This is a genomic window from Vibrio vulnificus CMCP6, assembly GCF_000039765.1.
GTDB classification, from domain to species: Bacteria; Pseudomonadota; Gammaproteobacteria; order Enterobacterales; family Vibrionaceae; genus Vibrio; species Vibrio vulnificus_B.
Map to the genome: position 1 here is coordinate 1,959,874 of NC_004459.3, position 57,671 is coordinate 2,017,544.

A 57,671-nucleotide genomic window follows, 5' to 3' on the forward strand; every position below is an offset into this window, starting at 1 on the left:
CCTCTCAAACCCAATGAGCGATTAAAAAATCCGCAGATAGCGAAAATGAAAAAGGGCTTAGTCAACACTAAGCCCTTTTTGATCTGCGTATGAACGAGATTAGAAGCGGTAGTTCGCTTGAACACCAATTAGCCACACGTTACCCGTGGTTTCACCGACAAACTGACCGCCAATAGCTTGTGCTTTGTCATCCGATTCGTAACCACGTGATTCCTTAATTGGCGCATCTTTCGCAATGATGTAGGTAAAGCCTGCGTCTAGTGTGAAGTTCTGAGTCCAATCGTAAGTTGCACCAACACTCAGCCAAGTACGATCCGTTTCTGGGATGGTGATGGTACGGTTTTTGTCGCTCACGGCTGAGGTGTCATAAGCAATACCGGTTCTTAGTGCTAACTTAGGCTGTAATTGGTATGTCGCACCAACGGCAAAGCGGTAGTTGTCTTCCCAGTTTTCTACTTTCACCATCTGAGTCCCAGCTGTTTCCATATGGGCTTCCAATTTCTCGAAAGAGCTCCAGTCTGTCCAGTTGAAACTTGCATGCATAGCGATTTTTTCTGTCAACTGGTGGAAACTTGCTAGCTCTGCTGTTGCTGGCAAAGTAAGGTACATGTAACCATTATCGCGTGATTTAGGGATAGTCGTACCAAACCCAAACCCAACACCTTCTGCATGACCTTCTAATTTCAGTTCAACTTCAGATTTGTAGGTAAAGCCAACACGGTGATTCTCATTGATCTGCCACGCAGAACCTACTTGCCAACCCCATGTGGTATCGTCACCTTCCATGTATTTTAACGTGGTGCCTTGTGGTAGGTTGAGGATGTTCGTTTTTGGTGCTGTAGCGCCAAAGCTACCTTCAGCAATAATGTAGCGAATACCGCCACCAATACTGAACTGTTCATTCAGTTGGTAAGCTAGGTTTAAGTTCGCTTCTTTACTGATTACGCTGGCTTCATTGCCGAAATGAGAGGCAGCGAAATCTTTGCCTAGGTCAGTTTCCATACCGTAGTTGGTGCCTAGTGCAAAACCAATCGCAAGTTGGTCATTGTAACGATGTGAGATGTAAAGGTTTGGAATAACTGCGTCGTGCGCGAAGTCATCAGATGCAGAATCAGTGACTGCAACAGTTTGTCCGGTTGCTGGGTGTTGAAGCGTAGTGGTGCCTTTAACATCAATATTTGGGTTTACATAAATCGCGCCAACAGATACTTGTGTACCCTCTAGGTAGGTCAGCATCGCTGGGTTACGCCATTGTGCGCTTGCGTTGTCTGCCATCGCTGCTTCACCAGCGTATGCGCGGCCAAGGCCTGTTGCCGAGTATTCTGCTAGCTGGAAGCCTGCTGCATTTGCAAGATTTGCACTAGAAAGTAGGCCAAAAGCGACTGCTGTTGATAGAAGAGTCTTGTTGGTTTTCATTATGTTTGTTCGCTGAATAAGTGAATATGTGGGGACGAATTGTAGATCTAGAGCAAAAGCTTTAAAAACCAAATGCCAATAAAACAGTGTATTCAGACTAATTAACTATAAAAACGATACTGGATGATTGAATATGCTATTTGTTATCGGCTTGTTTTGAAATTTGAGCGTACACGCGTGTAATGAAATGGCCAATCCAGCAAACAGTTGTGCTCTGAAATAGTGAGATATAGAAGGGAAAATAAAGAAAAAGGGCTGGTAGACCAGCCCTTTAGCACAGAGGTTTTCTCTAATTTTCTATTAGAAAGTACGGCTATATTGTAAGCCGAACAAGATAGCGTCTGCGTGAGTTGTAGCCGTTAGTGATGACACGCCAGCAGTAGATTCATTAACCTTAACATCGTCACCCATCAGGTAGGTAAAACCAAAGTCAATGTTAGACTTAGTATCAATGTGGTAAGTAAAACCAGTAGATAGCCATTGACGATCTGAGTCAGGCACTGAAACTGATGTTAGTGAATCTTGTGCACTAGTGTCATACATATAACCCGCACGTAGCGTCCAGTCTTTGTTTAGGTAGTAAGTACCACCAATAGCGTAGTGCCAACCATCTTGCCATTCATAAGCTTTGTCGTAGCTTGCACCGATTGCTGGTGAATTGTCTTTTAAGTTACGGAACTCAATTTTATCAAACGTGCCCCAGCCAATGTATTGGATAGAGTAGTGAACCGCAAACTTGGTGTCGGTAATTTTGTGGTAACCCGAAAACTCCGCCATATCTGGTAGTGGTAGAGTGATCTTTTGGCCTTTGTCATCTTCCGCTTCCATTTCTGGGCTGTAGCGGTAAGAGAAACCAAAACGGTTGTTTTCATCTAGTTCAAATACAGTACCCACATTGAAACCAACAGCCCAGCCGTCTGCTTTGTCTACGTCGACTAAAGTGCCGATTAGAGCATGTTCACGTTTCATTGTGCCTTGGCCGTAGATGATGTCTAAACCAGCACCGAAGCTCCATTGCTCGTTAAGGCGATATGAACCTGCTAAGCCAAAGTTGGCGCTTTTCACATCCGTCAAGCCGCCGTATTCACGCGCAACGAAACTGTCATCAAACTCAGTTTTAGTACCAAAGTTTGAATAAGCATTAACACCCCAAGCAAACTTATCGTTTACTGGCATGATAAAGTGAATATTTGGCGCAATAGAAGTATCACCAGCGTCATCATAGTTCGATTCTTTACCCGCTGGAGCTGTTAAGCCTTGGTACCTTGCATCCTTCACTTCAATCATTGAAGTGATGCTTTCAAAACCAAGCGATAGGGCTTTTTCATCAAAAAGCGCCATAGCGGCTGGGTTACGTGCCATAACGGCGGCGTTATCTGCAATGACTGCATCACCGGCGAATGCGCGGCCGATACCTGTTGCAGATTGTGCATTAAGTTGGAAACCTGCTGCCATTGTTTGGCCTGAAGCCAATGCAACAGTCACTGCTAGGAGAGACTTTTTAAACAGACGCATGTTCTGAGTCATTTGATTATTCCTTTTTGTTGCCGCCTCTAAATGGGCGTTGTTTTTGAGCAATTGCTCAGTGGTGGCTGATCCTAGTCGTAAGAGTAGCAGATACAAATCCGACCATTGACCTAAAATGGGTGAAAATTGCAAAACTGGCGGTTATCTGGCAGGAAATGGCGGCTAAAGCGCATAAAATAGAGTTTTAACTCTACCGATATGAGTTTGGTGAATGGTTCTGTGAGGATTAATAATGTAAAAAGCCGCAAGTTAGCAGTAACTTGCGGCTTTTGTCGGCGAAATGCTGACTAAACGAGAGGTTTAATCATAGGTGCGAGTTTTTCAGCAAATTTCTTGGTGTCTTCGCCATTTTCTCCCACCAAGATCAAGCTGGTATCACCAATAGGAACGATAATGCCATTCATCCCGTCTTTGGCGAAATCAGCTTCTGCTGGGCTCTTAATTGGGGCGATAAACAGCGTGATCTTGCCTTTATCTCCCTGGAAAATCATATGCAATGCATTGGCATGGCCAAAACCACAGTGATTCAGGTAATAAACGTGGTATGGGAAGTTTGCATCAAAGTAGTAATCCAGTGGCGATAATTTGGCGTTGATCTGTACGGAGGTCACTTGCTCATCGATGTGTCGCACAAAGCCACTTTCTGCGACCACGTGTTTCATTGCCGTATCTGCCAAGCTTGCTTGTGCAGGTGGCACAATGAGGTTACCCCAGTTAATTTGACCGACCAATAGGCCTGCAGTGAAGGCAAATGAAGCGGCTAGCGCCATTGCTTTACGGACGAAATTTGGTCTGACAATTTTATCATCACTCGCGTAAGACGTTTGTTTAAACAAGATTTTGTCAACAAGCTCTTCAGGCACATCCACTTTCATTGCTTGTTTGATTTGCGCATCCAAATCCAGCACATCTTCAGCAAATTTTGCATTGGAATCGCTGCTGTTGAGCGCTTGCAAAACTTCTTCGTCACGGCTTTTCGGGTCCGACAAAATACGGCGACGAAATTCTAAATCATCCATTTTTTTGCCCCCTTTGAGTTTGGTCTGAGTCTAACAGCTCTTTCAACTGATTTCTTGCGCGAAACAGACGTGTCATTACCGTATTTTTATTGAGATCAAGGATGTCTCCGATCTCTTCACCGCTAAATCCCCCCACAACTTGGAGAAACAGTGGCTCACGATATTCCACATCTAACTTCATAATTTGCGCTTGCAACCATTCTTGCTGGTGGTGTTCATCATCAGTGACTTTGGCATCATTGCCATAGTCATCAATATCCACGAGGTCGAACTGTTTTCTTTCAAAACGACGTGCATTCTCTCGTCTCAAAATCGTAATGAGCCAAGATTTTGCGGCTTTTTCATCTTGTAGGCTATCTAGAGATTTCCACGCTCTAAGGCAGGTCTCTTGCACAAGATCTTCGGCAATGGATTGATCTTTGCAAAGCCAGTAAGCGTAACGGTACAAATCTCGATGATAGGCTCGTACAAGTGCTTCGTATTTTCTTTGTCTGTCCATTTCCGTATTGACCGGAGTGTCAGACGTTTTCTTTCGGAATAATTCAAATATTGCCACAGAAGCCTCCATACCTGCTCTGTGTGGGAATAGGAATGCATTTTTAATCGTATGATTCCTATCTGTTTTATCAATCAAGCGAGCCCGACACTTAGTCTAACGTAAATATTGATAAAAGAAATATTACAATTATCTGTTGTATAACAAACAAGATTTTGATTCCGCTTTAACGTCGGAACCCCTTTGGACCTTATTGTTGAAGAAGAGTTCTATTTAGCATATCGATAATTTTACACCTAAATGGGACGAAAACTGGGCGTAAAGTGGTGTTAGCGCTCTTTCGTAAGCGAAGAAGGATAGAAATAAAGTGCAATTTAGATGATAAAGATCAGGGAAAGTCAGGAATAACGCTTTGTATACGCACCAGTTAGCGCTAAATCACCATAAAATTGATCTAATTCAAAATCTGTAGCGACAAACTGGCTATAGTAAACCCTGTCATCTAGTTAACCCTTTGGGTTAGCGTGTTGAGCAAGATGACACTTCCTTTTGAAGGCTGACTTTACTTTCTCCTAATCAGGAAACTGATTATTTTCAATTGGCGTAAGTTAATTGTTTTATACCAATTCCAACCACACAGTATTGTGTGGTTTTTTTTTGCCTCTCAACTACCTGCCGTTGACATTCTGATTAATAATTGTCTGTAAGTTATTGAAATAAAAATAAGCTTGCAGAGGGATTAGAATAATAGATCTACTAACCTCACGTTTATTTAAACGCATGTTTGATAAATTTAACAAACTGATTACAATGCATCAGGTCAGACCTCTTGTTATTAAGGAGAAACAATGGGCAAGCAGGAAGTGAAAACACGTCAGGGCGAGCGTGTTGCTATCGTCGCGGGGTTAAGAACTCCCTTCGCTCGTCAAAGTACAGAATTTAGTCAGGTGCCAGCTGTCGACCTAGGAAAAATGGTTGTTAGCGATTTGTTAGCGCGTACTGATATTGATCCGAAGCTGATTGAGCAAGTGGTGTTTGGCCAAGTAGTTCAAATGCCGGAAGCGCCAAACATTGCCCGTGAAATCGTGCTGGGGACGGGGATGAACATTCATACGGATGCCTACAGTGTCACCAGAGCGTGTGCCACCAGTTTCCAATCTGCGGTGAACGTGGCAGAAAGTATTATGGCCGGAGCGATTGATATTGGTATTGCCGGTGGTGCGGATTCTTCTTCTGTCTTGCCTATCGGTGTCTCGAAAAAGCTTGCCGCGAGTTTGTTGGCGTTAAGCAAAACCAAGACGTTGGGTCAAAAACTGAAAGTGCTTTCTGGTTTAGGACTGAAAGATCTCATGCCGGTACCCCCTGCTGTGGCGGAGTATTCTACAGGGCTTTCCATGGGCCAAACCGCAGAGCAAATGGCAAAAACGCATGGCATCACGCGTGCGGAGCAAGATGCGCTGGCGCATCGTTCTCACACGTTAGCGTCGCAAGCGTGGCGTGACGGCAAGATTGCCGGAGAGGTGATGACGGCATTCCCAGAACCCTATAAGAAGTGGATTGCGGAAGACAACAATATTCGTCATGACTCTACCTTAGAAGGCTATGCCAAACTTCGTCCAGCGTTTGACCGTCAATATGGCAGTGTGACCGCAGCAAACAGTACACCGTTAACCGATGGTGCTGCTGCGGTGTTGTTGATGCGTGAAGGCCGTGCCAAAGAATTAGGTATGGAGATCCTTGGTTACATCCGTGGCTACGCTTTCTCAGCGATCGGCGTTGAGAGCGATATGCTAATGGGCCCCTCTTACGCCACGTCGAAAGTTCTACAAAGTACAGGTTTAGCGCTTTCTGATCTCACTCTTATTGATATGCATGAGGCGTTTGCAGCGCAGGCACTGGCGAACGTGAAAATGTTTGCTTCAGATAAATTTGCTCAAGAGAATCTTGGCCGTTCAAAAGCGATGGGTGAGATTGATATGGACAAGTTTAATGTGCTCGGCGGTTCCATTGCTTATGGTCACCCTTTTGCTGCAACGGGCGCACGCATGATGACGCAAACGTTGCGTGAGTTGAAACGTCGTGGCGGTGGCTTAGCGCTGAACACGGCTTGTGCGGCTGGTGGTCTGGGTGCTGCGATGATTCTGGAGGTTGAATAATGAGTGAGCAAAAAGCGTTTAATCTAAAGATTGATGAGCAGAACATTGCGTGGCTTGGCATTGATGTTCCAAACGAAAAAATGAATACCCTTCAAGCGGCTTTTGCCGATGAAATGAAGGCGATTTTTGCTCAACTGAAAGACAGCAGCGGCCTGAAAGGGCTGATCGTGCATTCGTTGAAACCTGACAACTTTGTTGCAGGCGCGGATGTGCGAATGCTAGAAGCGTGCAAAACAGCGCCAGAAGCAGAAGCCCTTGCACGCCAAGGACAAGAGTTATTTCAACAACTTTCTGATTTGCCTTATCCAGTGGTGGCTGCAATCCACGGCCCGTGTCTGGGTGGCGGCTTGGAATTGGCGTTAGCGTGTGACTTCCGTGTGTGTAGTGACGATGACGCCACTCGTCTTGGTTTACCAGAAGTCCAGCTTGGTCTATTACCGGGCTCTGGTGGTACTCAGCGTCTCCCTCGTTTGATTGGTCTTCTTCCTTCATTGGATCTTATCCTGACGGGTAAACAGCTTCGAGCCAACAAAGCCAAAAAATTGGGCGTTGTTGATGCCTGCGTGCCACAAACTATTTTGTTGGATGTGGCAAAGCAGTTTGTTGAAAAAGGCAAGAAGCGCGCAAAACAAAAAGTGACGACAAAAGAGAAATTGCTCTCTGGGAGTGGGCTAGGGCGTAAGTTTGTGTTTGAACAAGCGGCGAAAAAAACGCACGAAAAAACACGTGGTAACTACCCTGCGACTGTCGCCATTTTGCAAGTCATCCAGCATGGCCTTGAAAAAGGAATGAAACAGGGCTTGGAGCTGGAAGCGAAGCGCTTTGGTGAGTTGGTCATGAGCAACGAGTCGAAGGCTTTGCGTTCGATTTTCTTTGCCACCACGGAAATGAAAAAAGAAACGGGCAGTGAAGCAAAACCAAGTAAAGTCGGAATGGTCGGCGTACTTGGCGGCGGCTTGATGGGTGCGGGTATCAGTCATGTCAGTGTGGCAAAAGCCAAAGTGCCAGTACGCATTAAAGACGTCAGCAATGACGGCGTGCTGAACGCCTTGAAATACAACTACAAGTTGTTTGATAAGCAGCGCAAACGTCGCATTCTCTCCAAGGCGCAACTGCAGAGCAAAATGCTGCAATTGAGCGGAGGAACCGATTTCACCAGCTTTAACCGTACCGACGTGGTAATTGAAGCGGTCTTTGAAGATCTGTCGCTCAAGCAACAAATGGTGGCGGATATTGAAGCAAATGCGAAGCCGGAGACTATCTTCGCGACCAATACCTCTTCTTTGCCAATTCATAAAATTGCCGAGAAGGCGCAGAGGCCTGAGAACATTGTGGGTTTGCACTACTTTAGCCCAGTAGAGAAAATGCCCTTGGTGGAAGTCATTCCGCATGAATCAACGTCGGAAGAAACCATTGCCACGGTGGTCGCTTTGGCGAAGAAACAAGGCAAAACGCCGATTGTGGTGAAAGATCAAGCGGGTTTCTATGTGAACCGAATTCTTGCGCCGTACATGAATGAATCTGCACACATTTTGCTAGCAAATGAGCCGATCGATAAGATCGATACCGCATTATTGGATTTTGGCTTCCCTGTCGGTCCAATTACGTTGCTGGATGAAGTGGGTGTAGATATTGGTGCGAAGATCATGCCTATCCTTGTCGCTGAGTTGGGTGCTCGCTTTAAAGGGCCGGATGTGTTTGATGTGCTTCTCAATGATGGCCGCAAAGGTCGCAAGAGCGGAAAAGGCTTCTACACCTATAAAGGCAAGAAGAAAGAAGTGGATAAGTCCGTTTACAAACTGCTGAAACTCACCCCAGAGTCGAAGCTGAGCGACAATGACATTGCGCTGCGTTGTGTGTTGCCAATGCTCAACGAAGCGGTACGCTGTTTGGATGATGGCATTATTCGTTCTCCTCGTGATGGCGACATTGGGGCTATTTTTGGTATCGGTTTCCCTCCTTTCTTAGGTGGCCCGTTCCGTTATATGGACCAATTTGGTTTGAAGGAACTGGTAGAGAAAATGAACCAATTCGCTGAGAAATATGGCGATCGCTTTGCGCCGTGTGATGGTTTACTCACGCGTGCGGGAGAAGGACGTCGTTTCTATGACAACTAGTTTCTAAACCAGCCAATGGTTTAGTGCAAAAAGTAACACAGGCTACTCTCGGGTAGCCTGTTTTTGTTTGCTTCTTTGTTGCCTGCTTGTTTCTTTGCTCAATATCTAACCCAGATTGAGTGCTAACCGAGGCCGACATCTTTTGGCCTTAGCTGAAACTCTTCAATCGAGCCAATTTCCTGACCAAGGTGAATTTTTGGTGCATCGGCGTGGGCGATACCTTGTGTATGCATCACTAAACGATTCGCTGTTCTTGGTTTGAGTTCATTTACCACAAAGCGGATCATGTCGGCACGAGTTAAGTTTTTCAGCTCCTCGAGCACTTTCTCGCGCTGATTGAACTCTGTGTCTTTATTGCCGATGGCAACCCACAAACGCTGCGCTCTGCTGCGTAAGGTGGTGTCTGGTGCGGAGATTTGATTCCAGAGTCCGCGCTTACTGCTGTGCCATTGATATTCATTGAGCTCTAGCAACACCATGTAAAACGCATTCAAAAATTCATCAATCGAGCGCACTAATTCCGCTGGTGCTGAGTTTGGCGATTGCACATACAGCACGATTCCGGGGTGTTTGTTTAATGGCATGTTGCCGGTTCCCACCATGTAACCAAGTTGCTGTTTAGTGCGAATTTCATGGAAAAAGGTTGCAGACATCAAGTGATTTGCCAAAGAGTAAAGTGCAATGCTGTGAGGTGAGGTGTCTTCACATTGATGATAAATCACCACCGCAGAGTCCTGTTGGCCACATTCCACTTCTCGTTGGAAGCTGCCATTTGCACCAAGCATAATCAGTGGACGTAAGGCTTCTTCGTAGCGCTGCTCTTTCACTCTCAAGGCGTTTTTCAGTGTCGTGGCCATATCATGCGCTTGTTGGCGCTGCCAATCGCCGTAGACAAACATCTCCACATGCAGCTCAGCGAGAATGGCATCGACGAACTCGGCCAACTCTTCCACTTCAATCTCTTGTAAGGCTTCAATGAGTTTGGAAAAGGGAGGGTTGTTTGGCTGTAAAATGCCTGTCATTGCATTAAATAGTTGAGAAATAGGACGATCTTGCGCCGAATTTCGCCAACTGCGAAGCAATTGTTTTTTGATGTTATCAAATCGAATCGGGCTGAAATCTCGCGTTGCAAAGCGCTTGAGGATCATCTCAAGCAGTTGTGGCAGTTTTTGTGAGAAACCCGAGAGCGTTAGGGTGACGCCACCTTGATGAGCGTACATGTTGTAACCCATTCCAGCGATTTCGGCCTGATAAGTTTCTTTGGCCAACGAGTCGAGGAACATCTCAACGCACAGGCGGGTTTTGACAATATTCTTCGCAGAAGAAACCGCGTGTGGACTGTCTATCGCCACGTAAAGCACCCCTTTAGGTACTTTAAATTCGGTGTCCTGTAGGTGCCAGAGACGGAACCCTTCAAGATCTTCAATCAACTGTGGCAGGGTTTCATCCGCTTCGAGCGGGTTGGGATCCAGTTCGTAACAGATAAATGGGTTGCGCGCTGGAAGCTCAAACCCCCAACCTGGGTTAATTTGCGCATAGTTTTGTTTTTGCTCGTCGCTAAATGGCGTGACACGGTATGGGGTGAAGTACCATGCCGCTTCTTTGTCTGCCTCAAAGCCTTTCGCAATCAACGTCACACGCAGATTCTCAACGGTAAAATAGTCAAACAAAGAGCGCAGTAGCGTCTCATCGTACTTCGCCATTTTATAATCGCCATAGATGGTGTCTTCCGCAGCGTAATGCTGCATGTTAATCACCAAATGACTGACCATGTCGAGTGGTCGAGAGGGCTCTTGGAAGCGAAACGCAGATTCAAGTACCGCTTGTTTCTCTTTGTATCGCCACTCTTCAAGCCCTTCTGCTTTGATCAAGCGAATGTACTGGAAGACAGCTTGAATAATCTCATCGGTATGGGCGAGTCCGTCTTTCGTCAAAGTACAACTTACCGTGAAATCACGGTAATTACTGCCAGCAGCGCCACCGCCCGCAGAGAGGGAGGTCACCCAGTTTTTGTTTTTCAGTTTGAGCATCAAACTGCCTTCACCCTCATATCCAAGCAGATGGGCAAAGTAGGAAAGCGGTTTGGTTGAGTAGTGATGATCCATGCCTGGCAGCGGGAATGTCATAATGAGCTTACGTATCTCTTTGAGCGGCTCAATGTTCACCAAAATGCCAGTGCTGTTTTCATCACTGATGGGGGCCTCTATCGATTTACCCGCTAAATGGTTGTTGGCGATAGGGCCGAACTTTTCTTCTGTCCACGTTTGCAGCTGATCAAGACTTTGCGGTCCATAGATGGTCAAGGTCATTAAATCGGATGAATAATGAGTGCGATAGAAGTCTACGATCTCTTGGCGAATGGAAACGCCACCTCTGTCGTTGAGTGTCTCCAAGTTACCGACGGAAAATTTTGCAAAAGGATGATTCGGATTAACCACTTCCTTATTGACTTGGTAGAAGCGTCTTGAGTCGTCGTTCAATTTCAGACGATATTCCGATTCGACCGCTTGGCGCTCTTTATCCAGAGCCTCTTCGTTAAACAAAGGCGCGACAAAAAACTGACTAAATCGGTCTAGCGCTTTTTCAAAAACATTGGCGCTGACGTCAAAAAAGAAACAAGTATGCTCAGTCCCTGTCCAAGCATTATTGCTGCCGCCATGCTGGTTAATATAGCTTTGAAAATCGCCTACTTTAGGGTATTTTTCCGTCCCCAAAAACAGCATGTGTTCAAGATAATGGGCAAGACCTTCTCGTTCGATAGGATCATCAAAATGCCCGACATTGACCGCAAGAGCCGCAGCTGATTTGGTGGCGTCTTCGGAGCTGATCAGCAAAACTCTCAACTGGTTATCGAGCGTCAAGTAACGATAGTGATGAGTGTCATTTGGACTTAAGTGCACGTTGCGTCTCCGAAAATGTCAATATTGTTATTATGAACCTGAAAAGAGCGGGTGCAAATTCTCCGTGGTATTTCCATGGCGAATATTGAGATTGATAACGCTTTGCGTACCTCTCTTTAACAGATTGTTAAGAAAGTCGAAGTCTTTAGCAAGTGAATTGATATAATTGTCGCGGCTGAGTCGAATAAGATCATCAAATAAATACTCGTCATTGTGCTGTGATGGCAGCGCAAAGCGGATCGAAAAATGCAAAGAAGAATGCAAGCGCCTAAACGCGTCAAATGATAATGATCCGAATTGAGTCCAAGGATATTACATGAAAGTACTAATTATGCGTCACGGTGAAGCGGAACATTTCGCCGACAGTGATGCACAACGAGCCTTAACCACTCGTGGTCGTCTAGAATCGGATACCGTAGCGAAAGCTTGTGCCGAACATGGCATCACACATTTTGATAAGGTTCTTGTTAGCCCTTACCTTCGAGCGCAACAAACTTGGCAAGAAATCAGTGGTTATTTTCAAGCCGACGCAGTGGAAACCTGTGAAGACATCACCCCTTATGGGCAGTCTGAGCAAGTTTATGATTACCTGTGCGCGCTGATTGAAGTCGAGCAGCCAGAGCAGATTCTGCTGGTTTCACATCTTCCTTTGGTGGGCTATTTGACGGCGGAATTTGTCAAAGACATGTCTGCGCCGATGTTCCCGACATCCGGCATGGTGTGTGTGGAGTTTGAACCGAGCCAGCATCGTGGCGAAATCCGTTTTAGTTTAAGACCGTAGTTAGAGCCCAATAGTGGTTAGAGCACGATAACGGAAAGAAGGACGCTGCAGGAGATAGTCACCTGCAGACGTGAGAGCGGTTTTATTTCTCAGGGATTGAGAGCAGAACAAGCAGAGCGCCATCTCCGCCAAATTCAAGTGGTGCTTGGTGGAAAGCCAGCACATCAGGATGCTGCGCGAGCCACCGTGGCGTTTTTTGCTTGAGAATGTGCTTCCCGATACCGTGCTGCACGCAGGCACAATGTACTTCATTTTTCACACAGTAAGCGATCATTGCGCCAAGTTCACGCTTCGCTTCTTGTTGTGTCATCCCGTGCATATCAAGAAACACATCGGGAACATACACCCCGCGTCGCAGGCGTTTGACTTCATAGGTGGATACGTCGTCACGTGCGTAACGGGTCGGCCCTTCTTCGTTTAAAAGAGGAACAAACTCGTCTGAGAAATAGAATTCAGAGTCACTGGCTTCACGGCTAATACGCTTGATTTCTTTTTGTTTAGTATTTCTGTTTGGTTGCTGGACTATGGTATCCTGAGGCAACTTTTTTATGCCCTGTACTGCTTCCCGGAATAATGAGAAATCGTCGTCAAGGTCGTTGTCTTTGTTACTCATGGGTTTAACACTAAATATTTACATCATTGGCAGTATTGTAGCGCTTTTCGGAGGCAATTTTGGATAAGATTTTTGTAGAAGAGGCCGTTTCTGAGCTTCATTCTCTTCAAGATATGATTCGTTGGACAGTGAGCCGCTTTAATGCCGCCAATTTGTTTTACGGTCACGGCACTGATAATGCTTGGGATGAAGCGGTTCAGCTAATCCTTCCTACGCTCTATTTACCGATTGATGTGCCTCCGCATGTATTGAACTCACGTTTGACCAGTAGCGAGCGTTTACGCATTGTTGAGCGTGTGGTTAAGCGTATCAACGAACGTACGCCAACCGCTTACCTGACCAACAAAGCTTGGTTCTGTGGTTTAGAGTTCTTCGTTGATGAGCGCGTACTTGTGCCACGTTCGCCAATTGGTGAACTTATCCAAGCGCAATTTGAACCATGGTTAATCGAAGAGCCAGTGCGCATTATGGATCTGTGTACGGGCAGTGGCTGTATTGCAATTGCCTGTGCTCATGCTTTCCCTGAAGCTGAAGTGGATGCCATTGATATCTCGGTGGATGCACTCGCGGTAGCCGAGCAAAACATTCAAGACCACGGCATGGAGCAGCAAGTTTTCCCTATTCGTTCCGATCTATTCCGTGATTTGCCAAAAGAGCAATACAACATCATCGTGACCAATCCACCATACGTGGATGAAGAAGACATGAATAGCCTACCAACTGAGTTCACTCATGAGCCTGCATTAGGTCTTGCCGCTGGAACGGATGGCCTTAAACTCGTGCGCCGTATTTTGGCGAATGCACCGGATTACCTAACAGAGAAAGGTATTTTGGTCTGTGAGGTGGGCAACTCAATGGTACACATGATGGAGCAATATCCGCATATTCCATTCACTTGGCTTGAGTTTGAAAACGGTGGCCACGGCGTCTTCTTGCTAACGCGCGAGCAGTTGTTGGCGTGTGCTGAGGATTTCCGTCTATACAAAGACTAAGCATTAACCCCTTTGCTGACACTTTTTGAGAAAACGCCCGCTTTAATGATTTAAGCGGGCGTTTTTTTTCGAGATGACCGAAAAAGACAAAATTGATCGTTTTAGGGGTTTACATCAAAACACAATAGCGCCACTATGAAATCACGAAGAATTGAAATGTATAGCCTGGTTTACAGCGCTAACAATATTTGAGGAAGTAATGGCAGGAAACAGTATCGGACAACATTTCCGAGTAACCACGTTCGGAGAAAGTCACGGTATCGCACTGGGATGTATTGTGGATGGATGTCCTCCAGGGCTTGAAATTAGTGAAGCAGATCTGCAGACCGATCTGGATCGCCGACGCCCAGGTACATCACGTTACACCACCCAACGCCGCGAGCCGGATGAAGTGAAAATTCTTTCAGGGGTGTTTGAAGGGAAAACAACAGGCACATCGATTGGTTTGTTGATTGAAAATACCGACCAACGCTCGAAAGATTACTCAGACATCAAAGATAAATTTCGTCCGGGTCATGCTGATTACACTTATCACCAAAAATATGGGATTCGTGATTACCGCGGTGGTGGTCGTTCTTCGGCACGCGAAACCGCCATGCGAGTGGCTGCTGGAGCGATTGCGAAGAAATACCTCAAGCAAGCATTTGGTGTTGAGATCCGCGCTTATCTTTCACAAATGGGCGACGTTGCGATTGATAAAGTGGATTGGAACGAAATTGAGAACAACCCATTTTTCTGCCCTGACGTCGACAAAGTTGAGGCTTTTGATCAACTGATCCGAGACTTGAAAAAAGAAGGCGATTCGATCGGTGCCAAGATTCAAGTGGTGGCGACGAATGTTCCTGTTGGTTTAGGTGAGCCCGTGTTTGACCGTCTTGATGCGGATATTGCTCATGCTTTGATGAGCATTAATGCGGTGAAAGGCGTGGAGATTGGTGATGGCTTTGATGTCGTGAGCCAAAAAGGCAGTCAGCACCGTGACACGCTTTCTCCTCAGGGTTTTGGCAGTAACCATGCTGGTGGTATCTTAGGTGGTATCTCAACCGGACAAGACATCGTTGCCAATATTGCGTTAAAACCAACCTCAAGCATTACCGTGCCAGGGGACACCATCAATGTGGATGGTGAATCTACACAGCTCATTACCAAAGGTCGTCACGATCCTTGTGTTGGCATTCGCGCTGTGCCCATCGCTGAAGCCATGTTGGCGATTGTGGTAATGGACCACTTACTGCGTCATCGTGGACAAAATCATGGCGTCAGCACGCAAACGCCAAAAATCTAGTTCTCTAGTTTAAAGTCATTGAAATATAAACAAAAAGGGTGACCATCAGGGCCACCCTTTTTATATGGGTTAATATGAGATTTCGTGTCTTAATGCACGGCTTCTTCAGAGTCCAAGTGGAATGACGGTAAGCGCCATTTAAATCGGACTGCCGCCATGCGCAGCACATAACCTACCACGAGTGTGACGATAGTGGCCGTGACGTCTGGGATTTCAAATGCCAACAATGTCAGGTAAAGACCCGATGCCAAAAGCGCAATGGACGCGTAAAGCTCTTCATGCAATACCAATGGTGTTTGACGACAGATGAGGTCGCGCAGTAAACCACCAAAAACACCAGTCACTAGAGCTGAAACCATACAAATGCCCGGATGTAAGCCCATCTGCAGCGCAATTTTAGTACCAATAATGCTAAATACGATGAGGCCGAGGGCATCAAGGCGGATAAACAAGCCTTTGAGTTTGATCACCCACTTGGCAAGCCCCGTTGTTAAGATGCCCGCCACACAAGTGATAGCAAGAAACTCTGGATTTTTTACCCAACCAAGTGGGTAGTGTCCTAGTAGGATGTCTCGTACCGTACCACCGCCAATGGCTGTTGCACTGGCCACCAACATTACACCAAACCAATCCATTTTTCTGCGTCCGGCGCTTAGCGCACCTGTCATGGCTTCTGCCGTGATGCCAATGACATACAAAACACTTAACAACATGTTGAAACGCTCTAGTAACACTTCCTTTGCGTCATATATACAAAGGGTGGAATAACAAATAAGGCGTGAGTTTAGTCACAAATGATTGGGTTGACGAATGAGAAATAGTAGGGGAAAGCACGCTTTCAAATAAGGTGAGCTAATTCAAATTGCGCAGTGTTTTGGAACAATCGTTTACCTCATTCTAAAAAAGAGCGACAATGCGCAGCGCAAGTCAAAAGAAGTACAGATCGAACCATGAGTCACCATTATCAAGACCTCATCACCATTTTTAATCAGACCTTTTCTGAGTCATTCAACACCAAGTTAGAGTTGGGTGGCGATGAGCCAATTTATTTACCCGCGGATACCTCAGTTCCCAATCATCGAATTATTTTTGCTCGTGGTTTTTATGCCTCTGCATTACACGAAATAGCCCATTGGTGCGTGGCTGGACCAGAGCGCCGACTCCTCGAAGACTTTGGTTATTGGTATGAACCCGATGGAAGAACGGCTGAGGTGCAAGCTGAGTTTGAAAAAGTTGAAATTCGCCCACAAGCGTACGAATGGATTTTGGCACTCAGTGCAGGCTTTCCTTTTAATGTAAGTTGTGACAACCTACACGGCGATTTCGAGCCTGACCGTTTGGGCTTTATGCAGAAAGTGCATCAGGAAGTCATGTCGATATTTGAGACGGGGTTCCCCCCTCGAGTGCAGATGCTTTCCGACGCATTGCGGAATTTTTATCAAGTAAAACCCTTAGAAGTAGGCGATTTCATCGTTAAGTAACCACGAGATTATCCATGATTATTGAATTTGAAGAAAAACTGTTGGAACTGATTGATGCACGTATTGAAACGGCATCAGAAGATGAACTGTTTGCAGGTGGTTATTTACGTGGCCATATTTCGCTCTCTGCTGCGTCTTGCGAAGAAGATGGCGTAAACGATGTGACGGAGCTGAAATCGCGCATTGAGCAGAGTTTAGAGAATGCTCGCTCAGAACTTGCGCCAGCAGATCGCATCATCGTCAGCGACTTGTGGCAAGAGCTCCAAGCGCAAGCTTAACCTCTGTTTCAATAAAAACGCCTCGTCAATACAACGAGGCGTTTTTGTTTGTGCGTATCTTCAACTTACAGCTCGGTAATGGCTTTGCCTTTGCGCAGTTTTCTTACCCACATGCGGCTTGGGTGTAACTCTTCAAGCACGTCAACAGGCAAAGGCAGCGGGTCGTTACAGATTTGCGAGGCGAGCAACTCAGCCATCAGTGGGGCAGAGCTCAAGCCACGAGAGCCAAGACCAAGGAGGCAGAATAAGTTCGGAAACTGAGAAATTACCTCAATCTCTTCTGCTTGAGTGTGCGGCAAATCGGCGTATTGACGCTTAATGGCTGAGAAGTCGCCGACATTGCCAACAAACGGCAGATGATCTCGGCTCACACAGCGGATCCCTTGGCGAGATAAATTGCCAGATGTATCCACTTCTTTTGCCCACGCTTGGTTTGGGACACATTGCGTCAGTCTCTCGGCATTCTCTTGTTGCGCATTGACATCAAACTCAGTATCCAAATGGCGGCGATCGTAACTTGCGCCAATGCAAAGATGCTGATTGTTTGGGTTGACGGGAGTCATGTAGCCGTCGTAACACAGCACACTTTTGAGCTTAGAAAGCGTCTCAGTAGCAGGGACATGGCTGACTTGACCTTTGACTTGGCCAAGCGGAATGTCAGCGGTTTGGCTGAAGGTTTGGAACTCATGACCATTGGCAATAACCACAGCGCTATAAGTATCGTGTTGGCCCTGAGTATGGACTTGCCATTGCTGTGACCTTTCGTCCCAGATGAGTTGTTCAACACTCTGCTCAAATTTGGCCGTGAAGTTGTCGAGGGTGCCCAATTGCGTAAAGAGGGCTTGGGTTAGCTCTGCCGGGCATAGCCAGCCGCCAAGTGGATAATGAACCGATGCCATGTCGATCGGCAAACCAATTTTTGCTGCGGTTTCTCCTACGGAGAGCTTTTGAATCAACTCGGGTGCAAAGTTCCCAGAGAGCATCTTGTCCAACTTGTTGGTTGATTTTTCATCCCACATCAACTGGGTCACGCCACACCAATCATGATCGAAGGTGAGCGCTTGTGCGGCTTGCTCTACAAACTGGCGAGCAAACAAAAACGCGGGGGCAAATACGCGTGAAACGCCATCATGATTGCCATTGAGTAAAGGGTAAACTGCGCCTTGTCGGTTACCCGATGCGCCTTCTGCAGCTTGGGCGTGTTTACAATAGAGGGTTACTTTTTGCCCACGTTGAACCAAGGCTTTTGCGAGGGCTGCGCTGGCAATTCCTCCGCCAATGATGGCAATAGAATCGAGATGAGATGCAGAGGTGCGATTGAAGTAAGGCGCGTGGCGACTTTGTTGTTGTCTTGTTTCCATGCAGCCTGCGATCATTTCTCGCTTGGTGCCAAAGCCTTTCACTTTTTTCATGGCAAAGCCCGCTTCAATCAAGCCTCGTCTTACAAAACCCGCAGAGGTAAACGTTGCCACTCGACACTCAGATCTCGCCAGTTTCGCCATGCCATTGAAAAGATCCTGATTCCACATCTCGGGATTTTTACTTGGAGCAAACCCATCGAGGAACCAAGTGTCGATAATGCCTTCTTCACCGTAAGGCACCGAGGGTAGGCAATCTTTAATATCGCCCAGCCACAGATCAAGTGTGACAGCGCCATTGTCCAGCACAATACGATGACATTCTGGAACAGCAGGTGGATAATGACGATGAAGTTTTTCCGCGAGTTCCGCCAACTCAGGCCAAGCTTGATGCGCTTTGATCAAATCTTGTTTGCTAAGGGGAAACTTTTCAAAGCTGACAAAATGTAACTCTTTGAGTGTTGCGTCGGGGTTTGCACGGCGAAAGTCATTGAACGCCTGCCAAACCGCGAGGAAATTCAATCCAGTGCCAAAACCCGTTTCGCCAATCACAAAGCGACGGCGGTCAAATTCTTGCCATCTTTCAGGAATAAGATTTTGTTTAAGAAACACATAGCGTGTTTCTTCTAGGCCGTTCACATTGGAGAAGTAAACGTCATCAAATTGGTCAGAAACCGGTGTGCCGACTTCATTCCAGCCGAGTTCTGCATGGGTAATGGATGTCATAGTAGGATGTAAATCTGTGATGTAGCGCGGTTAGAATAGGGCGATTGTACGAATTTCTGGGAAAGCTGACCACTTTTGTTATGCTTCTTAGTTATTATCTAGCGGATTTTGAATTATAGGAATGTCACATGAAACGAGTCGTAATCACCGGTATGGGTATTGTTTCAAGTATCGGTAACAACGTCGAAGAAGTGCTTGCTTCTCTAAAAGCAGGTAAATCAGGTATCACTTCGTCTGAGCAATTCAAAGAGAAAGGCCTGCGTTCTCAGGTGTGGGGCGATCTGAAAATTACTCCTGCCGATCATATCGATCGCAAACAAATGCGCTTTATGGGCGATGCGGCTGCGTATGCATACCTATCGATGGAACAGGCAATCGCGGATGCGGGCCTGACAGAAGATCAAGTTTCAAATGACCGTACAGGTATCGTTGCGGGTTCTGGTGGTGCTTCATCACTAAACCAAGCGGCGGCAGTAGACACGCTACGTGAAAAAGGTGTGAAACGTATCGGTCCTTACATGGTGCCTCGTACCATGTCATCAACCGTTTCTGCGTGTTTGGCAACACCATTTAAGATTCGCGGTGTGAACTACACCATGAGTTCAGCGTGTGCGACTTCAGCACACTGTATTGGTCACGCAGCGGAACTTATTCAACTTGGCAAACAAGATATCGTGTTTGCAGGTGGTGGTGAAGAGCTTGATTGGACATTGACTATGATGTTCGATGCGATGGGCGCACTGTCAACCAAATACAATGAGACGCCAGAAAAAGCGTCTCGTACTTACGATGCAGACCGTGATGGTTTCGTTATCTCTGGTGGCGGCGGCATGCTGGTGATCGAAGAGCTTGAGCACGCCTTAGCGCGTGGCGCGAAAATTTACGGTGAGATCGTCGGCTATGGTGCGACATCGGATGGTTACGACATGGTGGCACCATCCGGTGAAGGCGCTGTGCGTTGTATGAAGATGGCGATGCAAGATGTAGAGAAAATCGACTACATCAACACGCATGGTACTTCAACGCCAGTCGGCGATGTCAAAGAATTGGGTGCGATTCAAGAAGTCTTCGCGGGTAACAGCCCTGCTATTTCAGCAACCAAAGCGATGACAGGTCACGCATTGGGTGCCGCAGGTGTTCACGAAGCGATTTACTCAACGCTGATGCTACACCACAACTTTATTGCGCCAAGCATCAATATCGAAAACCTAGACGCTGCGGCTGAAGGTCTTGATATTGTGACTGAAATGCGTGAAGCAGAATTGAATACAGTGATGTCGAACAGCTTTGGTTTCGGTGGTACCAATGCGACTTTGGTGATTAAGAAATACCAAGGTTAATGGCAAAGCTCAGCCGTGTTGCATCGCAGCACGGTCACCAGTTTCCAGAGCTTGATCAGTACCACTGATCGAACAGACGCAGACTCTGTCCCATGGAGAGCGGGACAGGATCCTTTTGTTCTGGAATTTTACCCGGTCTTGTACCGGGTTTTTTCTTTTTGTTTGTCGGTGAATGTGTTGAGATTTTTATGAAAAAGGGCACAATCACTGCAACTTTCCAATATGGATCTGGGATTTGCCACAATGAAAATTCTTGTTGATGAAAACATGCCTTACGCCGAGACGCTGTTTAGCCAGCTTGGTGAAGTGATTTTGAAGCCGGGCCGCAGTTTGACGGCTGACGACTTGGTGGATATTGATGCACTGATGATTCGCTCAGTGACGAAAGTGAACGCTGCATTGATCAGCAAAGCCAACAAACTGAAGTTTGTCGGTACCGCAACAGCGGGCATGGATCACGTTGACCAAGCGCTATTGAAAGAAAAGGGCATTTACTTTACTGCGGCTCCAGGTTGCAACAAAGTGGGTGTCGCTGAGTATGTCTTTAGTGTCATGATGGTACTGGCACAGCAGCAAGGTTTTTCGGTTTTTGAACAAACCGTTGGCATAATTGGTGCTGGGCAAGTTGGCAGTTACTTACAGCAATGTTTGCAAGGCATCGGTATTAAAGTGCTGATCAATGACCCTTTTAAGCAAGAAGAAGGGGACGAACGTGAGTTCACCTCGCTGGATCGTTTGTTGCAAGAAGCGGATGTCATCACCTTACACACGCCAATCACACGCGACGGTAAATATCCGACACATCACCTGATCAACGAAGAAATTCTAAACTCATTGCGTGCGGATCAAATTTTGATTAACGCTGCACGTGGTCCTGTGGTCGATAATCAAGCGCTTAAGCGTCGTCTGCAACAAGCTGATGGCTTTATGGCGGCACTTGACGTGTTTGAATTTGAACCAGAGGTTGATATGGAGCTACTGCCTCTGTTAGCATTCGCCACCCCTCACGTGGCAGGTTATGGCCTTGAGGGGAAAGCTCGCGGAACCACAATGATCTTCAATAGTTATTGTGAGTTCATCGGTAATGAACTTCGTGCGCATGCCAGCGACCTCTTGCCAACTGCGCCTGTGCCAAAAGTGGTACTGGATCGCAAGTGGGATGAAGCAACGCTCCATACCCTGACGCAATTGGTCTACGATGTGCGTAGAGATGACGCACAATTCCGACGTGAAATCGGTGCGCCAGGTGCGTTTGACCTAATGCGCAAAGAGTATTGGGATCGTCGTGAATACAGTGCAGTCACGCTAGTGGGAAGCGCGCAATGTCGTTTAAAACCACTAGCAAAACTAGGTTTTCAAGTTGAGGTAAGTCAATGAGCCAACAATACAATGTTGCCATTCTAGGGGCGACCGGAGCGGTCGGTGAAACCATTCTTGAAGTGCTTCAAGAGCGCAAATTTCCTGTCGGTGAGTTGTACTTGCTAGCCAGTGAGCGCAGTGAAGGTAAGACTTACCGTTTCAACGGTAAAACAATTTACGTGCAAAATGTTGAAGAGTTTGACTGGTCGCAAGCGCACATTGGTCTGTTCTCTGCTGGCGGTGATCTTTCTGCGAAATGGGCGCCTATTGCAGCAGAGGCTGGTGTAGTCGTGATCGACAACACGTCACATTTCCGTTATGAGTACGATATTCCATTGGTGGTTCCAGAAGTTAACCCAGAAGCCATTGCTGAATTCCGTAACCGCAATATCATTGCCAATCCTAACTGTTCAACCATCCAGATGCTGGTGGCACTTAAGCCAATCTACGATGCAGTAGGTATTGAGCGCATTAACGTTTGTACATATCAGTCGGTTTCTGGTGCGGGCAAGGCAGGTATTGATGAGCTAGCGGGACAAACCGCGAAACTCTTAAACGGTATTCCGGCGGAAAACAAACAGTTTTCTCAGCAAATTGCGTTTAACTGTATTCCACAAATCGACAAATTCATGGATAACGGCTACACCAAAGAAGAGATGAAAATGGTGTGGGAAACGCAGAAAATCTTTAATGATGCGTCGATTACCGTTAACCCAACGTGCGTGCGCGTCCCGGTTTTCTATGGTCACGCTGAAGCGGTTCATATCGAAACGGGTTCACCGATTGATGCAGAAGAAGTGGTTCGTCTACTGGAAGAAACCGAGGGCGTTGAAGTATTCCATGGTGAAGACTTCCCAACCCAAGTTCGCGATGCCGGTGGTAAAAACCATGTGATGGTTGGTCGCATCCGTAACGACATCAGCCATCACAGTGGCGTGAACTTGTGGATCGTGGCTGATAACGTGCGTAAAGGTGCCGCAACCAATGCTGTTCAAATCGCAGAAGTGCTGATTCGCGACTACTACTGATCTCGAAACACTCGGCTTCAAGCCTTAAGAATACTCAAGCCTCGCCATGTGCGAGGCTTTTTTGTTCGATTAGAGAGCAATTGTGTGAGATTAGTACGAATATCATGTCAGACCCACATTTTTTGGCTTAATTCCTATAGTTTTGCCGTGGTTATCCGATATATTTAACAGATCATGATTTAAATTATAACTAAGCACAGAGCTGAGCCTTCTATGCGTCAAATTTTTAAGCGCCTGTTAGCCCCTTTATTGCTAATGACTGCGCTACCGACATCAGTTTCACAAGCGGACGGCATTCGATTAGTCGGTCCTACTGGTGAAGTGCAATCATCGCCAAGTTTTTCAGAACAAGTTGAGCGTGCCAACTCGCCACTGCCTGTTTCCGATGAACCTTCTCGTTTCTATGGCCCAACAAGTGCAAACGAAACCTTGTGGTCAATCGCCAGCAAATTACGCCCCGCAAATAACGTCTCGGTACAACAAACTCTCTTAGCCATTTACCGATTAAACCCGCAGGCGTTTGAAAACCAAAATATTCACAGTTTAGTACCTGGTAGTACCTTGCGTGTGCCGTCGCTCGCTCAAGTGCGCAGCGCTTCAACCGAGCAAGCGGTTACGGTGATGAAAGCACATCAGGATAAGCTCAACGCGACTTCTCGTCCTATTGCGCCAACGCCAGTTACTCGCCCAGTCAAAGTGACGCCAGCGACACCAGCCCAAGCAGTGAGCGAAACGGTGAAGGTGGAGTCCCCAGTCGACACTACACCAGTGAAGGCACCAGATGTTCCTCAAGTGAAAACACTTGAGAAACAGCTCGAGATGTCTGAAAGCGAATTAACCGCGCTGGAAGAAAAGAACCACAATTTGCGTTTGATGTTGGCGGAAGTTCAGTCCGAAGTGGATGGATTGAAAACGGAGCTGGGTGATGAAAACCGTATTCGTTCCGAAGTTGAGAAGTTACTCGCGGAAGAAAAGGCGAAGCTTGAAGAACAGCAACGCATGCAACCATCGGCGTTTGATCAATTCTTATCAAATGGCTGGATGGTGGCTGCCGCTGCCCTGATTCCTGGGGCATTGATCGGCCTTTTGATTGTGATGCTACTGGGGCGCCGTAAAGAAGCGGAGCCAAGCGCAAGCGAAACACAAACTGAAGCGCCATTAACACCACCGCCAATGTCAGATTCGGATCTGGACGATCTGACCGATGATCTCACCCTCGATGATGACCTCTTCAGCGACAGCGATGACAATAGCGAGTTGCTGTTTGATGACACTATGGGAGACGACGAAAACGACGTCTTTGGTGATCTTGACGACAGTGATCTCGATTTCAATCTTGAAGGCGAAGATGGTGAAGACCCATTTGCTAGCATCGGTGATGACGGCGATCTGGATACTGACTTCGACGACTTTGACTCATCAAACAACGGCATCAGTGTTAAAGGTTCTGACAAAGCGCTGGGTCTTGAAGAGATGGAGCGTGCGCTGGATGAAGTTAGCCCAGAGCTAGAAATCACTGACGACGAAGAGAGTGACTTTGATCTTTCTGGTGAAAACGTCGGCATGTCAGAAGATGACTTAGCGGAATTGCTGGCGTCCGATGAACCGACGGAAGACCTAGGTGATTCAGCCCTTGACCAGTCAATGCTTGATGATCTGTTCTCCAACTTGGGTGACGATGATGAAGTTGACGAATTTGATTTAGGTTTAGATGAAGATAGCGCGGCTGCACCAACTGAAAACAAACAGATGTCTGATGCAATGTCTGGAACGATGGCATCAGATGAAGATATTGATCAGCTACTGGCCCAGTTTGATGAGCCAGTCATCGATGAATCAGAACTGGAAACGCAAAGCAGCCTAGACGAATTAGAGTCACTATTGGAGTCTGGTGCTGACGACACGCAAGACGACTTATCCACCTCATTGTTAGATGAGATGTTGGAACAGGCTTCAGATGATGAAGTGAGCCTCGATCCTCTTGATGAGCTCGAAGCTCTGGCGGGTCTAACTGACGATGAGATTGAGGTATCGCCAACAGACACCGAGCTGCTTGATGAGCTACTCGAAGCGGACGAAGAAGAATCACTTGATGAATTTGATCCACTCAGTGAGTTAGAGGAGCTCGCGGCCTTTGGTCAAGATGAGGTTGTGCCTGAGCTGGATGAAAACAGCACCGATCTGCTCGATGAATTACTTGAAAGCGCACCAGAGAGTGATGAGTCGCTTGAGTGGCCAGAAGAAGAGTTGGCAACGGCAGAGGAAAGCGATCTCTTTGATGAACTGATTGGCTTAGATGAGAGCGACAAAGCTCAAGAGGACGATGCCGCTGAATCGTTCGATTTTGCCGCAGAGCTGGATGCTGCATTAGATTCATCAGAAGATTTTGTTGAACTGTCCGTTTCTGAACCTGCGATTGAAGAGGTGAGTGCGGAAGTTGACTCGGTAGACAACACAGCGATTGATGAGCTATTGGATGACGTTCTCCCTCTTGAGGAAGCGTCACCTGAGCAAGATGAACTGACGGCAGAGGTCGAAGAACTTGTTGAGTCCATCGATAGCCCAATGGCTGACGATGAATTTGAACCAACAGAATTCAATAGCAGCCATTTTGCTGAAGATTTGGCTAACGTTGCGCCGACGCTTGATCCACTGCTAGATGCATTCCCAGAGGATATTGAAGAAGTCAGCACCGCTGAAGCAGAACTGAATACCGATCCCCAGAACCTACAAGAGTCGCTGGACGATTCAACAGAATCACTGCTTGAAGAGGCGGCGCCGTCTGAGTCTGTCTTACCTACAGAGCTGCTTGCCGATCTGCCATTGGAAGAGGGGGAAAGTGGTGATGCCGATGACATCGATGCTCAAGATGACCAAGATGATGATTGGTTGCAAGCCGCCATTGATGAGGTAGAAAGCCCACGTCAGTCAATCGATGAGTATGAGCCTACAACGCAGACGGAAACCGCAGAGCAAGAACTGCTTTCTGACCATGAGATAGCGACAACGGCACCTGAGCTTGATGTTGAGGAATCACAAGAGCCACAGGAAGAAGACTGGCTACAAAGTGCGATTGATGAAGTTGAATCACCGCAGATTGATTCAGAGCTGCATGAGGTCGATTCAGATGAGCGCATTGCATCGACTTCTTTGGCGACAGAGGTTACTGAAGAAGCGTTAGATGGGCATCCTGATGACGCCATGCTTTCAGAGCTCGATGACACACAAGCTCAAGACGATGAGCTTGTGGATCTTATTGACGATATCGCAGAGCCTGTTTCGACTGACGCAGAAGCGTTGTTGGCGCAGGACATTGAGGATGCTCAAGAGCTTGAGGCAACTGCAACGGAGATGCCGTTAGAAGAGCCTGTTCATGAAACGCCGACACCAAACGCAGTGCCAAATGAATTTGGTACTCCCGTCGAAGAAGATTGGGCAGAAGCAGAGACTCTTTTTGATGGTCTAGTAACCGACAGTGAACTGCCACAAGCACAACAAGAAGAATCGCTAGCAGGATTAGCAGAGGCTGAATCGACGGCAGAACAGGACGACAGTCTCGACGACTTAGAACTGTTGGAATTCGATGAAGAAGATGCACTGGAAGCCTTAGCTGATGAGTCTGCACAAGAAGCCAATGCGGTGCTCGGTGAAGATGCTATCGGCTTGGATGAGTTAGCGCTTAACGAGTTTGGCGAAGATGACGAGTTGGCTGTGCTAGCCGATGAGCCTGGTTTTGCGGAACCTTCGCTTGAGAGTGAGCTTGAAGACATTGATCTTGACGAACTGGATTTCCCAGAGTTTGGTGAAGAAGAAGCGTTAGCCTCTCTTGAAGAGGAGCCGATGCTATCTGAGGTCGAATTGTCTGAGTCGGATTTGGCGACGCCACCAATCGACGAAACTGAGCTACTGGAGCAAGCTGAAAGCGCGGTGACCGATCTCGGCAGCATTGAGTTTGATGAGAGTGAACTACCGGAGTTCGGTGAGGAAGATGCACTGTCTGCAATGGCAGATGGCCCTTCACTCGCAGATTTTGAATTAGATGAGCCCGTTGAAGAAGGTGAAATCGACCTTGCTGATGAGGTTGAGTTTGACGAACTCGAACTGCCAGAGTTTGGCGAAGACGAAGCACTGGCTGCGATGGCAGACGAGCCTTCTTACGACGCTCCGGTTGTGGAAGAGGAAGTGTTTGCGGCTGAAGAGCCAGCCGTTGAATCCGACATCACAAGTGACGACTCCGCGTTAGATGAAGTGCTTGAGCCAAGCGAAGTCGCAACTGACAACGTAGAAAGTGCAGAAGAGCAAGCTCAAGCCGAAACAACGGACGATGTATTCGACTTTGACGAGCTAGAGCTGCCAGAGTTTGGCGAAGACGAAGCGCTGGCCGCAATGGCAGATGAGCCTTCTTACGACGCTCCGGTTGTGGAAGAGGAAGTGTTTGCGGCTGAAGAGCCAGCCGTTGAATCTGAAGTGACCAGCGAAGAATCTGCGTTAGATGACGTTCTTGAGCCAAGCGAAGTTGCAGATGACAACGTAGAAAGTGCAGAAGAGCAAGCTCAAGCCGAAACAACGGACGATGCGTTCGACTTTGACGAACTCGAATTGCCAGAGTTTGGTGAAGACGAAGCACTGGCCGCAATGGCAGACGAGCCTTCTTACGATGCCCCAGTTGTGGAAGAGGACGCGTTTGCAACGGAAGAGCCAGCCGTCGAATCCGAAATCACAAGTGACGAGTCCGCGTTAGATGAAGTGCTTGAGCCAAGCGAAGCGGCAACTGACAACGTAGAAAGTGCAGAAGAGCAAGCTCAAGCCGAAACAACGGACGATGCGTTCGACTTTGACGAACTCGAATTGCCAGTGTTTGGCGAAGACGAAGCGCTGGTCGCAATGGCAGACGAGCCTTCTTACGATGCTCCGCTTGTAGAAGAGGAAGCGTTTGCGGCCGAAGAGCCAGCCGTTGAATCTGAAGTGACAAGCGAAGAATCTGCGTTAGATGACGTTCTTGAGCCAAGCGAAGCGGCAACTGACAACGTAGAAAGTGCAGAAGAGCAAGTTCAAGCCGAAATAACGGACGATGCGTTCGACGTTGACGAACTAGAATTGCCGGAGTTTGGCGAAGATGAGGCGGCAGAAGCGGTTGCCAGTGAGCCAAATATCGAACCTGACGCCGAGCCTGAAGCAGAATCAGATGACTTTGAAATTGATGATATCGAACTGCCAGAATTTGGCGAAGAAGATGCCATTGTTTCGGTTGCAGAGGAGCTCGAGGAAGCGCCAATTACCTCCGAGCCAGAAGAGCAAGATTATCATTTTGACTCTTTAGAATTACCATCGATAGAAGAGAGTGGTGAGTTAAATACGGTTAACAAGCCGCATATCAATCCTTCTTCTTATGAAGAACAAGATGCTCTATTTGATGTTTTTGCTCAGGAAGCGGGCTTCAATATCGCAGAAGACGAGGTACTTCATTCTGAATTTGATGAAGCAGCGATGGCGGATCTGCTTTCTGAAGACGCTTTGGATGATAATTTCTTCCCAGAATCGCCCGATGATGAAATGGCTGCCAGTGCTGGTATGGACATTGAGGCGATGTTGGAAGTCGGCGGCGACGACTGGAATGGCTTTAAACTACCGGATAATCCATCAGCAGAAGTAACGAGTGATGTGCCTGCTGAAGAGCGCGAAATTTGGAGCTCAGAAGAGGCCCTCCGACAACCCAATATCGATGAGGAAAACTGGGCCGAACAAGACGACTTTGATCCGAAGAAAAACCAGTACATGACGATTGACGAGCTCATGGCTCAAGTTGATGGTGATGAAGTGGAGTTCGAAGAGGAAGATCTCAAACTGGATGTCGGCCTGGATGAATTTCCTGACGTGATTGGGGACATTAGCAACGTGGATGTGGATGAAAACGCAGAAGCGTCGGGTAAATTGGATCTGGCAAAAATTTATATCGAAATGAACGATGCAGAAGGGGCAATCAAACTGCTCGAAGAAGCGATTGTTTATGGTGATGATGATGTTCGCCGTGAAGCGAAGAATCTCATTGATATGATTAACGGCCGTTAGTTTCAGTTCTTAAGTAACAAGGGGCAGCTTTCGCTGCCCCTGTTTTATCGCTCGAGGCTTGAGGATTAGAAATTCCAGCCACAACCGTTTATACTTCCCGCCCCAAATTCAAATCGAAGGTTATCATGAGAATTGCATTAGGCATCGAATACAATGGCACTGACTATTTCGGTTGGCAGCGTCAACGCGAAGTCGCCAGTGTTCAAGAAAAGCTGGAGAAGGCGCTGTCGAAAGTGGCTAACCACCCAGTAGAAGTACAATGTGCAGGTCGCACCGATGCTGGGGTTCACGGTACTGGGCAAGTGGTTCACTTCGATACCAATGTTGAGCGTAAAATGGTTGCTTGGACCATGGGGGCCAATGCGAACTTACCCAAAGACATCGCAGTACGTTGGGCGAAAGCAGTACCAGATGAGTTCCATGCGCGTTTTTCAGCAACCGCACGCCGCTACCGCTATATCATTTTTAACCATGCATTGCGTCCCGGCATTTTGGGCTCCGGTGTAAGCCATTATCATGGCGAGCTTGATGAGAAGAAAATGCATGAGGCGGGACAATATTTGTTGGGCGAAAATGACTTCACCTCGTTTCGCGCGGTGCAATGTCAATCGCTCAGTCCATTTCGCAATATGATCCATTTGAATGTGACACGTCACGGACACTATGTGGTGATCGACATTAAAGCCAATGCCTTTGTACACCACATGGTGCGCAACATTACGGGCAGCTTAATTATGGTCGGCCGTGGTGAGCAAGATCCAGAGTGGATCAAATGGTTGCTAGAAGCGAAAGATCGTAAGCTCGCCGGCCCGACGGCCAAAGCCGAAGGTTTGTATCTCGTCGATGTGGACTACCCTGAAGAGTTCGATTTACCTCGCGAGTCGATCGGTCCGTTGTTTTTGCCCGATAATTTGAACTAATCGAGAGATTCAGATTCAAAAAAATGAGTAACTTAGCGTGCGACTTTGACTGAAAAAATAGGTACAACCAGTTTTTTATCTACAGTTGTCGTTATATGTGGTTTAATCCACACGCGTAAATTCGAATTTTTGTCTTTCGCTATGGAGCGGAAGCGTTGAGAGAAAAGGTCTTCCATGAGTTGGCTTGAAAAGATTTTAGAAAAAAGCAACATCGTAAGCTCACGTAAAGCGTCTATCCCTGAGGGTGTGTGGACGAAATGTACTTCATGTGAGCAAGTTCTGTATCACGCGGAGCTTGAGCGTAATCTTGAGGTGTGTCCTAAGTGTAATCACCACATGCGTATGAAAGCGCGTCGTCGTCTAGAAACGTTTTTGGACGAAGGCAATCGCGTGGAGCTAGGTGGTGAACTTGAGCCGCAAGATAAACTGAAGTTTAAAGACTCTAAGCGTTATAAAGAGCGTATCGCAGCGGCGCAGAAGAGCAGCGGTGAGAAAGACGCCCTTGTTGCGATGAAAGGTGAATTGCTAGGCATGCCTATTGTCGCTTGTGCGTTTGAATTCTCATTTATGGGTGGTTCAATGGGCTCTGTTGTCGGTGCGCGTTTCGTACGTGCGGTTGAAGCGGCAATGGAAAACAACTGCGCGCTGGTATGTTTCTCAGCAAGTGGTGGTGCACGCATGCAAGAGGCTCTGATGTCTCTCATGCAAATGGCAAAAACCAGTGCGGCGTTAGAGCGTCTATCTGCGAAAGGTCTGCCGTTTATCTCTGTGATGACCGACCCAACCATGGGTGGTGTTTCAGCGAGTTTAGCGATGCTTGGCGACATTAATATCGGTGAGCCGAAAGCGCTGATCGGTTTTGCTGGTCGCCGTGTTATCGAGCAAACCGTACGTGAAGATTTGCCTGAAGGCTTCCAGCGCAGTGAGTTCCTACTTGAGCACGGTGCCATCGATATGATCGTCGATCGCCGTGAAATGCGTCAGCGCGTTGGTGGTTTGATCGCCAAGCTGACCAATCACAAGTCGCCTCTCGTTGTTTCTGTGAACGATTCACCAAATGAAGCGGCATATTCTGTACCAGAAGCGAACGAAAAAGGGTAAAGTAGCCTCTAACAAACAACCAAGTCTTTGATGGTTATCGTTAGATGAAACAAAACTCTATTCCACAAGCCACATCCCCTATGGCGGTGTGGCTTGATTATTTAGCCAACATACACACTTCTGCCATTGATCTTGGCCTAGACCGAGTTCAAGCTGTTGCTCTCAAAGCAAACCTCACCAAACCTGCACCTACTGTGATCACTGTTGCTGGCACGAACGGCAAGGGTTCAACTTGTGCGTTAATGGAAGCGATCTTACTTGATGCTGGATATTCCGTTGGCGTGTACAGCTCGCCACACTTAATTCGTTATAACGAACGAGTCCGCATTAATGGTCAAGATCTTGCGGACGAAAAGCACTGTGAAGCGTTTGATTTCATTGAGCAACAACGTGGTGATATCAGCCTAAGCTTGTTTGAGTATGGAACGCTGGCTGCATTACGCTTGTTCCAAACGGAAAAGGTCGATGTGGTTCTTTTGGAAGTTGGGCTGGGCGGGCGATTGGACGCCACCAACGTGGTGGATCACGATGTCTCAGTGATCACTAGCTTGGCGCTTGACCACGTAGATTGGCTCGGAGATGACATTAACGTTATCGGTTTTGAGAAAGCGGGCATTTATCGTAGTGGTAAGCCAGCTATTTGTGGCCAACCAACGCCTCCGTCAACCGTTGCCGCACATGCAGACGATATTGGCGCAGAGTTTTACCAAGTCGGTATTCAGTTTGACTATCAGCTTTCTGGCGAAGGTTGGCGCTGGCAGCATGGTGCTTTCGCATTGGAAGATTTGCCTCTCCCAGGTTTGCCTTTGCCAAATGCCGCAACCGCGTTAATGGCGCTAGGTGCCTCCAATCTTGAACTGAGCGATATCAACATCGTCAACGGACTAAAAAACGCTAAGTTAGCGGGTCGAATGCAGGTGTTGCAGACAGCGCCGTTAATTCTTTTGGATGTGGCGCATAATCCTCATTCCGCGGAATATTTAGTGACTCAGCTTCAGTCTCGCTACCAAGGCAAAACCATCCATGCGGTGATTGGCATGTTGAAGGATAAAGACATCAAATCCACGCTAGAAGTTTTAGCGCCCGTGACACGCCATTGGTACCCTGCCTCGCTGACAGGACCAAGAGCCGCGACAGCAGAAGAATTGATTCAATATTTGCCGCAAGGCACACAAAGTTATACCGATCCAGCACACGCTTTTGACCAAGCACTGTCACAAGCTCAATCTGATGAGATAGTGTTAGTGGTTGGCTCTTTCCACACCGTGGGTGAAGTGTTGGAGCATTGGCAACAAAACAAAGGTAATTAAATGGCAAGTAAGTTCCAAAGCCGTCTGGTGGGGACCATTATCTTGGTCGCTATCGGCGTGATAGTGCTTCCTGATGTCCTCGATGGCCAGAAGCTTCACTATAAAGAAGAGTTTGCCACCATTCCGATCAAACCGGAATTGAGCAACGAGGTAGAGAGTTTTGAAATTCTTGAGCCCGTAGAAGACGACATCAAGCTACCAGAGTCTCCTGTGGTCGCGACGGTGGGGCAGTCTGTGTCAACGTCAAGTGAAACGCAACAAAGCCAAACAAAACCGAAATCTGTTGAAGTCAAAATCAACGAGGTCGCAGAAAAGAATAACTACGAAGATTCAGCATGGATCATTCAGTTAATGGCACTGCGTAATGAAGAGAACGCGCAGAACATGGCGAAGGATTTGCAGAAACGCGGTTATCAAGCGCATACCATCAAAGAAAATGGTTTTACTCGAGTTGTAATTGGTCCTGATGTGTCAAAAAGTAAACTTGAAAGACAAGTCGTGGAATTGGAAAAAATTACCGGTTCCAAAGGTCAATTGCTCAAATTTAAACCACTAAACCCATAAGAAAACGTTTGCGTCAGCATTTTTTCTGTTAAAATGCGCGCCAACTTAAGATGAAGAAAACATGAATTGGTTAGATTTTGTCATTTTAGGTGTGATCGGATTTTCAGCTCTGATCAGTTTAGTTCGCGGTTTTGCGAAAGAAGCATTGTCATTGGTGATTTGGTTTGGAGCCTTTTTTATCTCCAGTAACTATTACACCAAACTCGCGGTGTATTTCACCAATATCGAAGATGACATGTTTCGAAACGGAGCCGCAATCGCGGCATTGTTTGTCGCGACCTTGGTAGTTGGTGCAGTGGTCAATTATGTCATTGCTCAACTAGTACAAAAAACAGGGCTTTCAGGCACAGACCGAATTTTGGGTGTGGTGTTTGGCGGTTTACGTGGGGTGCTAATTGTCTCTGCGGTGCTGTTTTTTATGGATGCTTTTACGGCATTCCCAAGTTCGGAGTGGTGGAAGAGTTCGCAACTGGTCCCTGAGTTCAGTCGAATCATTGCCCCATTCTTCGAGCATTTACAAGCAACATCGAGTTTTTTGTCTGGCACTCTCTAGCGGTGCCAGCTACTGTCGCAAATCGAGGATTAGGACATGTGTGGTATTGTTGGAATCGTGGGCACAACCCCTGTAAACCAGTCAATTTATGACGCGTTAACAGTGTTACAGCATCGTGGCCAAGATGCCGCTGGTATTTGTACCATAGAAAGCAATCGTTTTCGTCTGCGTAAGGCAAACGGTCTGGTCAAAGATGTGTTTGAAGCAAAACACATGCAACGTCTTCAAGGCAACGTCGGCATTGGTCATGTACGCTATCCAACGGCCGGTAGTTCAAGTGCTTCAGAAGCACAGCCTTTCTACGTTAACTCGCCATTTGGCATTAGCTTAGCGCACAACGGCAACCTGACTAACGCGCATGAAGTTCGTCAGAAATTGTTCGAAAAAGATCGCCGCCATGTGAATACCACCTCAGACTCCGAAGTTCTTCTTAACGTTCTTGCTCATGAAATTGATACAGTAAAAGGCAACGTTACTGCCGATGATGTCTTCCGAGCCATCGCCAATGTCCATCGTACCATTCGTGGTGCTTACGCCGTTACAGCGATGATCATTGGTCACGGTATGATTGCCTTTCGCGACCCACATGGTATTCGTCCACTTTGCTTAGGTAAGCGCGAAGAGAACGGACAAACGGAATACATGGTGGCGTCAGAATCAGTAGCGCTGGATGCGGTTGGCTTTGATTTTGTGCGTGACGTCGCACCAGGTGAAGCGATTTACGCGACTTTTGACGGTGAACTCTTTACCAAGCAGTGCGCTGACAATCCAAAACTCAACCCGTGCATTTTTGAGTTCGTTTACTTTGCACGTCCAGATTCGTTTATCGACAAAATCTCTGTTTATAGTGCACGAGTCGAAATGGGTAAAAAGTTGGGTGAGCGTATTAAAGAAGAGTACGCCGATCTTGATATTGACGTTGTCATTCCCATTCCAGAGACCTCTTGTGATATCGCACTGCAAATTGCTCAAGCGATTGATAAGCCGTACCGCCAAGGGTTTGTTAAAAACCGCTATGTCGGCCGTACCTTTATCATGCCGGGCCAGCAATTGCGTAAAAAATCGGTACGTCGCAAGCTCAATGCCATTCGCTCTGAATTCAAAGATAAGAATGTACTGTTAGTGGACGACTCAATTGTACGTGGAACCACTTCTGAGCAAATTATCGAAATGGCAAGAGACTCAGGCGCTAAGAAAGTGTTTATTGTCTCTGCTGCACCCGAGGTGCGTTTCCCGAACGTTTACGGCATTGATATGCCAAGTGCGACTGAGCTTATTGCGCATGGACGAGATAACGAGACGATCTGTAAGCTGATTGGTGCTGACGCGCTGATTTTCCAAAAACTGGAAGATTTAGTGGATGCGGTGGGCTTAGGTAACCTTGATATTACCAAGTTTGATACTTCGGTGTTTAACGGCGAATACGTGACGGGGGATATTGATCAGCAATACCTCGATTTCCTAGATTCGATGCGTAACGATGATGCAAAGGTTCAGCGCGAGATTCAACAAGATCTGGCTAACCTAGAGTTGCATAACGAAGGTGCGTAATCGACACCGGAGTTCAGGGTTAAGATAAGACAAATAAAAACCAGAGCTTTTCTGCTCTGGTTTTTTTGTGCTCGAAATAACCTCTGTGGTTACGCGCTACATCGTTAGTGGATGTTATAAGCAATCACGTAGTCGATAAACAAACGCACTTTTTCGGGTAAGTGATCTTTGTGATTGTAGAGCATATAAATATCGCGTGGGTTTGCACTCCAGTCAGGCAGAATACGCACTAGGCTGCCATCGGCGATATACTCTTTTATCATCACGTCTGGCATGAGAGTGATGCCTAGCCCTTCTGAGCACGCGCTACGTACCACATTCAGTGCGTTGGCTTGAAAGCGACCACGATCAACGTTAACAACGGTTTCGCCTTTGCTGTTGATTAATGTCCACTTCAACAGCGGGTGGCCTTTGAGTAGGAAGTGGTCGTGCAGATCTTCAGCATGAGTTGGCATTGGGTGAGCGTTTACGTACTCAGGGCTAGCCACCAAAATATCTTTCACTGAACCAATTTTACGCGCGATAAGGCTTGAATCTCTTTGTGGTCCTACGCGGAAAATGACATCCCATTCGGTTGGGTCAAGTTGATCAGCGTTACTCTCTGTAGTGAGTTCAATGTTGATTTCTGGATACTGACTCATAAAACCGTTCAACATTGGCATCATCATGCGCTTGGTGAGATTGTAGGGCGTTGAAATCTTGATTTTGCCAGACGCACCACGACATTCATCGGTAATTTCTTCGGCTGTGTTTGTGAGTCTTTGCAGTAAAGGAGAGCATTCACGGAAAAAGCGTTCTCCCGCTTCTGTCAGTGATAATTTACGTGCATGGCGATTGAGAAGGCGCAAGTTCACCGCATCTTCCAAAGCTTGTATGCGTCGGGTGATGGTCGCCACGGGGATCATGGTCTTACGTGAAGTTGCGGTGTAGCTCCCATTTTCAACAACGAGTCTGAACAGGTTGAGATCGTCTAATTTCATATTTCCTGACACATCTATTTACCAAATAGGCCTAATTTAGCGCTAACTTTGCGATGAAAGTTTGCTTCATGTCAACAGGTCGCACGATTTGTGATCAGCATACATCTAGTAGCAAACTCTGATATAAAGTGGAATATTTGTATAAATGGCTTTTTACAGCTACGTTTTATTACAGAGCAGAGTGGGTGCAGAGCACAGGAAGTGGCCCGTCTGTGATAAGTAAACTACAAAAATAATAACATTGATAACCACTTTGACTGAGTGTGTGAGGTGAAGCTATGTACAAGACTCACAGTCAAACGGCAATGACCTCGGCAAGGGAAGCGGTACAACCAAAGTTAATACAACTGGTTGATGATGATCCGATCTTTCGCCGAATTACCAGTGCCTATCTCGAAAGTCAGGGATATAAAGTCGTTGAGTCAGAAAACGGTTTGCAAGCCCTTCAGCAGTTACGTGAATGCGATCCTGATATCGTATTATGTGATTTGTCCATGCCCGTGTTAGACGGAATAGAATTTGTCGAGGAGGTCAGTCTCGAGTACCCCTCCTTACCTTTGATCGTGGTTTCCGCAACAGGAGAGATGTCCGATGTTGCCAAAGCGCTGCGTTTTGGGATTAAAGATTTCTTACCCAAACCAATTGGAGATTATCAACACCTAGCGGAAGCGATTGAGAATACATTGGAAGATTCGATGAACCATATGTCGGATCAACGCGATTTTTCCAGCCAGTGGTTTCGAGTCGATGGCGGCGGAGAGTTGCCCGACGAGCAGGAGCTTCACTGGCATTTAAACTATTTGGAAGATAACCCCAATTCGGCAAGAGACTTACTCCACGCTTTGCTGCCAGACAAAGATACGTCGCAGGGCGATTGGAAGTTTTCTTATAAGTTGCTGCAATCGACCGACATGATGCCGCTCGTGTTTGATTACCGTTGGTTGATGAATGGCCAGTTTGCGTTTTACCTCGTCGATTCGGCTTCGGTAGAAAAGCAAGGTGTCGCCACTGCCTTGTTGATACGCGCTTTGTTTGATGATTACTTACGTAATCTAAAAAGCTTTAGCGCCGACTTAAAAGATATTGTAGAAATCCTAGAGCGGGGCATTCGTTATTCGGATTGTGCGTGCCCGGTTAATGCGCTATTTGGCATTGCGGATTTGGTGGATGGAAGTGTTGAAATTTTACCTGCGGGGCTAGACAGTCAGTGGTCAACGGGGTTCATCAATCAGCATATTGCTGCTGGAAACCGTCTAGGTCACAACAGTTTAAAAAACTTCATCACCCGTGATCTCAATATAGGTAGCGGCAGTCAACTGACACTAGGCTGTTTAGGCTCCGCCAGCTTCAGTTTGAATATCATCAAAGGCAGTAAAGTGAGCTGACGATACTTCACGTAATATCGCCGCCATGAGCGGCGATATTCTTGTCCGCGTGAGGGGGACTTGGCAATAGAGCGGCTTTCCATTTCTCCATTCTTTTGTTTGTTGATTCCTCTATTTTCTTTAGAGGGTGTTGGTTTTCTTTCTACAAAATCGCAAATTTATCAATTACCCCTACTTTTGCTCGGTGTTTAGACCGTTGGCTTTGCGGTATATTGGCGGCGAAAACAATAATGAACCATTTTCTTAACCATTGGTTAACTCTTTTGGGGTAGAAAACGTAAAGAAAGTTATCAGCACAAGAGTAGAAGCATCATGGCAGACAAAGATTTTAAAGAGCCCTATAATCTGTTTTATTTTCTTGGTTTTATCGCAGTTCTTTTAATTCCAACTTTACCTGCGACATTAACCTGGATTCGTGTACTTAACGGTTACGCGGGTTTCTAAGCATTAATATCGGGAGTTCACCATCCGTATTCGACGTTTATTTCTCAATATAGTTGGTGGACTCAGTTTATGCCTTGGTATTGCAGGCATTGTCCTTCCTCTGCTCCCAACCACGCCTTTTATCCTGCTAGCGAGCGCCTGTTTTTTACGTTCTAGCCCGCGATTTCATCATTGGTTACACAGCCACAAAACCTTTGGTCCGGTACTGGACAATTGGCAACAAAATCGTGCTGTGACGCGTCGCGTTAAACAGCGTGCTATCTTGTTTATTCTGCTGAGCTTCTCTGTTTCTATCTGGATCGCGCCACTCATGTGGCTAAAGATTGCACTAATGTTTGGTTTAATCGTTTTGCTTGGCATTTTTGTCCGCCTCCCTGTGAGCGACTCGGTTGCCGCGCGACGGGAAACTGACTAGAATTGGGAAGAAAAGTGCGCCCACTCTTCGAGTGGGCATTTTGTTTTTAGCGTTACAGAGAATGTTCGACGTCAGCCCTGTAACGATGAGTACCACCTGTTCTAAGCCCTCATAATAGCGTGACAAAAAGAGAGGGCGATGAGCCAATCTAAGTAAATCGATATTATGACTACAAACACCATTGCACAGATCCAAGCCAGTATTAAAAGCATCCCAGATTACCCGAAACCAGGTATCCTGTTTCGCGATGTGACCAGCCTTCTAGAAGACGCTCAGGCGTACCAGGCAACCATCCAATTGTTGGTTGATAAGTACAAAGACATGGGGTTCACCAAAGTGGTGGGTACTGAAGCGCGTGGTTTCCTATTTGGTGCACCGCTTGCGTTGCAATTAGGTGTGGGCTTTGTACCTGTACGTAAGCCGGGTAAACTGCCTCGCAACACCATCGCACAATCATACGAACTTGAGTACGGTGTTGATACACTGGAAATCCATACGGATGCGATTGTTGAAGGTGACAAAGTTTTAGTGGTTGATGACTTGCTTGCGACAGGCGGCACCATTGAAGCGACAACCAAACTGATTCGTCAGCTTGGCGGTGTGGTTGAGCATGCAGCGTTTGTTATCAATCTACCTGAAATTGGTGGCGACAAGCGTTTGGAAGGTCTTGGCCTTAACGTTTACAGCATCTGTGAATTCGAAGGACACTAATTAAGTCAATGAGTTATTTAGCTTTAGCGCGAAAATGGCGTCCGCGTCAATTTAAAGAAGTGGTGGGGCAAGGCCATGTGCTGACTGCCCTAGAAAATGCTCTTGAGCACAATCGTCTGCACCATGCTTACTTGTTCAGTGGCACACGAGGTGTGGGTAAAACCTCGATTGGTCGCTTGTTTGCCAAAGCTCTCAACTGCGAAACGGGCATCACCTCAGCGCCTTGTGGACAATGTGATACCTGCCGAGAGATTGAAGAAGGGCGCTTCGTTGATCTATTGGAGATTGACGCCGCATCGCGTACTAAAGTTGAAGACACTCGTGAACTGTTAGACAACGTTCAATACAAACCAGCGCGCGGTCGTTTCAAGGTTTACTTGATCGACGAAGTGCACATGCTCTCGCGTCACTCTTTTAATGCGTTACTCAAAACCTTAGAAGAGCCGCCAGAGTATGTGAAATTCCTATTGGCAACGACGGATCCACAGAAACTTCCTGTGACGATTTTGTCTCGTTGTTTGCAGTTCCACCTTAAGCCGATCACGGTTGATGCTATCCATCAACAGCTCGATTTTATTTTGGCAAAAGAAGGTGTCACTGCTCAAGCGCGTGCGCTTGGCATGATCGCGCATGCTGCCGATGGCAGTATGCGTGATGCCCTAAGCTTAACCGATCAAGCAATTGCGTTAGGCAATGGTCAGATTGAAACCGATCTGGTCAGCCATATGTTAGGTACCATTGACACCGATCAAGCGATCCATCTCTTAGAAGCCATCAGCAGCAAGCAGCCACAAGTGGCGATGGATAAGATTCAGCAGCTCGCGCAAAATGGTGCGGAGTGGGATGGTTTGTTGCAACAATTGGCGACTCAACTGCATCGCATTGCCATGTACCAGCTGTTGCCTTCAAGCCTAGACAAAGCGCAGCCTGATGCAGAAAAAATTGAGCTGCTTAGCCGAGCACTGTCACCACAAGATGTTCAGCTGTTTTATCAGATCGCCTTAAAAGGGCGTGATGACCTCTCTTTGGCCCCAAATGGGCGTATCGGGATGGAAATGATTGTGTTGCGTATGATGGCATTTCGTCCTGCGGATGTGTCGCAAGCGAACATCATTTCTGCGCAAGGTGCGGATCTAGCATCAGCTCCGGCAGCTCAAAGTGCCGCTCCTCAAGTGAGTACGTCGCCAGCCCAAACGGCCCCGGCGATGAGCGCAAAGCCAAGCGCTGAACGGGTTGCTCCTGCAGAACGTCCTCAAGCGGTCAGTCACGCGCCATCGCGTCCCACTTCATCGATGAACGCCCCAAGTTCTGTGGCCCCTCAGCCTGTTCAGACAGAGATGCCACCTCAATATGATGCGCCACCGATGGATTATGCCGATTATCCACCTATGGATGACATGCCGCCAATGGGTTATGGCTATGAGGATGCAGCCGCATTGCAGCCTGAGCCTCAACCTGCGCCTCAACCTGCGCCGCAGCACACGCCTGAAAGCGCAAGTCCAGCTTCTGGTGGCTTAACCGGTTTGCGTCATCAATTGCGTTCTCAACGTCAAGGGTTGGCACAAAATGGTGGCTCAAAAAAGTCTAAAGCGGCATCTGCTGAGAAAGAGTCGGTCCTCGATCGAGTCGCGCAAAAGCAGGCAACTGCAGCGCAGGTGTCGCCACGTCAAAGCCTTGCGCCGTCAGAGCCTGAAGTAAAAGAGGATGAACCCTATCAATGGCGTCCGAGTCAGCCTGTGGTGCAGTCTAAGAGCAAAGAGCTGACGCCGACGGAAATTAAACGTGCACTTGAGCACGAAAAAACGCCAGAAATGGCGGAAAAACTCGTTGCAGAATCGCTCGAGCAGAGTGAGTGGGCAAAACTGATCACTCAGCTCGAAACGGCAAAATTGGTGGAACAGTTAGCGCTCAACTCGGCGTTTAACAAAGATGGTTCAACCATCGCTTTGACGCTACGTAGCCATCAACAACATTTAAATACCGATAAAGCGCAAAAAGAGCTGCTCTCAGCGCTCAACGAAACGCTGGGTGAAACTTGCCATCTCTCTGTGGAAGTCGGAGAGCAAGGTGAGACTCCTCTAGAGTTACGCGAAAGGCTTTATCAGCAAAAATTACAGCAGGCTTTCACTAGCCTGGAAAATGACACCCATGTTCAGTTTATACTGCGCCGATTCAGTGCAGAACTGGACAGAGACAGTGTTCGCCCTGTCTGAATTTATTCGCGGGGTTGAAATGTTCGACAAACGACCCCATCCATAGTGAAACACCTCATTCAACCAGAGAGAAAAACATGTTTGGTAAAGGCGGTATGGGCAACCTAATGAAGCAAGCCCAACAAATGCAAGAACGCATGCAAAAGCTTCAAGAAGAAATCGCANATATGGAAGTGGTCGGCGAATCAGGCGCAGGCTTGGTGAAAGTCACCATCACTGGTAGCCACAGCGTACGTCGTGTCAACATCGATGAAAGCTTGATGGAAGATGACAAAGAGATGCTTGAAGACTTGATCGCAGCAGCATTTAACGATGCAGCACGCCGCGTTGAAGAAACTCAAAAAGAGAAAATGGCAGCAATCACTGGCGGTATGCAACTACCACCAGGCATGAAAATGCCGTTTTAATCGAAAAGGTTAACTATGCGTACCAGCCATATGCTGGAACAATTGATGGAGGCCTTACGTTGTTTGCCTGGGGTTGGCCCCAAGTCAGCACAGCGTATGGCCTTTCATTTGTTACAGCGAGATAGAAAAGGCGGCCTGCAGCTTGCGGATGCATTAAGTCATGCCATGACGGAAATTGGTCACTGTAACGAGTGCCGTACTTTTACCGAAGAAGACGTTTGTCATATCTGCAACAACCCAAAACGCCAAGAAAACGGATTATTGTGTGTGGTCGAAAGCCCTGCCGATATCGCTGCGGTGGAAGCCACAGGACAATTCTCTGGTCGTTACTTTGTGTTGATGGGGCACCTATCACCGCTTGATGGTATTGGACCTAGTGATATTGGCCTCGATGTCCTCGATTATCGTCTGCGTCGCGGTGATATCAAAGAAGTGATCTTAGCGACCAACCCTACCGTGGAAGGTGAAGCGACTGCGCACTACATCGCTGAACTTTGTCGAGAGCATAAAGTGGACGCCAGTCGAATTGCTCATGGTGTGCCCGTCGGTGGGGAGCTTGAGCTGGTGGATGGCACTACGCTCTCCCATTCGTTATTGGGCAGACACAAACTCAACTAATACCAAAGCGATGCTGTCACAGCATCGCTTTTTCATTGCGTCTTTTTCTTTGATGAACGAGTTAAGATTCGGGATCCATGACTAATCGCCAATGTGAGTCGATCACGGGTGATGGCATGTAGTAGAAGTGCTGTTCGCCACTGTGTAGGTAGCTGAGATACTCACTCAATATCCTACAAGTGGTCTGCTCGCACGTTGGGTTGATCAACAACGCAACTCCATCTAGATCACTATTTGCAGGCAGTGAGACACACGAAGATGCTTCCTTGTTTGGGCTGATGCACAGCAAAGCCGCGCGTGTGGTGAGTTTTTCCAAAAGGGTAAAAAGTGCTTGTTCGCCAAGTGCATTTGGCGTTCTTATTTCCAAGCGTATCTCGCTAACCCCCTTAAGCTGCATAAGCGCATCGTCGAGCTGCTTTGTGAAATCGGCCAGCGAAACATCATGCAGCGCATCTATCTCATGCAGCTCACCTATATCATGGAGTGCGTCTTGCTCATGTAGAGCGCCTATCTCAAGCAAGCCGATGCCATTGTCTTGACGGCTGTGAACCGCGAGGGCTCTTGTTGGGTTGGCTCTCCATTGCTCTGCCGACGGTGATTGTATGGCGGTTAGCCTTGATCCGCTCAGCTCGGTGAACATGGCCTCGACTAATGAACGCCATTGCTCTTCGTTTTGCGCCTGTGCCGCTTTGATCAAATAGGGCTGATAAAGCTTTTGCCACTCATCTTGAATTTGATCGTAGTGCGGATAGTTTGTCGCTATGCTTTGCCAAAGTTGCTGGTAGTCGTCTTCATAGCCCAATGAGTTTCGTGCTGCAACAACCGGTTGAGGCTCACGCAGCACAATCTTAACTCGGTCCGTATTGGTGCGATCACCACTGTCTTTAGCGTAAAGTTCAAAGATGTACGTTCCTGCAACGGTCGGGTTGAGCAGTGTGGCCGTAAAGCTGTCAGCATTTAAAATGGTTAGGCTCTGTGGACCAGAAATTTGTCGCCATTGCTTGGTCTTGATAGAGAACACCAGTTTCGGCCAACTTTTGGCAGAACCATGCAGGGTAATGGTGTCGATGGGCAACGTATGGTATTGGTCGGAACCTGCGTTGACCGTTGGCTTAGTGTATTTGGTGGCATCACTGGCATCATCAACATCGCACCCAGCGAGGAACAGCAGTGTGGCTATTAAGACGATTTTGAGTAAGTTACACATCTTAAGTCCTCCGGATCAGAAACTGTAGCTAATGCCAGTGGAGAGAAAGGCCTCTTCACTGTCGTAAAAATCGATATCAGAATCCGACTCTTGATAACCCGCCATGACGTTCAGTTGGGTATTTCGCCAGCCCCAAAGATCGGCATAGCTGTAGACGGAGAAAAAGCCAAAGCTCTCGTAATCTTGCTTGCGAGAAAAAACGGGGTTGTCTGCATCAAAACTGGCAGAGCTATTTCTCAGCGTTGTGATAACACTGTGTCTGCCTTGGGCGACAAGAAACGACATCTGTGCGGTCAATAATTGATTGCTTTTGGCATCGCCATCGGCGTCGCGCAGCGTGTAGTAAAACGCAGGGGACAGTACAAACGATTGGCTCAAAGGAAAGGAGATCTCTGCGCCAAAGCGTTGATAGTCGCTGGCACGCTTTAATTGTGAACGAGCTTCAGTAGTTAACCCTTGTGAGAGGCCGATGTCGTCGTATTCAACTTCGCTGCTGGCGACAGCGTATTTCAAACTGATTGGCAAAGGGCTGGTGATGTCCATAGCGAATCTTACGCCACCGACCGTTTGCTCCGTTGTTTGCCTTTTTTGACCAGTGAGATAAGGGTCACGCCAGACTTCTTCCATGCTAGGGACATTCCCAAAGAGTGCGGTAGTGAGGATCATGGCGTTGTTGAACCGATGTGCAACGCCCAGTTCAGCTTGAAATTGCGCTTCTGCTATCTGTTCTTCACTATTGCCAAGAAAGACTAACGTGTCGCCAAAGCTGTATTGCAATCGGCCAAGAAAAAATGGAGACGCTTGTGATAGCTTTTTGCCTTGGTTGGTGAGATCGGCGGTGATTTCATTATCTTCATGAGTGTTGTTTTGTGATTGGCTTTGGCCAAATCCAATATTAATACTGATGGTGCCGCTGAATCCGGGATCAAACGGGTCCGGCTCTGCCAAGCTATATGAAGAGGCGAGTGCAGCAATCGCACTAAGTAGTATTGCCGCGCGTGTTGGGGAAACTTGCATGCTAATTCCTTGTGAATGACGTTTGAAAGCCATTCCAAATTAGCATTCACCACATCGATAAATCGTTGGTGTTTTATGGACGAATTGTGTCCATTTTGGTCACAATTCCGACTCGGCAGTATTCGGATGCAGCTCAGGCCACTGCAGTTCAAACGCAGCACCACCCAAAGTCGATGACACCACTTTCGCGTTGCCTTTGTGCCAAAGCATGATTTGTTTAACGATCGCCAATCCTAACCCATGTCCTTTTTCGCTACTGCGTGCTTGGTTATCAAGCTGAGTGAAAGGTTCAAAAATGCGTTCTGCGTGTTCATTGGGCACACCTTGGCCATCGTCTTCCACCGTAATGTGAAATGCGCTGCCACTGTATTTAAACGAGACAATAATGGTACTTTGAGCAAATCGGCTTGCATTGGTAAGAAGGTTTTTCACCGCGCGCATCAATCCTTTGTTGTCGATGAACATGCGGTGCTGTTTTAACTCTGGCGAGCAGTAAAACTGGATATCGAGATCGGGATGCTGAAGTTTGAAATCATCGATTTCATTGAGCAACTCCCTAGCAAAGCAACATGGTGAAAAATGGGTGATATCGGCAATCCGATTGTAGCGAGAGAGCAGTAAATTCTGATTGATGAGATGGTCGAGATCATCAATGCTTGTGTGCAGTGCGCGTTGATATTTCTCTTTTTGCGCGTCGCTGGTGTGAGGATCTTCCAGCATCTCAATCGCAAAGCGCAGCCGATACAATGGCGTACGTAAATCGTGTGCGACGGCGTTGGTCAGTTCACGCTGCCGAGCAATGAGACTCTCGATATTGTCGGCCATGTTGTTGAAGGAGTCACTGAGTTGAGAAACCACCGAGAGCTTGGAAGCTCGCGCCCGTTGTGACAGTTTGCCTTGGCCAAATTCGGTGGCGGTTGCCACCAGTCGAGTTAAGTCACGCCAAAGTGGATAAACCCACAAAATCAAAGCAAGCGAAATCAGTAGGAAGAACATCAGCGCGATGGTGGTGCTCAACTTGAGTTGTACGGCTTGCGATAAGTTATCTTGGACGTGTAACCACAAGCCATCATCGATGGGGGCAAGCAGCTCGACGCGTCCCTCATCATTGATATAACTAACAATCTCGTCGGGGGAGTTCAACAAAGCGAGCTTGGCAGTCTCGCTAAGTTGCGTTTCGTTGGTCAAACTAATGTGGACAGGGAGTTTGGCGTTGGTTTGTGCTAGCGTGTTTTTCCACTCACTTTTAGGCAGTTGACGCAGATCTTCAATCGCTAATGAGAGTGTACCCTTGGCCTGATTGAGCACTGCATGCTCGGTGGATTCGTTAAGAGCGATATACAGCACTTGGTCACTGTCACCAACTCGTTGTAAGAGCGCCATTGGGTCGGCATAAAGAAACGTTACTTGGCCTTGTTGTAGTGAAGCATAGATGGCTTTGTCGGCTTGGTAATCTGCCAACGTTTGGAGCTTCACAGGATAGGCAAAGCTTTTGGCATAGTGGTCGATCGTTTGTTGCCACTGAGTCGTGGGTTGCTGCAAGAGTTTGTTGGACAACACCTCAAAGTTCACCCGATAGATCGGCTTATAGAAATCTTCGGAAAACTGCTCGTTGAGTTTTAAAACCGGGTTTACACCACTGGGGATGATCAACAAAGTAGTCGGTACAAACACCGCCAACCATAAGATGGCAAATGCGCGAATCATAATGAAACCTCCCAAGAAGAGGCACACAGCTGATAACCAACGCCGCGAATGGTCTTAATTAAGGTTGGTTCGTTGGGGTCATCATTGAGGGTGCGGCGCAGGCGAGAAATTCTTCGGTCGATGGAGCGATCTAATCCGTCATATTCAAAGCCGCGAATGTGCTGTGCGATGTCATCGCGTGATACCACTTGGCCAACGTGTCTGGCCAAGAGCAGCAGCAGTTCAAACTCAGAGGTGGTCAGTTTGAGCGCTTGCTGATGCAATGTGACACTGCGGTGTTGCAAATTAATCACCAAAGGGCCGAGCTGTAAGTCATCTTTGTTGCTTTCTGCCGTTAAACGTTCGTGTCTGCGCAGCAACGCGCGAATGCGCGACAGCAGTAATCTTGGTTTTACTTGCTTCACGATGTAGTCATCTGCACCCAGTTCTAATCCCATGACTTGGTCAATGTCGTCATCTAGGGCCGTTTGCATCAAAATCATGCCATGGTACTTACTGCGTATCGCTTTACACACTTCCATGCCGCTTTGCCCAGGCAACATAACATCGAGAATCACCAAATCAGGTTGGTTTGACAAGATTGCATCGACGGCATGAAAGCCATCCGAGACGATATCAATCTGAAATTCATAGTTTTGTAGAAAATCTTTGATCAACTCAGCGAGTTCCAAGTCGTCTTCGACAAGAATAATCCGATATGAGGCTGGTGAGGTCATAGTGTTGCGTGGCAGAGAGTCAATAATAAAACTATAACCCAGTTCAATGAATCGCTCTGTGACCATTTGTGACCAAGTCACAAAGTTGTGATGTGTTTTATAAAATATTAAGAAGCAATAGAAAAAGAGCCGCTCGAATCGGCGGCTCGCTGTGATTAGTCTTTGTTCGACCCTGAAATCAACTTGTAGGCCACCGCCCCTAGTAGTGCGCCTAAAATCGGCGCAACCCAGAATAGCCAAAGTTGCGCGGTGGCCCAATCGCCAACATAGAGAGCAACGCCGGTACTTCGAGCAGGGTTGACCGATGTATTGGTCACTGGAATGCTGATGAGGTGGATAAGTGTGAGGCACAGACCGATAGCGATGGGCGCAAAACCTTGAGGTGCACGCTGATCTGTTGCGCCAAGAATCACCAGCAAAAACATCATGGTCATCACGACTTCGGTCACCAGCGCAGAAGTCAGCGAATAGCCACCGGGAGAATGCTCACCATAACCGTTAGAGGCAAAACCCGAGCTCGTCGCATCGAAGCCCATTTGACCAGAGGCGATGGTATAAAGCACACCACCGGCAATGACGCCACCAATCACTTGAGCAAGGATATAAGGCACAATTTCTTTGGCTTCAAATCGACCACCGGCCCATAAGCCAATGGTGACGGCAGGGTTCAAGTGGCAGCCGGAAATATGGCCGATAGCAAAAGCCATGGTGAGCACCGTCAAACCGAACGCGAGGGATACGCCTAGCAGGCCAATCCCAACGTCCGGAAAGGCGGCCGCCAACACGGCACTGCCACATCCACCAAGCACCAGCCAAAAGGTGCCAAATAATTCCGCCAGATATTTATTCATACAATGTCCTATTGAGAGGGGGAGTATTGGAATAAAAATAGCCGACAATCAGCACCTTGCTAGAAAGTGTCGTGATATTGTGTCGCGAAATTCTCCTTGGGGCTGTGTTTTCTTAGAGCTAAGAAATGTTTCACCATTTTGAGAGGAGATTGCTCAGCTCATCTATCGAAAAGGCGTGCAGGTAGAGGAAAGAAAAAGCGTTCAACCAAGCAGATAAGGAGATTAAGTAAGCTGCTCTAACTCGGTAATATTGTCGAGTGCTTGTTGATTGGTTGTGCCGCAAACCACAGGGCACGGTTTGAATTCATGGCAAACTTTTGGGCGCTCCGGCTGACCAAACAGTTTACAAAGATTGTGTTCGTTGAGTTGAATGCAGCGTACACCAGCAGGTTTACCATTTGGCATTCCTGGAATGGCGGAAGAGATACTTGGGGCGATGCAGCAAGCGCCACAACCGAGTCTGCAATCCATCTTAGTTACCTGTCAAAAATCAAGGGGCGCGATAGTAGCAGAAATTTACGATGAACTGAATGGACAATTTTTGCCCTTGCACTTTGAGGCCCGCAGGAGTATAAAACGGCTCCCGTCAGTAGAAAGTAAGAAGAAGTCCTATGAGCACACCATTTTGGCAATCAAAAACTTTGCAAGAGATGACAGAGCAAGAGTGGGAGTCACTTTGCGATGGTTGCGGAAAATGCTGTTTGCACAAATTAATGGACGAAGAGACTGATGAAGTCTTTTACACCAATGTGGCTTGTAGCTGGCTAAACAGTAAAACCTGTTCATGCAAAGATTATCCAAATCGTTTTTCTTCAGGTGAAAACTGCCTAAAGCTGACTCAGGATAAAATCGCAGAGTTCCATTGGCTACCGCGCACCTGTGCTTATCGCCGACTTTCAGAAAACCAACCTTTGCCGGAGTGGCATCCTCTTATTACCGGTTGTAAGTCAGCCATGCATGCAGCAGGGCAGAGCATTCGTAACCGAGTGGTTTACGAAATTGATGTGAAAGATTGGGAAGACCACGTCATTGAGAATCCAGATTACTAAGTACTGGCTAAGAGGCAGAGACAAAAAGGCACGAGAACGTGCCTTTTTGCTTATTGAGTCGTGCGCGCACTCGCTTTATGCAACTTCCGCACTTTCGAAGAAAGTAATCTCAGGCTCTTGTGCCAACAAGCCATCAAGCTTTGCTATCAAGGCATGAAAATATGGCTGGTCGCAGTGGAAATCGAAAGCGGCTTGATCAGCAAATAATTCTTGGAAAAGGAATTTAGTGGCATCGTTTTTGTCTTTTAAAAGTACATAACGCAGGCAGCCTTGTTCATTTCTGGTGGGCTCGAGCATAGCCGTTAATACTGAATGCAGTTGGGTCTCTTTGCCTGCTTGGGCAACAAAAGCCGCGGTAACATGAATCATTGTGTTTGGTCCTCTTTGTTATGGGCCAACTCAAACTTCGTGTGTTGATGTTGGCGTAAAAGGCTGAATTTAGGGAACAGGAGACCAGGTCATTGCTAACAATGACGGCCCCTTAATGAGTTTTTTAAATAATGTCTAACCCTAAACTCAAGCCGAAAATCGTATTCGAGTGATGCTTATTGGTAGCGGCCTTGGCGCTGCAAAAACTCGATTTTGTATCCGTCTGGGTCGGTGATAAAGAAGAAGGTCGCAAGGTGTTTTTGGTTGTGATCCATCGCTTTCACATCACTGGGTGCTATCCCTAAATCGCGTAGGCGTTTATGAGCGAGTTCGATGTCTTCGACGCACACTGCAAGGTGGCCGTAGCCTGTCCCATGTGTGTAGGGATCACTCATGCCGTGATTGTAAGTCAACTCAAGCTCGAAGCCGGTGGTTTTGTTGGCGAGGTAAGTCAGAGTGAAAGTATCGAAAACAAATTGGTCTTTGATTTCGAGTTCTAGTGCATCACGGTAGAAAGCGATCGATCTGTCGAGATCGCTGACACGGATCATGCTGTGAATCATTTTGGTCATGGTGGTTCCTCATTGCGAGGCGACAGAATAATGTTGAGAAACCAACCTTTGGTAGTACGTGAGTATTACATTTAAATTTGTCTATTTACGAGCTCTTGGCGCGCCACTTCGATGACGTTAGTGGGTTGGCGAGCATACATCAAGCAGGCGCAACGCAGTAGCGAGGCAAAGTTTGAGACTTCACCATTGTGCTCAAGTGCTTCGCGATAGACGGTACTGATGAACTTCGGCACGGTTAGCTGCTGAGCGTCAGCAATCTCTTGTAAAATATCCCAGTAACTGGCTTCCAGTTTGACGCTGGTGGCGTGTCCGTCTATTCGGATCGAGCGTGTAATGGTTTGGTAATTTTCTTTGGGCTGCTTAGCAAAAATTTCACACATAGCGGGAAGGGCACCGTTAGGGTTGAAAAGCGTTACATACTGGCGACTAATTGGTATTCCGTCAACCTCTGGAAAAATCGCTTTATTAGCGCGCAAAACAAAATAAGAAAGCGCCATCTGGCACTTTCTTATTTGAATCTAAGGCTTTACCTGCTCATCAACCGAGCTTATTTCACCTGATTTTTAATGAACTCGCCCAACTCGGAATGATGCAGGATGCGCGATACTGGCAAAATCGTCTCTGCTGGTCCCCAAGCAAAAACATTCACTGGTGTATGGGTGTGTGTGCCTGTCCCCCAGACGATATTTTGCTTAGTCGCTTGCTCACGAGCGATCAGGTTGGTTCTGTCGTTGTATGGGAAAAACGCATCAAAGTCGTTAATGGCTGGCACGGTTTCCTCAGCAAGATAGCTGTGGTTGGCCAAACGATATGGATTGGGTTTGTTCTTCAGGATGTTTTCAGCTTGGCCTGCGGTAATCGAAAAATCACTATTTTTATTGATGATTTCTGCTAGTTTTGCCGCGGTTTGCTGATTTTTATCCAACTTTTCAAACGCACTAAGCATGCCATAGTAGCTGGTTTTTTGGTTGTACAAACCATCGAGAATATCGAAAGCACCAAAGTTAAAGTTCGGCGCATAATCACGATTTTCGAATGCTTTTCCCGGGCGTTTCTCTGGTTTTGGCAGATTATAGCCTGAGTAGCTAAAGCCAAAAGAGCCGGTTTCGTGGTCCGCCGTGACAATAATCAAAGTGTCATCACGATCTTTAGCCCATTGGTAAACCGTATTAATCGCTTCATCAAACTTGATCATTTCATGCAGCATTGAACCGGCATCATTGCTGTGGCCAGCCCAGTCGATTTGTCCGCCTTCAACCATCAAGAAGAAACCGTCTTTGTCCTTGGCTAGGATATCCAAGGCTTTGCTGGTCATTTCTGCCAGTGTTGGTTCTTTGCGCTCTGCGTCACCTTTGGTTTGGCTGTATGTGATGCCATCGTACATGGCTGAGTTGGCAAAAAGACCCAAAAGTTTCGTCCCTTGCGCTTGCTCTAGCATGGTTTTATTGAATGCCAGAGAGTAACCCGCTTGTTGCGCTTCCGTCAGCAAGTTGCGATCATCTTTGCGTTTTGATTTTAATGCAACGTCACCTTGAGTTAGGGCTTGTAACTGTTGATAGGTTTCACCTTTGTCGTTTGCCGATTTTGGAATCCAATGACGCAAACCACCAGACAGCAGCACATCGACATCGGTAGCAAGCATGTCAGCGGCAATTTCATTTTCCAACGAGCGATGAGGCTGGTGGGCGGCAAAGGCAGCAGGAGTGGCGTGCGTCATGCGAGTGTCGGAAATGATGCCGGTGGCTTTGCCCATACGTTTTGCTTTTTCGAGTACAGTTTCGACGCTGTTCCCTTGCGAATCGATGCCGATCACTTCTGAACCTGTCATGATGCCGGTCGCCAGCATGGTGGCAGAACAGGCTGAATCCACCACAATCGCGTCTTCTGGATGCGTCAGCGATGAGCCGATAACGCCTTCTTGAGCGAGAGTGTAAAGTGCGGTGGTTTTGCCTTGGTAGATGGAATTTGGCGCGTTGTTGGCGTAGGTTTCCAATAGGCCAACTTGTTGTGGCCCCATGCCATCACCAATCATCAAAATGACGTTTTTAATTTCTGCAGAAAGTGCATTAAAAGAGAGCGTAGAAGTTGCTACAACGGCAACAACGGGTTTGATCAGGTGCTTCATTGTCTATCCCTTATTTATAAAAGCGGCGCCATTACAGCACTGCTTTGTGACACTTTTGCTGCAGACACAAAAACTTCATGAAAGTGAAAAAATCAGTAAAAAGAGCGCGTTGTGACAAACTTGAGCGAGCAATAATGGCGTCTGATTGAGCAAAAGAAAAAGCTCACCGAAGTGAGCTTTTGAGTAAGGGAGTTGAAATTCATGGGCTAAAGCGATTTGGGGATAGCGACAACGCGCTATCGTTTTTTTGCTAAAACCAATCCTTGCTGTTCCACTTCAGTGAATTTCACCTCTGCATCCAGCAAAGAAGCGATATATAAATAGCGATTTGTTTTACATGCTTCAACCAATGAAATTTGTCGTGGCGAAAAATGCGCAGGCTCCCGACAATGTTCAACCCCCATTAGAGAGGATAAGTGTAAAAATCACACCAAAATCATCAACAAACCACCGATAGTGGCAGCGGCAGAAAGATATTGTCCTGCAGAATAGGAGCCATCATCTTCCTCTTTTATCTTGTCGGGATGGTCCATGCCTAACGCACCGTAGGTAAAGGATTCCACTTTGTCGCCCACGGTTTTGTTTTCCGCTTCGACTTTTTTGCTCTCTTTATCGATCTCTTGGAGCGCAGAAAGCAGCGCTTTTCCTTCTTCAGAAAGCGTCACTTTGTTTTGTTCTACCTGCAGCGGAGCTGGGGCACTTTCCTTTGCCGCATTTGGGTTAGCTGTCTGTTTCTGTGCTGAAGCGTATGCTTCGACAGGTCTTGAACCGACTGGATTCATAACCATCTCCTAAGCGAATCCTAAATACTCTATCGGCGGCGTTGGAGAAAACTTGTGCAAAAAAAGCCTGTTTTGCCGCTTTTTTAATCAAGCAAAAAACAGGCCTAACTGAGATGGAAGTTGAAAAGAATCGCGCTATTTGCAGGTCAGATCGTCATTACGTTTTTTTAAATCCTGAAACGCCTTCATTTGATTGCTTTTTTGCACATAACGTACCGGCGGTTCCAGTACCAGTAGTTGGTAATCGCTGCCTTGCTCATCGACGCTTGATACCGGAGAGATCACCACCACCTTTAAGGAGGGATCACGACGCAGAATCGAGTGAGCGGTGCCTAAGCCCTGCTCAATATGAAATTTTCCTGCGACATGGATAACTTGCGTGTTGGGGTGTTGCTGGCGGTAGTTGACGATCGATTCTGCCATGGTTTCATCCCAAGTCACTTGAGCAGCAAACTGTTTCTCGGTTTGCTCTGGTTTGCCGTGGTGCATCGACGCCATGAACTTGCTTTTGTATTCGCTTTCACCGGTGTTGATCTCACTTGCCAAAAAGCCACGCTCTTCTTGGGTTAGCTTATCGAGGTAAGCCAAACCTTGGCGGCCAATGCAACGTACCGTGCTTTTCGGTGCGTTCGCGGCAATCACATCCATCTGTTTGGATTTGGCCAGCTCAATCAAAGGTCGGTAATCACTCTCGTAGTTTGGCCACGCATTGCCTTGTTGGATAAGCACTTGCTCACCAATCTCGCCCGCCAAATATTGGTTCACTATGGTTTGTTTATCGCGGGTAAATTGTTCCATAGATAGCGCGACGCGGTGTTGTGTACTGAGCGTTTTGAGCAGGTCGGTTTGGAAGCGATGAACACCCGCGTGCGTGTGCCATTCGCCAATTAAAATGACATCCGCATTTTGAACCGATTGAGGTAATTGTTGCAGTGAAAGGGCAGTACCTTCTGGCGAGTAAAGCTGGTAGTCGTAGAAGCTTAGTGGGTCGCTTGTGAGCGCTTGGTTAGCACAGCCGCTCAGCATCATTGACGCCAAAAGAAGAGAAATAGTTGATCGCATAATACTGCCTCCATTAAAAACGTCGCAGAGTGTAATGGAGGCGGTCTAGAACTTCAACAATAATGAGAATAATTCTCTTTATTGTTTTGTCTGGCTATTTTGCTGTTTTGCGGTAAACACGCAACATGAAATCGGCCTCACACTGGAACAGTGTAGCGGACTTTAGCTCGTCGCGAAGGGCATCGCTGGCTTTCCAAGCAAAGGGGGTCATTTGCAGTAAGTCAAACGCATCTTGGCCTGCTAAGTCCATTACGTAATTGAGCTTTTCTTGGTGCTCTAGCGTAAATCCATCCATTTGCTCTGGTTCTTCGCTATGCAGTTTGAGCTCGGCGTAAATCTTCTCTTTCAGTTGCAGTAAGTGGCGGCCAGCAGGCGTTACCGTGATCACAACGCCATTGTCGGCAATGCATCGCGCCAGCTCTTCGGCCTTGCATGGTGCGTAAATGCGGAGGATGCCGTCCAACGCTTCGTCTGCAAAGGGAAGTCGATGGCTGGAAGCGACACAAAACTTAACATTAGGGTAGCGTTTTGCCGCGAAACGAACGGCGATTTTGGAAATGTCCAAACCAAATGTTTTGGCTTCTGGGTGCTGCGCGACCAAGGTTTTGGCGACTTCATCGGTGTAGTAACCTTCACCACAACCAATATCGAGCAGGCGGTGCGGCGTACCTTGCAGGTATTGGCGGCAAAGTTGCGCCACTTTTTGACGCATTGGGTCGTAATGGTTGCCTTCAAGGAAGCGGCGGCGAGCCTGCATCATCTCTTTGTTGTCACCGGGATCTTTCGAACGTTTGTGATGGGCAGGCATCAAGTTAACGTAACCTTCTTTGGCCAGGTCAAATTGATGATTATTGGAACATTTGAACGTGCGCTCTGCTTGCTCTAACGCAAGGTGACACAAGGGGCATTGATACGCCATGAAGACCTCAAAAAGGGGCGATGAAACAGGCGGCAAAGTCTAACAGGAACCGCCTGTTTTAACCAGTTTGAGTCTCGGCAGGCCAAGATTTTACCCGCCGAAAAAGACTTATTTGGTGTGGTATTGCTCGCAAGCAAGCATGGTGTTTTCGATGAGGCTGGCCACCGTCATTGGGCCAACACCACCGGGCACTGGAGTAATGAAGCTGGCGCGTTCACGAGCCTTGTTATACTCCACATCACCAATCAGCTTACCCGATTCAAGGCGGTTGATGCCGACATCGACCACGATCGCGCCTTCTTTGACCCATTCACCAGGAATGAAATTTGGCTTACCGACCGCAACCACGAGCACATCAGCTTGGCGAACATGGCCTTCAAGATCTTTCGTGAAGCGGTGACAGGTGGTCGTGGTACAACCTGCCAGCAGAAGCTCGAGTGTCATTGGGCGGCCAACAATGTTTGATGCACCCACGATCACCGCATGCTTACCACGTAGTGCGATGTTGTAACGCTCAAGCAGCGTAATGATGCCTTTTGGTGTGCACGAACGCAGTTTAGGGATGCGCTGCGCTAAGCGGCCAACGTTGTACGGGTGGAAACCATCCACATCTTTCTCTGGATGAATGCTTTCTAGCACGTGCGTGCTGTCAATGCCCGCAGGAAGAGGAAGTTGAACCAGAATACCGTCGATTTCAGCATCATTATTGAGCTCATCGATCAGAGCCAGCAGTTCTTCTTCTGAAGTTGAAGCGGGTAGATCAAACGATTTAGAGACAAAGCCCACTTCCTCACACGCGCGACGTTTGCTGCCAACGTAAACTTGAGACGCTGGATCTTCGCCAACCAACACAACGGCTAAGCCAGGCGCACGTAATCCCGCAGCTACACGAGCTTTTACGCGAGCAGCGACTTCGGATCGAACAGTTTGGGAAATGAGAGTTCCATCGATATTTTGAGCAGTCATGACTTTCCTTAAGAATACGAATGGCAAAAACTTGGCGCGTATTGTCGCAAATGATCAAATAAATATCTATACGCAAACGTTTGCTTTGGGTCGTTTTTAAGCATATTTAATGTGGACGCCCTTTTTTTAGCCATTTGATTCAGTTTGTTAAGAAAACCCGTTGATTTACCGAAATGAACTCGTATAATCCTGTCCCTGTAGCGCGCCCTTAGCTCAGCTGGATAGAGCACGTCCCTTCTAAGGATGTGGTCGTAGGTTCGAATCCTACAGGGCGTGCCATATTCTATAAGGCCTGACAGCTTATTAAGTTGTCAGGCCTTTGTCGTTTTGGGTGTTTATAGTCGGCTAAGTAGTCGGTTAAGCTTGTAGCTTAATGTAATCATCTGTAATGAATACATAAGTTCGCTTTCTTCTCGCGGCTAGGTATTTGAGACTAAAATGCAAATCAGCCCCACTGTGAGGCTGATTGATCTATTTAATTAGAGTTTTTCCTATAAAACACAACCATCTCACTGATTGAATTAAATTTGCTACCAACCTCTTTCCAAACGCACTCTTCACAAAGAAGCCCTCGTCCATATCTTGCTGTTTTCTCACCGCAGCATAGGCAGATAGGATCATTGGTCTTTATACTGTTTTCTGCAATCTCTGTATCTTTGCATAGTTGTTCTATGGTTGACTCAGGCCAGCGAAGCATTTCAACTAAGTCTTCCCAATGATTTAAGAGATAGTTGAATACTTCTTCTGAGCTTAATAATTTAACTGGGCTTTTAGATGGATAAAGCTGCCGAGCCATCTTGTGTGTATCCACTCTTAGGATTATGTCTATATCTTCGGGGACAGCTTCAGGTAACAAATGACGACTGCTCTCGAAAGGGATATCCATCACTACCGATATGTTAGAGGTTAAGTCTTTAGTGTATGCATCAACTTGAAATCCAGATTTGGTACATTCAACCTCCCATTGCACATCATTAAAATCCCACTCATCTAAATCAAAGTTAACTAGAGTTGGGAGCTGTTGCCTTATAATCAGTGCCAATGCAGTAACGGGGGAGAATTCACACTCAGAACTTGTTGTATTTTTATCGGTACGGTGTGCAAAGTGCCATTGGTTGATATTTCCCAACCTCGCAGTAACTGAGGTTCCACATGATAAACAATGACAGTTGCAATCATCGCCACGCTCCACTTGCTCAATCCCCACTATTCGGTTTGAACTGTTACTGCGAGCGAAAGGCATAAGGACTTGAAATGAAGACATATAAAGACCTCTTATACGGCTTGCTCTAAGTCATCATTAAACTCAGTCAGTCTAATAGATGGCTCTGCGTGGGGTAAGTTAGTAATTGATACCCCCCAAGGGTAAGGGGTTTTGTTATCTTTTTCGTATTGGTAAATCGTAATGTGAGGAAGGTTCCGTCTGTCGTACGCTTGACCAAATTTGAATGCTACGCTGTTTTGAGAAGCTAATACGAGGTGTATATCGTTATAGCCTTCTTCCATGAGATTTTTAACTTCTTCGATCAAATCATAAGCTAAACGACTTTGCTTTTTACTTGACCAGTGATTATCAAAACGCTTTTCCCTCAGTTTCAAATGTATCTGTGGCATCTTTGGAAAACAGAGGTCAATAGCTTTCTCATCAACAGGGTAAGAGAAAGATACAGCAAGAACGATAGATTCTTTGCTATCAGCATGCTTTATTGTCTTTTCAAACTTCTCATTGTCGTCACTAATCGGATCGAGTTCTTTCCAGCTTGATAGTTGTCGATCCCAGTCGAGCACTTCAATATGAGACTCATCATCCAACAAATATCCTGATAGGAAAGCAAAAGGAACAGGAACTAAACCACCATAAACAATGTGAAAATCTTCAGCAGCAACACTATTTCTTCGCTCTTCTATAGAGTGCTCTAGATTGAGGAATTTCTTAAGTGCTAATTTGGGTTGGCTTACAGTGCCATTGGCAAGACTGTCTCGGATATCTATTACTGTATTGGAAATATTTCGGCCTTTGTATTTTTTCTGAACGTGCTCTGATAGTGGTGAGTCAGATGTGTTTACGAGTCCTCTTTGCTCAATAGCGAATACAATTTGTTTAGCCAATTGTCGGTGTTCTATAACTGAGCGGACTATCTGCCAAGCTAGCCCAGTTGCCATTAGGAGTATACTGAAATAAAAACCGATAGAAACGAGTAGAGCAGGGACATCAG

The 57,671-nt window shown here is 47.1% G+C and carries 49 protein-coding genes and 1 tRNA gene (1 of these 50 running past the window's edge); 25 read left to right on the forward strand and 25 right to left on the reverse strand.

All coding sequences use genetic code 11. The features are described from left to right. Positions 1–99: 99 nt before the first annotated feature. The 4 genes from VV1_RS09335 to VV1_RS09350 all read right to left on the reverse strand — a co-directional run bounded on the left by VV1_RS09335 (position 100) and on the right by VV1_RS09350 (position 4,530). Entirely contained in the window at positions 100–1,416 is a 1,317-nt protein-coding gene (locus VV1_RS09335; RefSeq protein WP_011079870.1) for an outer membrane protein transport protein, read from the reverse strand. Positions 1,417–1,716: 300 nt separating this feature from the next. Next, positions 1,717–2,943 (reverse strand): outer membrane protein transport protein, encoded by a 1,227-nt coding sequence (locus VV1_RS09340; protein ID WP_011079871.1) that lies wholly within the window; start codon positions 2,941–2,943, stop codon positions 1,717–1,719. A gap of 287 nt (positions 2,944–3,230) precedes the next feature. Next, positions 3,231–3,962 carry a DUF3379 domain-containing protein gene (locus VV1_RS09345; protein WP_011079872.1) on the reverse strand — a complete coding sequence of 244 codons (732 nt, stop codon included), beginning with the start codon at positions 3,960–3,962 and terminating at the stop codon, positions 3,231–3,233. Beyond that, a complete protein-coding gene (locus VV1_RS09350) occupies positions 3,955–4,530 on the reverse strand; it encodes a sigma-70 family RNA polymerase sigma factor (protein WP_011079873.1) in 576 nt (191 codons plus the stop codon). Before VV1_RS09350 ends, VV1_RS09345 begins: the two co-directional genes overlap by 8 nt. A gap of 776 nt (positions 4,531–5,306) precedes the next feature. Here VV1_RS09350 and fadI point away from each other — a divergent pair. Further along, complete coding sequence (gene fadI / locus VV1_RS09355; protein ID WP_011079874.1) at positions 5,307–6,614, forward strand: acetyl-CoA C-acyltransferase FadI; 1,308 nt, start codon at positions 5,307–5,309, stop codon at positions 6,612–6,614. Beyond that, positions 6,614–8,731 carry a fatty acid oxidation complex subunit alpha FadJ gene (fadJ, locus tag VV1_RS09360; protein WP_011079875.1) on the forward strand — a complete coding sequence of 706 codons (2,118 nt, stop codon included), beginning with the start codon at positions 6,614–6,616 and terminating at the stop codon, positions 8,729–8,731. The genes fadI and fadJ overlap by 1 nt, the downstream gene beginning before the upstream one ends. A gap of 122 nt (positions 8,732–8,853) precedes the next feature. Here fadJ and VV1_RS09365 read toward each other — a convergent pair whose 3' ends face one another. Continuing rightward, positions 8,854–11,631 carry an insulinase family protein gene (locus VV1_RS09365; protein WP_011079876.1) on the reverse strand — a complete coding sequence of 926 codons (2,778 nt, stop codon included), beginning with the start codon at positions 11,629–11,631 and terminating at the stop codon, positions 8,854–8,856. 316 nt (positions 11,632–11,947) lie between these two features. On the opposite strand from VV1_RS09365, the gene sixA reads away from it, so the two are divergent. Next, a complete protein-coding gene (gene sixA / locus VV1_RS09370; protein WP_011079877.1) occupies positions 11,948–12,412 on the forward strand; it encodes a phosphohistidine phosphatase SixA in 465 nt (154 codons plus the stop codon). A gap of 82 nt (positions 12,413–12,494) precedes the next feature. On the opposite strand, the gene smrB is transcribed toward sixA, so the two are convergent. Then, on the reverse strand, positions 12,495–13,025 hold the full coding sequence (gene smrB, locus VV1_RS09375; protein WP_011079878.1) for an endonuclease SmrB: 531 nt from the start codon (positions 13,023–13,025) through the stop codon (positions 12,495–12,497). Between the two features lie 59 nt (positions 13,026–13,084). On the opposite strand from smrB, the gene prmB reads away from it, so the two are divergent. Both prmB and aroC read left to right on the forward strand, forming a co-directional pair. Beyond that, positions 13,085–14,017, forward strand: a complete 933-nt coding sequence (prmB, locus tag VV1_RS09380; protein ID WP_011079879.1) for a 50S ribosomal protein L3 N(5)-glutamine methyltransferase — start codon at positions 13,085–13,087, stop codon at positions 14,015–14,017. A 199-nt stretch (positions 14,018–14,216) separates the two neighbouring features. Next, on the forward strand, positions 14,217–15,302 hold the full coding sequence (gene aroC, locus VV1_RS09385; protein ID WP_011079880.1) for a chorismate synthase: 1,086 nt from the start codon (positions 14,217–14,219) through the stop codon (positions 15,300–15,302). 89 nt (positions 15,303–15,391) lie between these two features. Here the strand turns inward: aroC and VV1_RS09390 are convergent, their stop codons facing one another. Further along, positions 15,392–16,015 carry a trimeric intracellular cation channel family protein gene (locus VV1_RS09390; protein WP_013571317.1) on the reverse strand — a complete coding sequence of 208 codons (624 nt, stop codon included), beginning with the start codon at positions 16,013–16,015 and terminating at the stop codon, positions 15,392–15,394. Between the two features lie 237 nt (positions 16,016–16,252). Here VV1_RS09390 and VV1_RS09395 point away from each other — a divergent pair, with 237 nt between their 5' ends. Together VV1_RS09395 and VV1_RS09400 are read left to right on the forward strand one after the other, a co-directional pair. Next, positions 16,253–16,783, forward strand: a complete 531-nt coding sequence (locus VV1_RS09395) for an elongation factor P hydroxylase (RefSeq protein WP_011079882.1) — start codon at positions 16,253–16,255, stop codon at positions 16,781–16,783. A gap of 14 nt (positions 16,784–16,797) precedes the next feature. Next, a complete protein-coding gene (locus VV1_RS09400; RefSeq protein ID WP_011079883.1) occupies positions 16,798–17,061 on the forward strand; it encodes a YfcL family protein in 264 nt (87 codons plus the stop codon). A gap of 65 nt (positions 17,062–17,126) precedes the next feature. On the opposite strand, the gene mnmC is transcribed toward VV1_RS09400, so the two are convergent. Then, positions 17,127–19,145: a bifunctional tRNA (5-methylaminomethyl-2-thiouridine)(34)-methyltransferase MnmC2/FAD-dependent 5-carboxymethylaminomethyl-2-thiouridine(34) oxidoreductase MnmC1 gene (gene mnmC, locus VV1_RS09405; protein ID WP_011079884.1), complete on the reverse strand. Its 2,019-nt coding sequence runs from the start codon at positions 19,143–19,145 to the stop codon at positions 17,127–17,129. 128 nt (positions 19,146–19,273) lie between these two features. Between mnmC and fabB the strand changes: the two genes are divergently transcribed. The 10 genes from fabB (at position 19,274) to purF (ending at position 34,940) form a co-directional block, all read left to right on the forward strand. Continuing rightward, a complete protein-coding gene (gene fabB, locus VV1_RS09410; RefSeq protein ID WP_011079885.1) occupies positions 19,274–20,485 on the forward strand; it encodes a beta-ketoacyl-ACP synthase I in 1,212 nt (403 codons plus the stop codon). A 243-nt stretch (positions 20,486–20,728) separates the two neighbouring features. Further along, entirely contained in the window at positions 20,729–21,862 is a 1,134-nt protein-coding gene (locus VV1_RS09415) for a 4-phosphoerythronate dehydrogenase (protein WP_043921088.1), read from the forward strand. Further along, positions 21,859–22,872: an aspartate-semialdehyde dehydrogenase gene (locus VV1_RS09420; RefSeq protein WP_011079887.1), complete on the forward strand. Its 1,014-nt coding sequence runs from the start codon at positions 21,859–21,861 to the stop codon at positions 22,870–22,872. The genes VV1_RS09415 and VV1_RS09420 overlap by 4 nt, the downstream gene beginning before the upstream one ends. A 213-nt stretch (positions 22,873–23,085) precedes the next feature. After that, on the forward strand, positions 23,086–28,941 hold the full coding sequence (locus VV1_RS09425) for a FimV/HubP family polar landmark protein (RefSeq protein ID WP_011079888.1): 5,856 nt from the start codon (positions 23,086–23,088) through the stop codon (positions 28,939–28,941). A gap of 125 nt (positions 28,942–29,066) precedes the next feature. After that, positions 29,067–29,861 carry a tRNA pseudouridine(38-40) synthase TruA gene (truA, locus tag VV1_RS09430; protein WP_011079889.1) on the forward strand — a complete coding sequence of 265 codons (795 nt, stop codon included), beginning with the start codon at positions 29,067–29,069 and terminating at the stop codon, positions 29,859–29,861. Between the two features lie 174 nt (positions 29,862–30,035). After that, complete coding sequence (gene accD, locus VV1_RS09435) at positions 30,036–30,962, forward strand: acetyl-CoA carboxylase, carboxyltransferase subunit beta (protein ID WP_011079890.1); 927 nt, start codon at positions 30,036–30,038, stop codon at positions 30,960–30,962. 44 nt (positions 30,963–31,006) lie between these two features. Further along, on the forward strand, positions 31,007–32,272 hold the full coding sequence (gene folC, locus VV1_RS09440) for a bifunctional tetrahydrofolate synthase/dihydrofolate synthase (protein ID WP_011079891.1): 1,266 nt from the start codon (positions 31,007–31,009) through the stop codon (positions 32,270–32,272). Then, entirely contained in the window at positions 32,273–32,836 is a 564-nt protein-coding gene (locus tag VV1_RS09445) for an SPOR domain-containing protein (RefSeq protein WP_011079892.1), read from the forward strand. A 61-nt stretch (positions 32,837–32,897) separates the two neighbouring features. Then, positions 32,898–33,389 (forward strand): CvpA family protein, encoded by a 492-nt coding sequence (locus tag VV1_RS09450; protein ID WP_011079893.1) that lies wholly within the window; start codon positions 32,898–32,900, stop codon positions 33,387–33,389. A gap of 36 nt (positions 33,390–33,425) precedes the next feature. Continuing rightward, the gene (purF, locus tag VV1_RS09455) at positions 33,426–34,940 is read left to right on the forward strand and encodes an amidophosphoribosyltransferase (RefSeq protein WP_011079894.1); all 1,515 of its coding nucleotides are present in this window, start codon (positions 33,426–33,428) and stop codon (positions 34,938–34,940) included. A 104-nt stretch (positions 34,941–35,044) separates the two neighbouring features. Here purF and VV1_RS09460 read toward each other — a convergent pair whose 3' ends face one another. Then, positions 35,045–35,920, reverse strand: coding sequence for a LysR family transcriptional regulator (locus VV1_RS09460; RefSeq protein WP_011079895.1), 876 nt, complete (start codon positions 35,918–35,920; stop codon positions 35,045–35,047). A 278-nt stretch (positions 35,921–36,198) separates the two neighbouring features. Between VV1_RS09460 and VV1_RS09465 the strand changes: the two genes are divergently transcribed. The 6 genes from VV1_RS09465 to recR all read left to right on the forward strand — a co-directional run bounded on the left by VV1_RS09465 (position 36,199) and on the right by recR (position 42,113). Beyond that, the gene (locus VV1_RS09465; protein ID WP_011079896.1) at positions 36,199–37,305 is read left to right on the forward strand and encodes a response regulator; all 1,107 of its coding nucleotides are present in this window, start codon (positions 36,199–36,201) and stop codon (positions 37,303–37,305) included. Positions 37,306–37,771: 466 nt separating this feature from the next. Then, entirely contained in the window at positions 37,772–38,164 is a 393-nt protein-coding gene (locus VV1_RS23145; protein WP_072603452.1) for a YbaN family protein, read from the forward strand. 165 nt (positions 38,165–38,329) lie between these two features. After that, positions 38,330–38,875 (forward strand): adenine phosphoribosyltransferase, encoded by a 546-nt coding sequence (apt, locus tag VV1_RS09475; protein ID WP_011079898.1) that lies wholly within the window; start codon positions 38,330–38,332, stop codon positions 38,873–38,875. An 8-nt stretch (positions 38,876–38,883) separates the two neighbouring features. Continuing rightward, entirely contained in the window at positions 38,884–41,088 is a 2,205-nt protein-coding gene (gene dnaX, locus VV1_RS09480) for a DNA polymerase III subunit gamma/tau (protein WP_011079899.1), read from the forward strand. A gap of 77 nt (positions 41,089–41,165) precedes the next feature. Then, the gene (locus tag VV1_RS09485) at positions 41,166–41,495 is read left to right on the forward strand and encodes a YbaB/EbfC family nucleoid-associated protein (protein ID WP_011079900.1); all 330 of its coding nucleotides are present in this window, start codon (positions 41,166–41,168) and stop codon (positions 41,493–41,495) included. A gap of 15 nt (positions 41,496–41,510) precedes the next feature. Further along, positions 41,511–42,113: a recombination mediator RecR gene (gene recR, locus VV1_RS09490; RefSeq protein WP_011079901.1), complete on the forward strand. Its 603-nt coding sequence runs from the start codon at positions 41,511–41,513 to the stop codon at positions 42,111–42,113. Positions 42,114–42,174: 61 nt separating this feature from the next. On the opposite strand, the gene VV1_RS09495 is transcribed toward recR, so the two are convergent. From VV1_RS09495 to VV1_RS09520, 6 genes are all read right to left on the reverse strand, one after another. Then, on the reverse strand, positions 42,175–43,320 hold the full coding sequence (locus VV1_RS09495; protein WP_011079902.1) for a PKD domain-containing protein: 1,146 nt from the start codon (positions 43,318–43,320) through the stop codon (positions 42,175–42,177). A 15-nt stretch (positions 43,321–43,335) separates the two neighbouring features. Then, on the reverse strand, positions 43,336–44,370 hold the full coding sequence (locus VV1_RS09500; protein ID WP_011079903.1) for a DUF2860 family protein: 1,035 nt from the start codon (positions 44,368–44,370) through the stop codon (positions 43,336–43,338). 66 nt (positions 44,371–44,436) lie between these two features. Then, complete coding sequence (locus VV1_RS09505; protein WP_224634992.1) at positions 44,437–46,044, reverse strand: ATP-binding protein; 1,608 nt, start codon at positions 46,042–46,044, stop codon at positions 44,437–44,439. Next, positions 46,041–46,760, reverse strand: a complete 720-nt coding sequence (locus VV1_RS09510; protein ID WP_043921089.1) for a winged helix-turn-helix domain-containing protein — start codon at positions 46,758–46,760, stop codon at positions 46,041–46,043. Before VV1_RS09510 ends, VV1_RS09505 begins: the two co-directional genes overlap by 4 nt. A gap of 155 nt (positions 46,761–46,915) precedes the next feature. Next, positions 46,916–47,611, reverse strand: coding sequence for an aquaporin Z (aqpZ, locus tag VV1_RS09515; protein ID WP_011079906.1), 696 nt, complete (start codon positions 47,609–47,611; stop codon positions 46,916–46,918). 222 nt (positions 47,612–47,833) lie between these two features. Next, positions 47,834–48,082 (reverse strand): YkgJ family cysteine cluster protein, encoded by a 249-nt coding sequence (locus VV1_RS09520; protein ID WP_011079907.1) that lies wholly within the window; start codon positions 48,080–48,082, stop codon positions 47,834–47,836. A 140-nt stretch (positions 48,083–48,222) separates the two neighbouring features. On the opposite strand from VV1_RS09520, the gene VV1_RS09525 reads away from it, so the two are divergent. After that, positions 48,223–48,660 carry a YcgN family cysteine cluster protein gene (locus tag VV1_RS09525; protein WP_011079909.1) on the forward strand — a complete coding sequence of 146 codons (438 nt, stop codon included), beginning with the start codon at positions 48,223–48,225 and terminating at the stop codon, positions 48,658–48,660. A 75-nt stretch (positions 48,661–48,735) separates the two neighbouring features. Here VV1_RS09525 and VV1_RS09530 read toward each other — a convergent pair whose 3' ends face one another. The 8 genes from VV1_RS09530 to folD form a co-directional block, all read right to left on the reverse strand. Beyond that, positions 48,736–49,029, reverse strand: coding sequence for a putative quinol monooxygenase (locus VV1_RS09530; protein WP_011079910.1), 294 nt, complete (start codon positions 49,027–49,029; stop codon positions 48,736–48,738). A gap of 176 nt (positions 49,030–49,205) precedes the next feature. After that, a complete protein-coding gene (locus tag VV1_RS09535) occupies positions 49,206–49,601 on the reverse strand; it encodes a VOC family protein (RefSeq protein WP_011079911.1) in 396 nt (131 codons plus the stop codon). A gap of 71 nt (positions 49,602–49,672) precedes the next feature. Further along, positions 49,673–49,981 carry a ribbon-helix-helix domain-containing protein gene (locus VV1_RS09540; protein ID WP_011079912.1) on the reverse strand — a complete coding sequence of 103 codons (309 nt, stop codon included), beginning with the start codon at positions 49,979–49,981 and terminating at the stop codon, positions 49,673–49,675. A 167-nt stretch (positions 49,982–50,148) separates the two neighbouring features. Next, positions 50,149–51,726, reverse strand: coding sequence for an alkaline phosphatase (locus VV1_RS09545; protein WP_011079913.1), 1,578 nt, complete (start codon positions 51,724–51,726; stop codon positions 50,149–50,151). 425 nt (positions 51,727–52,151) lie between these two features. After that, positions 52,152–52,508 (reverse strand): hypothetical protein, encoded by a 357-nt coding sequence (locus VV1_RS09550; protein WP_043920955.1) that lies wholly within the window; start codon positions 52,506–52,508, stop codon positions 52,152–52,154. Between the two features lie 135 nt (positions 52,509–52,643). Continuing rightward, a complete protein-coding gene (locus tag VV1_RS09555; protein ID WP_011079915.1) occupies positions 52,644–53,570 on the reverse strand; it encodes a ChaN family lipoprotein in 927 nt (308 codons plus the stop codon). Positions 53,571–53,664: 94 nt separating this feature from the next. Further along, positions 53,665–54,489 carry a 23S rRNA (guanine(745)-N(1))-methyltransferase gene (rlmA, locus tag VV1_RS09560; protein WP_011079916.1) on the reverse strand — a complete coding sequence of 275 codons (825 nt, stop codon included), beginning with the start codon at positions 54,487–54,489 and terminating at the stop codon, positions 53,665–53,667. 108 nt (positions 54,490–54,597) lie between these two features. After that, positions 54,598–55,455, reverse strand: a complete 858-nt coding sequence (gene folD, locus VV1_RS09565) for a bifunctional methylenetetrahydrofolate dehydrogenase/methenyltetrahydrofolate cyclohydrolase FolD (RefSeq protein WP_011079917.1) — start codon at positions 55,453–55,455, stop codon at positions 54,598–54,600. Between the two features lie 202 nt (positions 55,456–55,657). On the opposite strand from folD, the gene VV1_RS09570 reads away from it, so the two are divergent. Then, positions 55,658–55,734 (forward strand) — tRNA-Arg (locus VV1_RS09570). Positions 55,735–55,930: 196 nt separating this feature from the next. On the opposite strand, the gene VV1_RS09575 is transcribed toward VV1_RS09570, so the two are convergent. Both VV1_RS09575 and VV1_RS09580 read right to left on the reverse strand, forming a co-directional pair. Further along, complete coding sequence (locus VV1_RS09575; protein WP_043920956.1) at positions 55,931–56,719, reverse strand: competence protein CoiA family protein; 789 nt, start codon at positions 56,717–56,719, stop codon at positions 55,931–55,933. A gap of 11 nt (positions 56,720–56,730) precedes the next feature. Then, positions 56,731–57,671, reverse strand: the 3' portion of a protein-coding gene (locus VV1_RS09580; RefSeq protein WP_011079919.1) for an SAVED domain-containing protein. It continues 181 nt past the right edge of the window; only the last 941 of its 1,122 coding nucleotides appear in the window; the start codon falls outside the window, past its right edge; the stop codon is at positions 56,731–56,733.

Coding starts and splice junctions, on each gene's coding strand:
- VV1_RS09525 (WP_011079909.1), top strand. CDS start 48,223: ATGAGCACACCATTTTGGCAATCAAAAACTTTGCAAGAGATGACAGAG.
- aroC (WP_011079880.1), top strand. CDS start 14,217: ATGGCAGGAAACAGTATCGGACAACATTTCCGAGTAACCACGTTCGGA.
- VV1_RS09500 (WP_011079903.1), bottom strand. CDS start 44,370: ATGGCTTTCAAACGTCATTCACAAGGAATTAGCATGCAAGTTTCCCCA.
- VV1_RS09425 (WP_011079888.1), top strand. CDS start 23,086: ATGCGTCAAATTTTTAAGCGCCTGTTAGCCCCTTTATTGCTAATGACT.
- folC (WP_011079891.1), top strand. CDS start 31,007: ATGAAACAAAACTCTATTCCACAAGCCACATCCCCTATGGCGGTGTGG.
- mnmC (WP_011079884.1), bottom strand. CDS start 19,145: ATGACATCCATTACCCATGCAGAACTCGGCTGGAATGAAGTCGGCACA.
- smrB (WP_011079878.1), bottom strand. CDS start 13,025: ATGAGTAACAAAGACAACGACCTTGACGACGATTTCTCATTATTCCGG.
- truA (WP_011079889.1), top strand. CDS start 29,067: ATGAGAATTGCATTAGGCATCGAATACAATGGCACTGACTATTTCGGT.
- VV1_RS09350 (WP_011079873.1), bottom strand. CDS start 4,530: ATGGAGGCTTCTGTGGCAATATTTGAATTATTCCGAAAGAAAACGTCT.
- rlmA (WP_011079916.1), bottom strand. CDS start 54,489: ATGGCGTATCAATGCCCCTTGTGTCACCTTGCGTTAGAGCAAGCAGAG.
- VV1_RS09495 (WP_011079902.1), bottom strand. CDS start 43,320: ATGTGTAACTTACTCAAAATCGTCTTAATAGCCACACTGCTGTTCCTC.
- VV1_RS09415 (WP_043921088.1), top strand. CDS start 20,729: ATGAAAATTCTTGTTGATGAAAACATGCCTTACGCCGAGACGCTGTTT.
- apt (WP_011079898.1), top strand. CDS start 38,330: ATGACTACAAACACCATTGCACAGATCCAAGCCAGTATTAAAAGCATC.
- VV1_RS09550 (WP_043920955.1), bottom strand. CDS start 52,508: ATGAATCCAGTCGGTTCAAGACCTGTCGAAGCATACGCTTCAGCACAG.
- VV1_RS09460 (WP_011079895.1), bottom strand. CDS start 35,920: ATGAAATTAGACGATCTCAACCTGTTCAGACTCGTTGTTGAAAATGGG.
- aqpZ (WP_011079906.1), bottom strand. CDS start 47,611: ATGAATAAATATCTGGCGGAATTATTTGGCACCTTTTGGCTGGTGCTT.
- VV1_RS09530 (WP_011079910.1), bottom strand. CDS start 49,029: ATGATTCATGTTACCGCGGCTTTTGTTGCCCAAGCAGGCAAAGAGACC.
- fadJ (WP_011079875.1), top strand. CDS start 6,614: ATGAGTGAGCAAAAAGCGTTTAATCTAAAGATTGATGAGCAGAACATT.
- fabB (WP_011079885.1), top strand. CDS start 19,274: ATGAAACGAGTCGTAATCACCGGTATGGGTATTGTTTCAAGTATCGGT.
- folD (WP_011079917.1), bottom strand. CDS start 55,455: ATGACTGCTCAAAATATCGATGGAACTCTCATTTCCCAAACTGTTCGA.
- VV1_RS09335 (WP_011079870.1), bottom strand. CDS start 1,416: ATGAAAACCAACAAGACTCTTCTATCAACAGCAGTCGCTTTTGGCCTA.
- VV1_RS09465 (WP_011079896.1), top strand. CDS start 36,199: ATGTACAAGACTCACAGTCAAACGGCAATGACCTCGGCAAGGGAAGCG.
- VV1_RS09445 (WP_011079892.1), top strand. CDS start 32,273: ATGGCAAGTAAGTTCCAAAGCCGTCTGGTGGGGACCATTATCTTGGTC.
- fadI (WP_011079874.1), top strand. CDS start 5,307: ATGGGCAAGCAGGAAGTGAAAACACGTCAGGGCGAGCGTGTTGCTATC.
- VV1_RS09545 (WP_011079913.1), bottom strand. CDS start 51,726: ATGAAGCACCTGATCAAACCCGTTGTTGCCGTTGTAGCAACTTCTACG.
- VV1_RS09555 (WP_011079915.1), bottom strand. CDS start 53,570: ATGCGATCAACTATTTCTCTTCTTTTGGCGTCAATGATGCTGAGCGGC.
- dnaX (WP_011079899.1), top strand. CDS start 38,884: ATGAGTTATTTAGCTTTAGCGCGAAAATGGCGTCCGCGTCAATTTAAA.
- VV1_RS09345 (WP_011079872.1), bottom strand. CDS start 3,962: ATGGATGATTTAGAATTTCGTCGCCGTATTTTGTCGGACCCGAAAAGC.
- VV1_RS09520 (WP_011079907.1), bottom strand. CDS start 48,082: ATGGATTGCAGACTCGGTTGTGGCGCTTGCTGCATCGCCCCAAGTATC.
- sixA (WP_011079877.1), top strand. CDS start 11,948: ATGAAAGTACTAATTATGCGTCACGGTGAAGCGGAACATTTCGCCGAC.
- VV1_RS09450 (WP_011079893.1), top strand. CDS start 32,898: ATGAATTGGTTAGATTTTGTCATTTTAGGTGTGATCGGATTTTCAGCT.
- purF (WP_011079894.1), top strand. CDS start 33,426: ATGTGTGGTATTGTTGGAATCGTGGGCACAACCCCTGTAAACCAGTCA.
- VV1_RS09535 (WP_011079911.1), bottom strand. CDS start 49,601: ATGACCAAAATGATTCACAGCATGATCCGTGTCAGCGATCTCGACAGA.
- VV1_RS09540 (WP_011079912.1), bottom strand. CDS start 49,981: ATGTGTGAAATTTTTGCTAAGCAGCCCAAAGAAAATTACCAAACCATT.
- VV1_RS09575 (WP_043920956.1), bottom strand. CDS start 56,719: ATGTCTTCATTTCAAGTCCTTATGCCTTTCGCTCGCAGTAACAGTTCA.
- VV1_RS09340 (WP_011079871.1), bottom strand. CDS start 2,943: ATGACTCAGAACATGCGTCTGTTTAAAAAGTCTCTCCTAGCAGTGACT.
- VV1_RS09420 (WP_011079887.1), top strand. CDS start 21,859: ATGAGCCAACAATACAATGTTGCCATTCTAGGGGCGACCGGAGCGGTC.
- VV1_RS09505 (WP_224634992.1), bottom strand. CDS start 46,044: ATGATTCGCGCATTTGCCATCTTATGGTTGGCGGTGTTTGTACCGACT.
- VV1_RS09510 (WP_043921089.1), bottom strand. CDS start 46,760: ATGACCTCACCAGCCTCATATCGGATTATTCTTGTCGAAGACGACTTG.
- VV1_RS09390 (WP_013571317.1), bottom strand. CDS start 16,015: ATGTTGTTAAGTGTTTTGTATGTCATTGGCATCACGGCAGAAGCCATG.
- accD (WP_011079890.1), top strand. CDS start 30,036: ATGAGTTGGCTTGAAAAGATTTTAGAAAAAAGCAACATCGTAAGCTCA.
- recR (WP_011079901.1), top strand. CDS start 41,511: ATGCGTACCAGCCATATGCTGGAACAATTGATGGAGGCCTTACGTTGT.
- VV1_RS09400 (WP_011079883.1), top strand. CDS start 16,798: ATGATTATTGAATTTGAAGAAAAACTGTTGGAACTGATTGATGCACGT.
- VV1_RS09395 (WP_011079882.1), top strand. CDS start 16,253: ATGAGTCACCATTATCAAGACCTCATCACCATTTTTAATCAGACCTTT.